The following is a 49,379-nucleotide window of genomic DNA, read 5'->3' on the forward strand; positions in this document are numbered from 1 at the left end:
GGGGGGGGCGGGGGGGGCCGCCTGCCCCGCCTCTCTGCTATTCGTATGTGGGGGTGCCCCCCGCTCGCCCCCCCCCCGCCCCCACCCCAGATGCAGCTTCAAACAACAGCCACCCGCGAGGGGGTTTCACCCGTTCGACCAGGCTACTTGCTGGAAACGTACTTCTCGCGCCGGATCTGCGGATTACCCAGACCCGCCCGCTTCAGCGCGTCCACGCAGGCATCCACCATGTCCGGGTTGCCGCACAGGTAAGCGATGTCCGTGGCGGCCTCCGGCGCAAGATCAGCAAGGTGCTGCTGCACGTACCCATGGCGCACGTCCGGGCCGGGGTCGGCCGGCAGCTCGCGGGACAGGCACGGGATGTAGCGGAAGTTCGGCTGCGACGCGGCAAACGCCTCGAAATCCTCGCTGTACAGCAGCTCGGCCGGGGTTCGCGCGCCCTGCAGCAGGACCACCTGCACGCCACGTTCGGCCATGGCGGTGGCCAGCAGGGGCAGCATCGAGCGGTACGGGGTGACCCCGGTGCCGGTGGCGATCAGGAGGTAGCGGCCATTGAGGTCGCCCGGCTGCAGGCAGAACCGGCCATACGGCCCGCTGGCGCTCAGCTGACCGCCGATGTCCAAGCCTTCGAACAGCGCCGTGGCGGCACCGCCGGGGACGAAACTGACCGCGATATCCACCGCCTCGCCTGGCCCCAGCGCATGGTCGTGAAGGGTCGCGAGCGAGTAGCTGCGCTTGGTTTCGGTGCCGTCGGCGTACTGGAAATGGACCTGGATGAACTGGCCGGGCTGGAAATCCAGCGGCTGGCCGTCATCGCGGAGGAACTGGTAGTGGCCTACGGTCGGCGCCAGCATGCGGCGGTCGACCAGCTTCATGGGAAATTGGACTGGCACGGCAGTGGGAACAGTGTGTAGCCGGGGCAAGCCCGTGGGGGGATCTATAATAGCCCTCCCTGCACTCCTCCATGCGCCACCCGCAGGCGCAAAGGCTTACCGCTTGGCTTCCCTGAACAACAGCGCGCCCGCCCTGCGCGTGCGCGACCTGCGCAAGACCTACGACAACGGCACCGTTGCCCTGAAGGGCGTCTCGCTGGAAGTCGCCCCGGGCGATTTCTTCGCCCTGCTGGGCCCGAACGGGGCCGGCAAGTCGACCCTGATCGGCATCGTCAGCTCGCTGGTGAACCTCAGTGAGGGCCAGGTGGAGGTGTTCGGCACCGACCTGGTGGGTGAACGCAGCGCCTCCATGCGGCTGATCGGCCTGGTGCCCCAGGAGATCAACTTCAACCTGTTCGAGAAACCCTTCGACATCCTGGTCAACTACGCCGGCTTCTATGGCGTGGACCGTGCCGAAGCAGAGAAGCGCGCCGAGGAAGAGCTCAAGCGCGCCCACCTGTGGGAGAAGGCCCAGGTGATGAGTCGCACGCTGTCCGGCGGCATGAAGCGCCGGCTGATGATCGCCCGGGCGATGATGACCCGACCGCGCCTGCTGATCCTGGATGAACCGACCGCCGGCGTGGACATCGAGATCCGCCGCGATATGTGGCGGGTGCTGAAGGAGATCAACACCGCCGGCACCACCATCATCCTCACCACGCATTACCTGGAAGAGGCCGAACACCTGTGCCGCAACCTGGCCATCATCAACCATGGCCAGATCGTCACCCAGGGGCCGATGCGCGAGCTGCTGGCCAAGCTCGACGTGGAGGGCTTCCTGTTCGACATCGACGGCAGCCTGCCGGCCGAGCTGCCACAGATCGAAGGCGCCACGCTGATCGCCATCGACGGCCACACGCTGGACGTGGACATGCCGCGCGCGATGGACCTCAACCGTGTATTTGCCGCACTCAACGCCGCGGGTATCCGGGTGCGTTCGATGCGGACCAAGAGCAACCGCCTGGAGGAGCTGTTCGTGCGCCTCACCGGCAACCCGGAGAACGTGGCATGAGCAGCACCCCGACCCCCGTCCTGACCGATGGCCAGCGCAACCGCATCGCACTGGCCACCGTGGTGCGCCGCGAAGTGGCGCGCATCCTGCGCATCTGGGGCCAGACCCTGGTGCCGCCGGCGATCACCATGACCCTGTACTTCCTGATCTTCGGCGGGCTGATCGGTTCGCGCGTCGGCGAAATGGGCGGCTACAGCTACATGCAGTTCATCGTGCCGGGGCTGGTGATGATGAGCGTGATCCAGAACAGCTACGGCAACATCAGTTCCTCGTTCTTCGGCGCGAAGTTCGGTCGCCACGTGGAAGAACTGCTGGTCAGCCCGATGCCGAACTGGGTGATCCTGTGGGGCTACGTGGCCGGCGCGGTGCTGCGCGGCCTGATGGTGGGCGTGATCGTGCTGATCATCGCCATGTTCTTCACCCCGGTGCGCATCCCGCACCCGCTGGTGACGCTGACCACGGTGCTGCTGGGCGCGACGATCTTCTCGCTGGCCGGCTTCATCAACGCGGTCTACGCGAAGAAGTTCGATGACGTGGCGATCGTGCCGACCTTCATCCTGACCCCGCTGACCTACCTGGGCGGCGTGTTCTATTCGGTGAAGCTGCTGCCGGGCTGGGCTGAGGCCGCGACCCACGCCAACCCGATCTTCTACATGGTCAACGCCTTCCGCTACGGCCTGCTCGGCACCAGCGACGTACCGCTGTGGGTGGCCTATGCGCTGATGCTGGGCTTCGTGGTGGCACTGACCTTCGTGGCACTGTGGCTGCTGCGCCGCGGCGTCGGCCTGCGCAGCTGACGGAAGACGCCAGGCCGCGGCCCGGCACCCCGCCTTGCAGGCAACTGCAACAGCAACAGCAACTTCAAAGGCAACAGCGGTTGGGATGGATGCCGGGCGGGGGACAGGGAATTGCGGGGACGCCGTAAACCCCTCCCTGGGGGCTTGGTCGCCGCATCCATGCGGCTCACACCCCCCCAATTCCCTGCCCCCCACCCCCGATACACCCCGGTGGCCTCGAGATAGCAGAGCAAGAGCGTTGCCTGGACTTGGCTTGGTCAAGGCTTGGCTTGAGCTTTGGCGGGAGCATGCGGGGAGTGTCCGGGGGTCGTGCGGGTGGGGGGTGCGGGGCCTTGAGCGGCAGGAGCCGCGAAGAGCTACATGGACGTACTTGCGCGTGCCCCGCACCCCCCCGACACGCGCGAAACAGGCACAATCCCCACAGCGATTCCTGACAACGTGGTGAGACGGCAATGCGCATCCTGATCCTCGGCGCCGGCGGTACCGGCGGCTACTTCGGCGGACGCCTGGCCCAGGCCGGGGTGGACGTGACCTTCCTGGTGCGCCCGGCACGCGCGGCCCAGCTGCAGCGCGATGGCCTGGTCATCCGCAGTCCGCTCGGCGATGCCAGCTTCCCCGTGCAGCATGTCACCGCGGATGCGCTGCCGGCGCTGGTCGCCGGGCACCCGTTCGACCTGGTGGTACTGAGCTGCAAGGCTTATGACCTGGACAGTTCCATCGAGGCCATCGCGCCGGCGGTTGGACCGCGCACCAGCGTGCTGCCGATCCTCAATGGGCTGCGCCACTACGCTGCGCTGGATGCACGCTTCGGCCGCGACGCCGTGATGGGCGGACTGTGCTTCATCAGCGCGGCCAAGGATGCCGATGGCGCGGTGCTGCACCTGGCCAAGCCGGCCAGGCTGACCTTCGGCGAGCGCGATGACGTCGGCCTCAGCGCCCGTGTGCTGGCCTTCGCTGCTGCCTGCGTGCAGGGCGGCGTGGACCACGTCGCCAGCGAAGCCATCCGCCAGGAACAGTGGGTCAAGTACACGTTCCTGGCCGCACTGGCGGCCGCTACCTGCCTGCGCCGTGCCGACATCGGCACGATCATGGGCAGCGAAGGCGGCGAGGACTTCCTGCGGGCGCTGTACGCCGAATGCGTGGCGGTCGCCGAGGCATCCGGCGAGCCGATACCAGCCAGCGCACAGGAAACCGCGCTGGCTGCGCTGACCCAGCCGGGCTCCGCGCTGAAGGCCTCGATGCTGCGCGACCTGGAAGCGGGGCAGCAGGTCGAAGCGGACCACATCGTCGGTGACATGCTGGCGCGTGCGCGCGGCTTCGGCCAGGACGCTCCGCTGCTGGCACAGGGCTTCGATTCCCTGCAGGCCTACCAGGCGCAGCGCGCGGGCTGAACGAGGTGGCAGACCTTCCGAAGACCGTGTTGGTACTCGGGCTTGGCTACAGTGGCCAGGCCGTGGCACACCATCTGCTCACGCAGGGAGTGGAGGTGGCTGGCACGGTGCGCGACCCCTCCGCGCACGCTGGCGACGCACTGCGGCGTCTTCGCCTTGTCGCCGACGCGCCCCTCGACCCGCCGCTGCTGGACATGCTGGCGCGTGCCGAAGCCGTGCTGTGCACGATCCCGCCCGATGCCGACGGCGACCCGGCGCTGCGCCTGCTGCGCGACGCACTTGCCAGCAGCACGTCACTGCGCTGGGTCGGGTATCTGTCCTCCACGGCGGTTTACGCGAGCCGTGACGGCGGCTGGGTCGACGAGGGCTCGCTGGCCGACGCCACTACGCCGGTGGCGCTGCAGCGGCTTCACGCCGAACGGCAGTGGCAGGCGCTCGCCAGCGGACGCGGCATCGACTCGGCGGTGTTCCGGCTGCCGGGTCTTTACGGGCGCGGTCGCAATGCGCTGGTGCAGTTGGCCGCCGGGCGTGCCCGCCACGTGGTGCGTGCCGGGCTGGTCTTCAACCGGCTGCATGTGGAGGACCTGGCCGGCGTGGTGATGGCGGCCCTGCAGCATCCGCGGCCTGCCGGGCTGTACCTGCCGGCCGATGACGAACCGGCCCCGCCGCAGGAGGTGCTGGCGCATGCCGCGCAGCTGGGTGGGTATGCGCTGCCCGCGCAGCAGCAGTGGGACGATCCGGCGGTCAGCCCGTCGCTGCGGCGGTTCTACGAGGGCAACAAGCGCATCGACAGCCGCGGCACGCGCGCGATGCTGCAGTGGCAGCCGTGCTTTCCGAGCTACCGCGAGGGACTGCAGGATGCGTGGGAGCAGGGGGATGGCAGGCGGTAGCGCCTGACAGGAAGTGACGACCAACGGTCGTCACCCACCATCACCAATGGTCGTCACCCACAGGCCTGCCGAGGTCAGCCCGGCAGGCGGAAGAACGCGCGCGCGGCCGCAGTGGTAGTGGCCGCTACGATGTCGGTCGCTTCGCCGCGGTCGCGGGCCAGCTCTTCCACGATATGCGCCAGGTACATCGGCTCGTTGCGGCGGTCTTTGGGCATCGGCTTGAGCGAGCGCGGCAGCAGGTACGGCGCATCGGTTTCAATCATCAGCCGGTTGGCCGGGATGTGCTTGACCAGCTCGCGCAGGTGCGCGCCGCGGCGCTCGTCGCACAGCCAGCCGGTGACGCCGATGTACCAGTCCTGGTCCAGGTAATCGAACATTTCCTGGCGCTCACCGGTGAAGCAATGCACCACCGCCGCGCCGATGCGGCCCTCGAAATTCTTCATCTGCGCCATGAAATCGGCATGCGCATCGCGCTGGTGCAGGAACAGCGGCTTGCGCGCACCGTCGGCCGCGGTGACTTCAGAAGCGAGCTGCAGCTGGCGCTCGAACGCACGGTGCTGCGCTGGACGCGGGGAGAAGTCGCGGAAGTAATCCAGCCCGCACTCGCCCACCGCCACCACTTCCGGGTGCGCATGCAGCGCGCGCATTTCCGCATCGCATTCGTCGGTGTATTCCACTGCATGGTGCGGATGCACGCCGGCGGTGGCATACAGGAAGCCCGGGTGCTGGCGCGCCAGCTGCAGTGCCAACGGTGAATGTTCGCGGCTGGCGCCGGTGATCACCATCTGCGCCACGCCGGCCTCGCGCGCACGCGCCAGCACGGCATCGCGGTCGCGGTCGAAGGAGTCGTGGGTGAGGTTGGCGCCGATATCGATCAGTTGCATGGTCATCGCAGTGGGGAACGCCGGCTCATTGTACCTGCCGGCCCCATGGCCCCTTATCCTTGTGCGATGAGCTCCCCGCATTTCCCGATTTCCGCGCTGCTGCCGCAGGTCAAGGACAGCCTCGACCAGCACCCGCGGCTGGTGCTTGAAGCCCCGCCCGGCGCCGGCAAGACCACCCAGGTGCCACTGGCGCTGCTGGGCGCGCCATGGCTCGGCGGGCAGAAGATCATCCTGCTGGAACCGCGCCGGGTCGCCGCGCGCAGTGCTGCCCAGTTCATGGCACGGCAGCTGGGCGAGGAAGTCGGCGAAACCGTCGGCTACCGCATCCGCTTCGAAAACAAGGTGTCCGCGCGCACCCGTGTGGAGGTGGTCACCGAGGGCATCCTGACCCGCATGCTGCAGGACGATCCGATGCTGGAGGGCGTCGGGGCGATCCTGTTCGATGAGTTCCACGAGCGGCACCTCAGCGGCGATCTCGGCCTGGCGTTGGCGCTGGACGTGCAGGCGCAGCTGCGCGACGACCTGCGCCTGGTAGTGATGTCGGCCACGCTCGACGGCGAGCGGCTGGCGCGCTTCCTGGATGCGCCGCGCCTGTCCAGCGAGGGCCGCAGTTTCCCGGTGGAAGTCTCGCACTTCCCCGCCCGCCGCGACGAAGCCCTCGAGCTGCAGGTGCGCCGCGCGGTGCAGCAGGCGCTGGCCACCCATCCCGGTGACGTGCTGGTGTTCCTGCCCGGACAACGCGAAATCCAGCGCGTGCTGGCGGGCCTGCAGGACACCGTGGACGCAGCCACCGAGGTGCTGCCGCTGCATGGCGAACTCGCCGTGGAACAGCAGGGCCGGGTGCTGCAGCCGGCGGCCGATGGCCGCCGCCGCGTGGTGCTGGCCACCAACGTGGCGGAGTCGTCCGTCACCCTGCCCGGGGTGCGCGTGGTGATCGACAGCGGGCTGGCGCGTGAGCCGCAGTACGACCCCAACAGTGGCTTCACCCGGTTGGACGTGGTGGCCGTAGCCCAGGCATCGGCCGACCAGCGCGCCGGCCGCGCCGGCCGCGTGGCAGCAGGCTGGGCATGGCGCCTGTGGCCGCAGTCGCAGCGGCTCGAACCGCAGCGCCGGGCGGAAATCGAACAGGTCGAACTGACCGGGCTGGCCCTGGAACTTGCGGCGTGGGGCAGCACTGACCTGCGCTTCGTGGACGCGCCACCGGCCGGGCCGCTGGCCGCCGCGCGCGAGCTGCTGCAGCGGTTGGGTGCGTTGTCGCCCTCCCATGCGATCACCGCACAGGGCCGCCGGATGCTGGCGATCGGCACCCATCCCCGGCTGGCGGCGATGCTGCTTGCCGCAGGCACCGGGATCGAGCAGGCGCTGGCGGCCGATCTCGCCGCCCTGCTGGAGGCGCGGGACCCGCTGCGCCAGGGCGGCGATGCGCTGGCACCGCGCTGGCGCGCACTGGCCGCATTCCGCGATGGCCGCGCACCGCATGAGGCGAGCCGCAGCGGGCTGGCCGCCATCGATGCAGCGGCAAGGCAGTGGCGGCGACGCCTGCGCTGCGACGCCGCGCCGCCGTCGAGCATCGAAGCGCACCAGGTGGGTGACCTGTTGGCGCATGCGTTCCCGGATCGCATCGCCTTCCGCCATCCGAACGATCCGCTGCGCTACCTGCTGGCCAACGGCCGCAGCGCGCGCCTGCACGAGCTGAGCGACCTGCGCGGTGAACCCTGGCTGGTGGCCAGCGAACTGCGCTTCGAGGCGCGCGATGGGCTGTTGCTGCGCGCCGCGCCGGTGGATGAGCAGTACCTGCGCGGCGTGTTCGCCTCGCGCTTCGTCAGCGAAGACATCGTGCGCTGGGACGCCGAGCGCCGGGCGCTGGTGGCGCTGCGCGAAAGCCGCTTCGAGCGCATCGTCCTCGACAGCCGCTCGGCCGGACGCGTCGACCCGGCGCATGCCGCCGCCGCGCTGACCGACGCGGTGGCCGAACTCGGCCTGCAGGCCCTGCCATGGACCGAGGGCCTGCGGCAATGGCAGGCGCGGGTGGAAGCGCTGCGCCGCTGGATGCCGGAGCTCGGCTTGCCCGATGTCAGCGACGCGGCCCTGCTCGCCACGCGCGCGACATGGCTGCAGCCTGCCTTCACCGGCAGGACCCGGCTGGATGCGCTGGACGAAGCCAGCTTCGGCGAGGCACTGAAGACCCCGCTGGAATGGTCGCAGCGGCAGCTGCTGGACCGCCATGCACCCACCCGCATCAGCGTGCCATCCGGGCTGGAGCGCACGATCAGCTACGCACTGGACAGCGAAACCGGCGAGCCGCTGCCGCCGGTGCTGGCGGTGAAGCTGCAGGAACTGTTCGGGCTGGCGGACACGCCGCGGATTGCCGACAACCGTGTCGCACTTACCCTGCACCTGCTCTCTCCGGGCGGTCGTCCGCTGCAGGTCACCCAGGACCTGCGCAATTTCTGGGCCAGTACCTATGCCGAAGTAAAGAAAGAAATGAAGGGCCGTTACCCGCGCCATCCCTGGCCGGATGATCCGTGGACCGCCACCGCCACCCATCGCGCCAAGCCGCGCGGCACCTAGACGGCGGCCGTTGGGCTGCTCCATCCTGAATGGCTGCAGTAGAGTCACGCCGCGCGCCTGCTTGCCTGACATGCCGTTTACAGCGACCGCGCGACACTGGACTTCGACCCGAGGCAAAGGACCCCACATGAGCAGACTGACCGTAATCACCGATCGTGCACTGGAACGCGCGCTGGACCTGGCCCATAGCGCAGGCGATGGCATCAAGCACGCTGGCGGTAACCTGGGCGGTAGCCTGCGCCACTTCGGCCCCACTGCCGCCGACTGGCTGAAGACCGGCGCAGCACTGGGCGCGGTCAAGACCGGCGGCCGCATCGCGACCAAGGCCGCACGTCGCAACCCGGCGGTGACCATCGCCGCTGCTGCCGTGGGCGTGGGCCTGCTGGGCTATGCGCTGTATCGCAAGCAGCAGAAGAAGAAGCTGGCTGGTGGTCAGGTCGTCAACGGACAGGCACAGCGCGTCGCGGCGCGCGATCGTCGTGCCAGCACGATCCAGGACGAACACAGCGATATCGGCAGCGACGCCTGAGTGGCGTAACGCGGGTTCATGTCCCGCAGCTGTCCTGGCCGGTTCGGCGGGCATCGAAGGGCGTGGCGGATGCCACGCCCTTCGTCGTTGTCACGCTGGAGATGTCGCGGTTGCCAATTGAGTTGGGCGCTGCGCGGCCTGCATGTTCGGCTGGCCATTCGCCGTCACGCAGGAGCCGCCCATGTTTTCCGCCAGCAGTATCACTGCCACCCCATCCCATGGGCCGGGAAGGCACGCCCCGCCGCCCAGTCCCCCAGGCCACGCCCCGCTTTCGCTCCGCCCGCATTCGGTGGGCAATCCACCGGTGGCCGAATTCGATCTGCGCCTGCTTGCTTCGCCCAGCCCGCCAGCGCTTTCACGGCCATTGGGCCCTGCGCTGACCGCGGCCGATCTCGCCCTGGCGGCAGCAAAGGACCGCCGTTACGTCGGCATCGTGGCTGACATCTTCGCATCGCAGGTGGCGCGGATAGATGCCACCTACGCCTTCGATGCACTGCGGCTGGAAATATTCGGCCGCTGGGTACTTTCCAACCAGACGGCGCTGGCAGTCTGCATCGGACCGGATGACAACGCACTGCTCGCCGGGTGCCGGGTGCTTGCCTGGCTGCCGGGCGTGGGTGAAAGCGCACGCCAGTGTGCCCAGTCTTACGTTTTCATCCTGTACCACATGGCCGCCCAGCTGGGCGACGACCTTGCCGGCCTGCACCTGGGACCCATTGCGCAGGCGCTCGCCGGCCGCACACCCGCAGCCGCCCTTATTCCGATTGCCGCCACTGCCCCGGCTGGAGCCCGCCCAGCTGATAGGGGCCGATCGATGCGCGTACCAGTCGCAGCGTCGGCAGGCCTACCGCTGCCGTCATTCTCCTCACCTGGCGGTTTCGCCCTTCGCGCAACGTCACGGCCAGCCACGCATCGGGAACCGTCTTGCGGAAACGCACCGGCGGATCGCGCACCCACAGGACAGGCGGATCGATCTGCTCGATCCCGGCAGGCAGGGTGGGCCCGTCGTTGAGCAGCACGCCACGGCGCAGCTGCGCCAGCCGCTCTGGCGTGGGTTCTCCCTCAACCTGCACCCAGTAGGTTTTGTCCGCCTTGTGCCGTGGATCGGTCAGCCGGTGGGCCAGGCCACCGTCATCGGTGAGCAGCAGCAGCCCTTCACTGTCGTGGTCCAGCCGCCCCGCCGCATAGACCTGCGGCGGGAGGCCGAAGCCGGCCAGTGTCGGCCGCGGCGGCACGCTGCGGTCGGTGAACTGGCACAGCACGTTGAAGGGCTTGTTGAACAGGATCAAGGACATGGTGGAAAGCGGGTCCGGCCTCAGCGCGCCGCCTTGATGAAGCGCAGCGTCATCCGGTCACTTTCACCGATCGCCTTGTACTTCGCCGCATCGGCAGCGTCGTGGTTGTTGGACGGCGGCAGCGTCCACACGCCGTTGGGATGATCCTTGGTATCGCGTGGGTTGGCGTTGATCTCGCTGCTGCCATCCAAAATGAAACCTGCCGCTTCGGCCATCGCGATCACCTGCTGCTGGCCGACATAGCCGGACCCATCGTCGTCGCCGACATCGGCCTTGGCGCGATGTTCGACCACGCCCAGCACGCCGCCCGGCTTCAGCACGTCGTAAAAGCCCTTGAACATGCCCGGCGCCTGGCCGGACTTCCGCCAGTTGTGCACGTTGCGGAAGGTCAGCACCACATCGGCCGAAGCGGGCTTGCCGAACACCGGCGCGGCCGGGTCGTAGGCCACTTCGGCGGCCTTGTCGAACTGTGCGGGCGCGGCGGCGAACTTCTTCTGCAGGCCGTCGCGGCTGCGCTGCTGGTAATCGCGCCCGCGTCCTTCCGGCACCGATGCCGGATCCACCACCGCGGCAATGTAGTGGCCCTGCTGGCGCACCAGCGGTGCCAGGATTTCCGAGTACCAGCCGTTGCCGGGGGTGATCTCGATGACCGTGCTGGCCGGGGTCACCTTGAAGAACGACAACGTCTGCGCGGGATGGCGTGAACCGTCGCGGGTGGCATTGGCGGGATCGCGCGTGGCGGAATTGACCGCCGCCTCGATCGCCGGGCTGACCTCCACCTGCGACGCCGCGCTGGCAGCCACCGGCGAGCGGGCATACAGCGGTGATGCTGACAGCGCCGCTGCTACGGCGAGGCAACAGGCAGACACGGTGATCAGGTTCTTCATGGCAGGGCTCCCTTGGATGGTGGGCGCAGACTAGCAGTCCGCACCGCTTCGGTGTTCACAAAACGTTAGCGCCGCGCGGCGCGCCAGAACACAGTTTTGCGGCCGGTGCCGCTGCAGCGTCATCTCCCTCCCCTTATGCTGCTGGCATGGCTATCCAAGGAGATTCCGCATGACGGCAACCCGCGAACTGGGCCGTTCGGGCCTGCAGGTGCATCCCATCGCCTTCGGTGGCAACGTGTTCGGCTGGAGTGCGGACGAGAAAACGACCTTCGCCCTGCTCGACGCCTTTGTCGATGCCGGCTTCAACCTGGTCGATACCGCCGACGCGTATTCGGCGTGGGTGCCGGGCAACCAGGGCGGTGAATCGGAAACCCTGATCGGCAGGTGGTTCGCCCGTAAAGGCAAGCGCGACAAGGTGGTTCTGGCCACCAAGGTGGCGAAGTGGTCGGAACAGCCCGGTCTTTCCGCGGACAACATCACCGCGGCGGTGGAAGGCTCGCTGCGTCGCCTGCAGACCGATGTCATCGATCTCTACCAGGCGCACGAGGAAGACGAATCCACGCCGCTGGAAACGACGCTGGGGGCCTTCGCCCGGCTGATCGAACAGGGCAAGGTCCGCGCCATCGGGGCCTCCAATTACAGTGCCGAGCGGCTGGCCGACGCGCTGAAAATATCGGCCGACTACCGGCTGCCCCGGTATGAAACGCTGCAGCCGGAATACAACCTCTACGACCGTTCCGGTTATGAGGCCGGCCTGGAGGCCTTGGTGCAGCGCGAGCAGCTCGGCGTGATCAGTTATTACTCGCTGGCGAGTGGTTTCCTGAGCGGTAAGTACCGCCGCAGTGAAGACGCGGCCAAGAGCCCCGCACGCGGCCAGGCCGTGGTGGCGAAGTACCTCAACCCGCGCGGCAACCGCATCCTGGGGGCGCTGGATGACATCGCCGTCAAGCATGCAGCAACGGCCTCGCAGGTCGCGCTGGCCTGGCTGGTCGCGCGGCCTTCGATCACCGCACCGATTGTCAGCGCCACCAGCGTCGAGCAGCTGCACGAGGTCCTGGCAGCCGCCACGCTGTCCCTATCGGCGCAGGACATCGCCGAACTCGACGTGGCCGGAACCTGACCGTAAGGCCGGCGCCCGCAAGGGGACGGACCGGCTTCAGCGGGCGCGTTGCACGAATCCGTTGCCGTACAGCAGTCACGCCAGTTCTTGCAGCGTATAGGGCATTCCCGGGTGCATGCCGTTGTCGCGTGCGAACCGCAACGCGGCCGGTGGGTTTCCAGTGGCAAGTACCCAACGGAGCGGTACCGTGCGGAGTCAGCAGCAAGGTGCCAGCGGCGGCATTGTGGTCCACGTAGCGGATGCGGTCGTCGTGCAGGCTGAACGTGGACGGCACCGGCTGCTCGTCCACGTCGCGGTCCTGTTTCAACTGCCGCCCTGGCCGCGGTTCATCGGGCAGCGCCACGGGTTGCCGGGCCCAGGCACTGCTGCGGTGCAGCTGGAAGCCGGTCGTCCCGGGGGGGGCAGCGACGGCCCCATCCAGCACTTCGCTGAAACCATGCCGATGCAGGACAGCGCCCACCTCCTTCAGCGCGTAGCGCCGGCCTGCATGCAACCCAGCGATTGCAGGAATTCGCGGCCCGGACCGCGCTGGGCGTTGAGCGTGCCGACCGGCCGCAGGTTTCCAGGCGACAACGGCGCCACCAGACCAGCCAGCATGCGGCCCACGTTCAAGGGCACCGCGCGTGTTGCACGCGGTGCCCGTCGGCTGGGTGGCTGCGCGCATGGAGGAAGGCAGCATGTGCTGCCCGGCTATCCCGCCACCTGCACGAACCCGTTGTCGAACAGCGCTGCCGTGATGGCATGAAGCGTGTATACCCGGCCGGCCCGGATGTCATTGCTGCGCGCGAACTCGAAGGCCTCGGGTGAGTTTTCGGCGGCCACCATCAGGCTGCGCCCCTCGCGCATGTTGCCTGACAGGATCAGCGCCCTGCGGCTGCCGTCATGATTGACATAGCAGATACGGCTGCCCGTCACGCTGAAGCTTGAAAGCGCGGCCGGTGGCGTTCCGGCGTGGTCGGCGCTGCGGTCGGAGTCGGTGGCAGGGTCGGGATGGGCAGCCGTTGCGTCGATGTAGAAGGCGTCCAGGCGCGACGGCGTCGGGACCGTGGTCATGTCCAACGGCAGGTAGGTCATTCCATAATTTTCCAGGATGTCGATGATTTCCTGCCGGGGGTAGCGTTCACCCTGCTGCAGGCCGTGCTCACGGATGAACTGTGCGTCCCATCCCTGGTGCCGCGACAGCACGTGCAGTTCCGGCACCTGCGGATCCGCGCTGAACCTCAACGTCCGCAACGCGCCTTGATGGTCCACGGCGATCAGGTCCTGCCCGACGAGGGTGAAGCAGGTACGCAGCAGCCTGCCGCCGGTGCCGCTGAGGTGACCGAAGGCGACCGGCTCGAACAAGCGCAGGCCCGCGTTGAATCGGGTCGTCCCCACCCCATGGGGGTCGACCGTCCGCGCAGCCGCTGCGCCGATGAAGCGGTTGAGCGAAGGGGTCGGCGGCAGGTCGTCGACCCGATGCCGATGCAGCAACGGCAACGCGTATGCATCGGGACGGAAGCGGCAGCCGGACACCCTTTCCATGCCCGCCAGCAGGTCGTCCAGGTTGTCACTGGAAAAACCAAACTCCGTCTCGGGGTCGACCACGGTGAAGGTGTGACCGTCCTGCTCGATTTCCATGAAGCCGGCGCGGACACCTTGGTTGGGGCCCTCCGCACGGTGGACGAAATAGGCGATGAACCGCCGTACATCGCCGTCCAGTTCGCTGTGCTCCACCAGACTGAAGCTGTTGCGCGGCAGGATCTGGTTGCCGGGCACGCCGAGGTGATGCAGGCGGTGGTCGGCGGTCACCGATACGGTCAGCACCACGAACAGTTCATCCGGGCCGACGTCGGTCGCATTGCGCGGAGCCGAAGCCTGCAGTTGTCCAAGGCCGTTGTACTTCCTGATCCGTGCGTGGCGCAGCGCGGTCGGGTAGCGCTCGTGGACCGGCAGCGCCACCATCCAGTGGTCCGCATCGTCACCACCGAACCTCGGCGATTCCAGCATCCATTCGAAGGCGGGGCGTGCTCGGTCGTGGACGCAGAAACGCACGGGGTTCCGCTCCATGCGCAGCTTCCTCACCTGCACCTCCGCTTCCCGCATCCGGTGGAAATGCAGGCAGGAGGGCAGCAACGCAGCAGCGTCCGGCGACGGGCCCGGTCCGGTGCTGGGCGGACTGTCCGTGGCGGCTACGACGGTTCCCGGCGAGGGTCGCAGCGGGCGGGCGGCATCCGCGCCGCCGACGTTCTGCGTGCCGGCGCGGGCAGCAGGCGTGGTGGTGCCGTGGCTGCGCACGGAGGGCGTGGCAGGCAGGGCGGTCTTCTTCGGAAGGGTCCAGACCAGGCTGTCCTTGTTGGCGCTGTCGCCTATGTTTCCCGGCGGCATGCCGTGGCTGCCGCGTCCCTGCGAATGCGGCAGCCGACCGATCCGCCGGTTGCGCGCCGCAACACGCCGCACGTTGAACCTGGGACGCGCTGGATGCAGCGCAGAAAGCTGCGGCCGCCTCCTGCCAGGCAGAACGGGCTTGCCTTTGCGTCGGGCGGCATCGGCACCGGGCAGCAGCGTCGGGCAGCAACCGGGCGGGTGGCGGCTGGCGGCAAGAGCGCGCCGGTCCCCGGCCTGCGCATTGCAGATGCCCTGCAGGCCGCCCACCACGTTCAACGCGGCACGCAGCCGGCGCAGGTTCTGCAGCAGGGCGGGCACCCAGCGGCTGCGCGGCGTCTGCACCGGGAGTTGCCGGGTCAGTTCGTGGAGCAACGCGAAACAGGCCAGCCCCATGACCACGCCCTGGTGACCGGTCGCCGTGCTGAAACCCGCGGGCAGGAACGGGCGAAGACCATCGGCCAGCGTGCGCTGCGCCGTCGCCGGCATCAACGCCGCCACCGGCATCGCCTGCACGGCCCGCAACAGATTGCCGCGCGCGGCATCGGACAGGGCACAGAACGCCTGATAGGCCACCCACGGGCAGGAAATACCCGGCGCCAGGCGTTCGGCGAGCTGTACCAGACGCGAGAAGCCGATCGCCGTTCCCCAGCCGATCATCTGGCTGGACACGCCATCGCACAGGGCACGCAGCTCGCGCGCCAGGCCCTCCTCCCCGCGTGGCGGGACGACGGGGGCGTTCTGCAGCTGCGGCGCGAACCGCCCTGGCAGCAGCGGGCCGGCGACGTCCTGCAGCCAGCGTCCGGGGTTGAACGGCGCATCGAGCGAGCCGGCCGCGGCCGAACAGCGGGAGGTAACCATCATCATGGCAAGGGGCCCGACAGACGCGGGGATTGCCGCGCGCCGGGCGGCGGCTTCATCGCGTGGGAAGTTGACCGGAATTGTGGAAAACCCACGCTGCGCTGGCTTTCGAATATCGCGCAGGACCGTCTGGCGCCTGCCCGCACTGTTCCACTGACGCCTCCTGATGACTGTCACACGGCTTTCACGTCATTGAATGGAACGATAACCGTGACACACTTCCCACTTAAGCATTGAAGGGTGCACCCGATAAGGAAGTCTCCCCTTCCCGGACCCGTGCGCTCATGCGGAACGCCGCCTCTCCCGCTTCTCCTCCCCCCGCCCGTGGCATCCAGTTCAAGCTCATCGGCGCGACGTCGCTCGGGGTGCTGTTGGTCGTGGCCAGCGCCTTGGCCGGCCTGGCGTCGGCGTGGTTCGACCTGGGGGCGGCGATGCCGGCGTCCTACGCGGTAAGCCGCGATGCGGAAGGGCTGCGGCGGGAGTTCCGCCTGCAGGTGCAGGAATGGAAGAACGTGCTGTTGCGGGGTGCGGATGATGCGCTGCGCGACGCGCATGCCGCCGCACTGGCCGAAGAGGGCCGCAAGGTGCGCGCGCTGGCGGCCACGGTGGGCCGCGCCGAGGATGCCCGGACGCGTGAGCTGGTCGCGGCGTTCCTCGTCGGCCACCAATCGCTGGAAGGCGATTACCAGGCCGCGCTGCAGACTTACATTGCATCCGGTCACGACCCGGCCGCCGGCGATGCGCCCGTGCGCGGCCGCGACCGCCCGGTGGCACAGGCGCTGGATGAGCTGGCGGCGCATACCGCGCAGGTCGCCGACGCGGCCATTGCGCGCCGCTCCAGCCACGCGCGCGAACTGTTGGTCACCAGTGCCGGGGTGACCGTCGTCATCGCCGTGCTGCTGTTGCTTGCGCTGTCGTGGTGGCTGCGACGTGCCGTCGTGCGGCCGGTGGTGGCGGTCGAGGCCGCCGCGCGCGCCGTGGCTGCCGGCGATCTGGACTACCGGGTGCAGGTGCAGGGGCGGGACGAGATCGGCCGGCTGGCCATGGCGATGCAGGACGTGCAGGGCACGCTGCGCGGCGTGCTGGCGGCGCAGGCGGAAATGGCCCGCACCCACGAAGCGGGGCAGATCGGCCATCGCATGGACGCCGCTGCGTTCCCCGGCGCCTACGGACGCATGGTGGCCGACTGCAATGGACTGGTCGCTGCACATATCCAGGTGAAGATGCGTGCCATCGCCGTCATGAGTCGTTACGCCGTGGGTGATCTTTCCGAAGACATGGACCGCCTGCCGGGCGAGAAGCGCGTCATCACCGATGCACTGGATGCCGCCAAGGCGAACCTCGGCGCGATCAATGCCGAGATCAAGCAGCTGGCAGGCGCCGCCGCCGCAGGCGATTTCAGCCAACGTGGCAACGTGGCGCGCTTCGAGCACGACTTCGCCGACATGGTGGCCGGCCTCAACCAGCTGATGCAGGCCTCCGACGGCAACCTGGCGCAGGTGTCGAGCATGCTGCGTGCGATTGCCGATGGCGACCTGCGTGCGCGCATGGAGGGGGAATTCCACGGCGTGTTCGCGCGTATCGCCGGCGACGCCAATACCACGGCGGCGCAACTGGCGACGATCGTCGCGGACATCCAGCAGGTGGCGGGTGGCGTCCGCGAGGCCGCGATGGAGATCGCCAGCGGCAACAGCGACCTGTCCCAGCGCACCGAACAGCAGGCCGCCAACCTGGAAGAAACCGCCGCGTCGATGGAGGAACTGACGTCCACCGTACGCCAGAACGCAGAGCACGCACGCACCGCCAACGAGTTGGCCCGCAGCGCGGCGGGCGTGGCGTCGCAGGGCGGCGACGTGGTCGGCCAGGTCGTGGCGACCATGGACGGTATCGAAATGTCTTCGCGGCGCATCGCCGAGATCATTTCGGTGATCGACGGCATCGCCTTCCAGACCAACATCCTGGCCTTGAACGCGGCCGTGGAAGCCGCGCGCGCGGGCGACCAGGGCCGCGGCTTCGCCGTGGTGGCCAGTGAAGTGCGCACGCTCGCACAGCGTTCGGCGGCCGCTGCAAAGGAGATCAAGGGGTTGATCGATGAATCGGTGGAGAAAGTGGCCGATGGCTCCGCGCTGGTACGCCAGGCCGGCAGCACGATGGGCGACATCGTGGCCTCGGTGCAGCGGGTGACCGACATCATGGCCGAGATTTCCGCCGCTTCGCAGGAACAGAGCGCGGGCATCGAGCAGGTCAACCAGACCGTGGTGCAGATGGATGGCGCGACCCAGCAGAATGCCGCGCTGGTGGAGGAAGCCTCTGCTGCCGCGCGCAGCATGGAACAGCAGGCCGCGCGCCTGGTCGAATCGGTGGGCGTGTTCACCCTGGCCTGAAGGGTGGCCTGATGGTGGGTTACGACCGTTGCTGTCGGTGGGTGGCGACCGTTGGTCGCCACGCGTTGCTTTTTGCCGCTGCGCTCGCCGAGCATGGCTCGGCGCTACCCGTTCCGGTAGTAGCGTCTGGTGGGTGACGACCGTTGGTCGTCACGCTTCGGCCTACACCACGAACGGCTCGCGCTGCATGCCTTCTGCCAGCACATCCACGAACGAGCGCACGCGCGCCGACACGGCCGTGTTGCGGTAGTACACCGCATGGATCGGCTGGTAGACATCCAGCGTCTGCGCGACCAGCACCGGCACCAGCGCACCGCTGGCGCGGTCGGCGTGGGTCAGGAAATCAGACAGGCAGGTGATTCCCGCCCCTTCCACCGCCAGCCGGCGCAGGGTTTCGCCGCTTGAGGCGGCGATGTCCGGGCGTATCCGCAGCTGGCCTTCGTCATCGCCGGGAAGCGGCCAGCGGTTCAGTGATTCGGGTTCGTTGAAGCTCAGCAGCGTATGCGCTGACAAGGCGGCCACGCTGTCCGGCGTGCCCTGCCGGCCCAGGTAGTCCGGGCTGGCCACCAGCTGCAGGCGGCAGCGGCCGAGCAGGCGTGCATGCAGGGTTGAATCGGCCAGCGGGCCGATACGGATGGCCAGGTCGGTGCGCCGCTCCAGCAGGTCGATGTAGCGCTCGGAGCTGTTCACTTCCAGCGCCACCTCCGGGAACTGCTGCCGATAGCGCGCCACCAGTGGCGCGATCACGTGCAGCACGAACGGCATCGCGGCATCCACGCGCAGGCGACCGGCCGGGCGCTGGCGACGCAGCGCCATCTGTTCCTCCGCCGCCTCCACCGCTTCAACGATCTGCCGCGCCTGGCGCACGAAGGCCTCGCCTTCGGCGGTCAGGTGCAGGCGGCGCGTGGTGCGGGTCAGCAGCGTGGTGCCCAGTTTTTCTTCCAGCCGGCCCAGCGCGCGGCTGACCCCGGACGGGGTCTGGCCGAGCTGCTCGGCCGCCGCGCTGATGGTGCCGCTGTCGATGACCGCCAACAGGGCCTGCATTTCATCCAGGGTGGTCTTCATGGACCGCATTATTGACCATCAGGCAAGAGTCATTGGCGTAAAGACGTGTTTTTCAGCAAAGGTCGGCGGCGCAGACTGCGCCCCTTCCCTTCCTGCCGGACGCTGTCATGACCCGTGGCATTCCCCTCGCCCTGCTGGCATTGACCCTCGGTGCCTTCGCCATCGGCACCACCGAGTTCGTCATCGTCGGCCTGCTTCCCACCATCGCCGCCGACCTGCAGGTCAGCCTGCCTTCGGCCGGCCTGCTGGTATCGCTGTATGCCCTGGGCGTGGCGACCGGCGCGCCGGTGCTGACCGCGCTGACCGGCCGCGTGCCGCGCAAGACCCTGCTGGTGGCCCTGATGCTGGTATTCACCGTTGGCAACCTGGTCGCCTTCCTGGCGCCTGGATACGGCTCGTTGATCCTCGCGCGCATCCTGACCGGCCTGGCCCATGGGGTGTTCTTCTCCATCGGGTCGATCATCGCCACGTCGGTGGTGCCGAAGGAAAAGGCTGCCAGTGCGATCGCCATCATGTTCACCGGCCTGACCGTGGCGCTGGTCACCGGCGTCCCGCTGGGCACGTTCATCGGCCAACACCTGGGCTGGCGCGCGACCTTCCTGGCGGTGTCCGGGCTGGGCGTGGTGGCGCTGCTGGGCAGCCTGGCGTTCGTGCCGCGGAATCTGGCGCAGAGCGCGCCGGCGACCGTCCGCCAGCAGCTGGGCGTGCTCGCGCAGCCGCGCCTGCTGATGGTGTATGCAATGACCGCGCTCGGCTACGGCGGCACCTTCCTGTCCTTCACCTACCTGGCGACGATCCTGCAGGAAGTCACTGGTTTTTCCGCCAACGCGGTCAGTGGCGTGTTGCTGGTGTATGGCATTTCGGTGGCGTTCGGCAACGTGTGGGGCGGCCGCCTGGCCGACCGGCTCGGCCCGATTCCCGCGCTGAAGCGGATCTTCGCGCTGCTGGCGCTGGTGCTGCTGGTGTTGACCTTCACCGCGTACAACAGCTGGCTGGTGCTGCTGACCGTGCTGGCACTGGGCGCGGTGGCCTTCGGCAACGTGCCCGGCCTGCAGGTGTACGTGGTCAAGCAGGCGCAGCGCCATGCGCCGCAGGCGACGGACGTGGCATCGGGGCTGAACATCGCTGCGTTCAACATCGGCATCGCCCTCGGCGCCTCGCTGGGTGGGCTGGTGGTGGAACACATCGGCCTGATGCACACCCCGTGGCTGGGCGCGCTGGTGGTGGTGGGTGCCTACGCACTGACCGCGCTGAGCGGCCGGCTGGACCGCCGCGACGGCATCGACGACCGCGCCGAAGGCATCCACGTGGCCGCGCATTGAGGCGTCCACCGGCGCACGGGGTCGCCACGCCGCGTTGCCCGCATGCATACGTTCCCTGCCCTACCCTCTGTCCTTCCCCCACTGGAGTATTCCCCATGACCGTTCCTGCTTTCGGCCTCGGCACGTTCCGCCTGAAAGGCCAGACGGTGATCGATTCGGTTCGCAACGCGCTCGATGTCGGCTACCGCGCCATCGATACCGCGCAGATCTACGGCAACGAAGCGGAGGTCGGCGAGGCGATCACCGGATCCGGCGTGCCGCGCGAAGACATCTACCTGACCACCAAGGTGTGGATCAGCGACTTCAAGCGTGACGCGCTGCTGGCCAGCCTGGAAGGCAGCTTGAAGAAACTGCGCACCGACCACGTTGACCTGGCCCTGATCCACTGGCCGTCGCCGGGTGACGCGGTGCCGATGGAGGAGTACCTGCCTGCACTGGCCGAGGCCAAGGCGCAGGGCCTGACCCGTGAAATCGGCATCTCCAACTTCACCATCGCACAGACCCGCCGCGCGATCGGCATCCTCGGCGCAGGCGAGATCGCCACCAACCAGGTGGAGATCCACCCGTACCTGCAGAACCGCCTGCTGGTGCCGTTCCTGCAGCAACAGGGTATCCACATCACCGCGTACATGAGCCTGGCCTACGGCGAGGTGATCAAGGATCCGGTGATCCAGGCGATCGCCGGCCGCCACCAGGCCAGCCCGGCGCAGGTCGCGCTGGCGTGGGCACTGCAGCAGGGCTTCGCGGTCATTCCCTCGTCCACCCGGCGCGAGAACCTGGCCAGCAACCTGGAAGCAGCCAGCCTGCGTCTGACCGATGAGGACCTGGCGCAGATCGCCACGCTCGATCGCGGCCACCGGCTGGCCAACCCGGAAGGCATCGCCCCGGCCTGGGATTGAGGATTCCGGTAGCGCCGAGCCATGCTCGGCGAGCGCAGCGTGAAGCAGGAGCGTGACGACCAACGGTCGTCACCCACCAGAGCACGGGCGGCCGTCACTACCCTGCTCCGGCGGGATCACTCCAACAACTGCGCGGCCACCTGCTGCACCGGCAGGCTGACCATCATCACCGTTGAATCATCCGGATCCAGGCGCGTGCTGAAGCCCAGGCTCTGGCACATCGCGATCATCGTGCTGTTCTCACGCAGCACCTGGCCCTCCACCACGTCCAGTCCCAGCCATTTCGCGTACTCGATCATGATCGTCATCAGCCGCCAGCCGATGCCATGGCCCTTCAGGTCCGAACGGATCAGGATGCCGTACTCGCCGCGATGGTAATCGGCGTCTGCATGCAGGCGCACGGCACCGAGCATGTCGCCGCTGCGCGGATCGATCGCCACCAGCGCGATGGAACGCGCGTAGTCCAGCTGGGTCAGCCGGGCGATGAATTCGTGGCTGAAATGCTTGACCGACTGGAAGAAGCGCAGGCGCAGGTCCTCATCGCTGACGCGCGCGAAGAACGCGCGGAACAGCGCGTCGTCTTCCGGTCGCACCGGCCGCACGAAAGCATGGCTGCCATCGGACAGCTGCAGCGTGCGCTCCCACTCCTTCGGATACGGAAACACCGCGAAACGGGGGTGGCCGCGCCCTTTATGCAGGATGCGCGACGGCGCGATCGCGACCCGCGCGTCCAGCGCCAGGATGCCATCGCGATCGGCCAGCAGCGGATTGATGTCCAGCGTGCGCACTTCGGGTATGTCGGCTGCCAACTGCGCCAGCTTGACCAGCACCAGGGCGACGGCACGCTCATCGGCAGCCGGGAAATCGCTGTACGGTTTGAGGATGCGCGAGACCCGGGTACGGCCGATCAGTTCATGTGCCAGCCGCAGGTCGAGCGGCGGCAACGCCAGTGCCTTGTCATTGATCACTTCCACCGCCGTGCCACCGCGACCAAACACGATCACCGGGCCGAACGTCGCATCGTCGGCGATGCCGGCGATCAGCTCGCGCGACTTCGGGCGGACGATGGTCGGCTGCACCAGCAGGCCATCGATGCGTGCGTCGGGGCGCAGTTCGCGCGCACGCCCAAGGATGCTGGTCGCCGCTGCCTGCACCGCGGCCAGCGTGGACAGGTTGAGGCGCACGCCGTCCACTTCGGATTTGTGCGGGATGTCCGGCGAGAGGATCTTCAGCGCCACGCTGGCGCCCTGTTCCAGCAGCGGTTGGGCCAGGTCCATGGCCTCATGCGCGTCGCGGGCATGCAGCACCGGCGCCGATGGAATGCCGTACGCCTCCAGCAACGCATGCGTTGCCAGCGGGTCCAGCCAACGCTGGCCCGCCGCCAGTGCGGTTTCCACGATGGCGCGGGCAGCGCCGCTGTCCACCACGAAATCCTGCGGCAGGCTGGGCGGCGTTTCCATCAGCGCGTTCTGCGCATCGCGGTAGCGGACCAGGTGCTGGAAGCCGCGCACGGCCTCGGCTTCGGTGGGATAGGTCGGCACGCGCGCGGCGTTCAGCGTTGCCGTTGCGCGCTCGTCGTTGCCCAGCCACACCGCGAACACCGGCTTGTCGCGCTGGTGACGCGGCCGCAGGCCCAGGGTGCGGGTGAGCGCCTGCGCGGCGTCGGCGGACGAGGTGAACGCGGTCGGCACGTTGACCACCAGCAGGGCATCGTTTTCGTTGTCAGCCAGCAGCGCTTCGATGGCGGCGGCATAGCGCTCGCCATCGGCGTCGACCACGATGTCCACTGGATTGGAACGTGACCAGCCCTGCGGCAACACCGCGTCGAGCTGCTGCACGGTGCTTTCCGACAGCGTGGCAAGCGTGCCGCGCAGCGCCGCCAGCTGGTCCACCGCCAGCCGCCCGACGCCACCACCGTTGCTGAGGATGGCCAGCCGACGGCCGGGGAATGAGCCCAGCCGTCCCAGCGTCTCGGCGGCGGTGAACAGCTCGTCCAGCGCGCTGACGCGCAGCAGGCCGGCACGGTTGAACGCCGCGCCGTACACATCATCGGCGCGCGCCAGTGCCTGCACGTGGGTATCGTTGCCCGGCATGATGCGCTCGGCGCGGCCGGACTTGACCACCATCACCGGCTTGGAGCGCGCGGCGGCACGCGCGGCCGACATGAACTTGCGCGCGTCCTTGATCTGTTCCACGTACAACAGGATGGCGCGCGTGCGGTAGTCGGTGGCGAAGTAGTCCAGCAGGTCGCCGAAATCCACGTCCATGGTATCGCCCAGCGACACCACCGCGGAAAACCCCACCGAGCGCGCCACGCCCCACTCCACCAATGCCGCGGCGATCGCGCTGGACTCGGAAATCAGCGCCAGGTCGCCGGCCTGCGGCACGTGCGCGGCGATGCTGGCATTCAAGCGTGCATGCGGCGCGATGACCCCCAGGCAATGCGGCCCGAGGATGCGCAGGCCCTTGGCGCGGGCGCTCGCCTCGACCTGCGCGGCGAGCGAACCGGGCCCTTCGCCCAGGTGCGCGGTGAGGATGATGGCCGCGGCCACGCCCAGCGCGGCGGCATCGGCGATCACCTGCGGCACGATGCTGGCCGGCGCGGTCACCACCACCAGCTCCGGTACCCAGTCCAGGTCCTTGAGCCGCTTGATGGTGCGGATGCCGTCGATCTCCGCGTGGCGCGGATTGACCCAGGCGACCTTGCCGGCGAATCCCGCCCCGCGCAGGTTGCGCATCACCGCCCGACCGGCCGAGCGGTCACGCGGACTGCCGCCGATCACGGCGACCGACTGCGGGCGGAACACGGACTGCAGGTTGTAAGTGCTCATGGCCGTAGTAGAGCAAAAAAAGGGGACGGAGGGGATTAAGTCGCAATCGACCGGCTACGCAGTGGTCGATTGCGACTTAATCCCCTCCGTCCCCTTTTTTTTATCGCCAGGGTGCCCAGTATCGTGCCGAGCACGATGCCGGTCGGCAGTTCGCGCAGGGCCACCTTCCACCAGTCGCTCAGCCGCAGTTCGCGCAGCGCCAGGCTGCGGATCAGCAGCGAGGTGGCCTGCGATCCGGAGTTGCCGCCAGAGCTCATGATCAGCGGAATGAAAAGGGTCAGCACCACCGCGCGGGCCAGCTCGTCTTCGTAATGCTGCATCGCGCTGGCGGTGAGCATCTCACCGAGGAACAGCACGCTGAGCCAGCCGCCGCGCTTGCGCAGCATTTCCAGGAAGCCGATCTGCATGTACGGCTTTTCCAGCGCTTCCATGCCGCCGAACTTGTGCGCGTCTTCGGTGGATTCTTCGATCAACGCATCCAGGATGTCATCCACGGTGACGATGCCGAGCATCTGCATCCCGGCGTCCACGACGGGAATCGCCAGCAGGTCGTGGCGGCGGATCAGCTGCGCCACTTCTTCCTGGTCCATCGCCACGTCCACCGTCACCGGCGCATTGACCTGCGCCACGTCCAGGATCGATTCGTCCGGCAGGCCGGTGATCAGCCGGCGCATCGTCACCACCTGCCGCAGCTGCCTGCTGACGGGGTCGAGCACGTAGATGGCGTAGACCGTCTCGCGGGTCCGCTCCACTTCGCGGATGTGCTGCAGGGTCTGGCCCACCGTCCAGTTGGCCGGCACGCTGACGAACTCGGTGGTCATCAGTGCGCCGGCCGTATCCGGCGGGTAGCTGAGCAGGGTCTGGATGACCTGGCGCGCCTCGGCGCCGATCAGCGGCACCAGCCGCGCGCGCTCGTCCTGGTCCAGTTCGTGGACGATATCGGTCGCGCGGTCGTCGGCCATCAGCCCCAGCAGCGCGGCAGCGCGAGCCGGCGGCAAGGCCACCACCAGCTCGCCGGCGCGTTGCAGTTCGGGCGCTTCAAGCAGCTTCACCGCACGCGGCAGCGGCAGTGCGGCCAGCAGGTCGACCGCCGCGGAGATGGGCAGCGTGTTGAGGTATTCCACCGCGTCGGCGGTGTTGAAGTCGGCCAGCGGTGCGGCCGTGGTGGCGGCGTCGCTGGCGGGACGCAGCATCTGCTTCTGGTTCATCGTGGTTCGCCTTTGGTCGTTGCAGGTGCAACGCCAACGCAGGCGAACCGTCCCTGTCAGGCGGTCGCCGTCGCTGGCGTCGAACGAGGTCGACTTCTACTGTCGCTGGACATGGGGTTGGACTCCGGAAGGTGTTGCCAGCGGGCCGGCCGTTGGCGGGGGGCAGGATGGACCCGTGGACCGGATGGGTCAACCCCGGCGTGGCATCCGGGTTCGGCGCGGCTCAGCTGCACCCCGTGCGAGCGGCGGCGGGCGGCGCATAATGTCGCGCAAGGGCCGGCTGCCACCCCGCGTGCCCTTCCTCCTGCGGCCATGACCTCCCATCCCCATGCATAGCGGCGTGCTCGAACTTGCCCTGGTCCTGCTGCTTGCGGCCGTCATCGCGGTGCCGGTGTTCCGCCGGCTGGGCTTCGGCGCCGTGCTTGGCTATCTGGCCGCCGGCGTGGTGCTGGGGCCGGACGGGCTGGGCTTCGTGCAGGACGCCGACCGCATCCTGGGCGCGGCCGAAATCGGCGTGGTGATGCTGCTGTTCGTGATCGGGCTGGAGCTGTCGCCATCGCGGTTGAAGGTGATGCGGCGTTCGGTGTTCGGCGCCGGGGCGCTGCAGGTGGCGACCTGCGCGCTGGTGCTGGGCGGCCTGCTGATGCTGGACCATTTCCACTGGAAGAGCGCGCTGGTGGTCGGCGTGGCGCTGGCGCTGTCCTCCACCGCGGTGGGCCTGCAGCTGCTGTCCGAACACAAGGCGCTCAACAGCGATCATGGCCGGCTGGCGTTTGCCATCCTGCTGTTCCAGGACCTGATCGCCATCCCGCTGCTGGCCGCCATTCCGCTGCTGGGGGGTGCGCGCAACCAGACCCTGCACTGGCAGGACGTGGCGGTGGCCATCGGTGCGCTGGCGCTGGTGATCCTGTGTGGCCGGCCGCTGCTGCGCCGCGTGTTCGCCATGGTCGCACGCACGCGCAGCCCGGAAATGTTCACCGCCACTGCCCTGCTGGTGGTGTTGGGCACTGCCTGGTTCCTGCAGGAGGCCGGCCTGAGCCCCAGCTTGGGCGCGTTCCTGGCCGGTGTGCTGTTGTCCGATTCCGAGTTCCGGCATGAACTGGAAGCGCAGATCGAACCCTTCAAGGGCTTGTTCCTCGGCCTGTTCTTCATCGCCGTGGGCATGGGCATCGACCTGGACCGCATCGCCGCCGAACCGGGCATGATCGCCGCCGGCGTCGGCATCCTGCTGCTGGTGAAGTTCGGCCTGCTGTATGCGATTGGACGGGTTGCCGGCCTGGCGTCACGCCAGGCGATGATGCTGGGCAGCGTACTGTGGCTGGGTGGCGAGTTCGCCTTCGTGGTGTTCAACGAAGCGCAGCGCGCGCTGCTGCTGGGCAGTGCCAACCATGACCGGCTGGTGGCGATCGTCGGCCTGTCGATGGGACTGACCCCGCTGCTGCTGATCGCACTGCTGCGTCTGATGGGTGGGGAACACGCGGCCCGGGCCGAACCGGGGCCGGCAGACGAAGTGAACCCGGACCTGCGACCGAAAGTGCTGATTGCCGGGATGGGACGCTTCGGCCAGGTGGTGGCCCGCCTGTTGACCGCGCAGAAGGTACCGTTCGTCGCGCTGGAGGTGAACCCGGATACCGTGGCCGACCTGCGCCGCTTCGGCAACCAGCTTTACTACGGTGACCCGACGAGGCCGGAGATGCTGCGTGCGGCCGGCGGGGCGGAGATCGCGGTGTTCGTGGTCACCATGGATGATCCGGAAATCAACCTGCGCGCGACGCGGATGATCCGGCGGCTGTATCCGGAGGCGCGGGTGCTCGCGCGGGCACGCAACCGCCAACATGCGTGGCGGCTGATGGACATGGGCGCCGAGCCCTTCCGCGAAGTATTCGGCACCAGCCTGGAACTCAGCGAGCAGGTGCTGAGGCTGCTCGGGGTGTCCGACGAGACCGCCCGCCGACGCGTGCAGCGGTTCCGCGAGCATGATGAAAAGCTGCTGCGCGACCAGTACCTGGTGTATGACGATGAGGCGGCGGTGATCCAGACCTCGCGCGATGCGCGCAACGACCTGATGCACCTGTTCGAAGCCGATGCGGGAAGCGAAAAGGACGCGCCGCCGGAGCGCTAGCCGGGTAGCGCCGAAGGCAGCGGCAGGAGCCGCTGCCAACGTCGCTTGCGACGGCCCGCAGGGTGACGGTCAGGACGACCGGCATAGCCATGCTCGGCGAGCGCAGCGGCCGGAGCGTGACGGCCAGCGGCCGTCACTACCGGAGATTCATTCGCGCAGGAACCGCGCCATCGAGGACACGCCGGGTACGCGCGGCTGGAACTCGGCGGCCACGTCGATGAAGCCGCGCATCACCGCGATTTCGCGGGGGCTGCGGTTGAGCGTGTCGCGTGCCTCCGGATCCGCCCCTGCGCGCAGCAGGCGCTGCACCAGCAGCGGCAATCCATGCAGCGCCGCCAGGTGCAGCGGACCGAAACCGCGCGGGTCACGCACCTCCAGCGAGACGTCCTCATCCAGCAGGCGTTCCACGCCGGCCAGCACCACCTGCTCGTCGCAGGCGGTCCCCGGCTCCGCACGCGCGCCGAGCAGCAGCAGCAGCGGGGTCACCTCGCCCGCAGCCGCTTTGTCCGGCTCCGCGCCGGCCAGCAGCAGGGTGTCCAGCAGGGCCAGCAGCCGCGAGCGGTCGCGTGCGGAGAACCCGTACAGGGCAGCGCAATGAAGCGCCGCCAGCTGCTGCGCGTCGCTGGCATGCACGTCGGCGCCCGCGCTCAGCAGGCGCGCCACGATGTCCGGCAGGCCCAGTGCAGAGGCCAGCATCAGTACCGTGACCCCGCCCGGCAGACGGTGTTCAAGGTGGGCCCCCGCATCGAGCAGGGCCGATACGATGTCCATCTGGCGCATGCTGACCGCCGCCGACAGCGGCGTGGCGCCGCTGGCCGAAGCATGCTGCGGATCGGCACGGCGTGCCAGCAGCAGGTCCACCACCGGCAGATGGCCACCGCCGGCGGCGCGCAGCAGGGCGGTGCAGCCCTGCGCGTCGATGCTGTCCACGGCGAAGCCGAGGTCGATCAGCCGGCGTACGGCATCCACGTCACCGGCGGTGGCTGCAGCGGCCACGTCGGATTCGCGCAACGTGCGCCGCGGCAGCGACCAGACACGCCAGTCCAGCCAGTCCGCCAGGTCGCGACGGCCACTGGACAGCGCGACACCCAGCGGCGTCTGTCCATCGGCGGCGCGTGCTTCGGGCGAGGCACCATGGCGCACCAGCAGCTTGAGCGCCGCTTCGCGTCCGAGCGCAGTGGCCAGGTGCAGGGCGGTCATGCCGTGGCTGTCGCGTGCTTCGCGGTCCACGCCCAGGCCCAGCAGCGACTGTTGCAGGCGCAGCCACCCCAGGCGTACGGCCAGGGCCAGCGGTGGGTCGCCAGCGGGCGATGCAGCGAACGGGTCGGCGCCACGCTCCAGCAGCTCCAGCGCCAGCTGTTCCAGCCCGCGGCCGGCCTGGTCGTGCTGCGCGCAGGCCGCCAGGAAGCGCGCCAGGCCGCCACTGCCGGCCGGCGATACGCCGTGCTCCAGCATCACCTGCAGCGCCGGCACCGCGTCCACGCCACGCGCCAGCAGCGCGAACATCGGCGTATCCGTGCAGGCATCCAGCACCTCGTGCGACGCGCCCTGCTTCAGCAGCCAGGCCACGGCGCGCGGATCCAGCGCCAGTTCGGGTTCGTGCAGCAGGCTGCCCAGTTCTTCGGCACGGCACAGCCGCGCCATCGATTCCATGCCGTCCAGGTTGCCGAAGCGCAGTGATTCGCGCAGCAGCTCGAGCGGCGGCCGGTCCGGCAGCAACGAAGTGGCCGCTTCGCCGCCTTCGCTGGACGCCAGCAAGCCATCGCTGACCGCGGCCGGAAGTTGGTAGGACGCATCGAGCATCGCCACGATCGCCCAACGTCCCGCTTCGGCCGCACTGTCCACCGCGCGCCGCGCCAGCGGATCGTCAAGATCGGCGACCAGCCCCAGTTCCAGCAGCCGCTTCACCACCAGCGGCGGCACGTCGGTCGCCATGGCGGCCAGCAGCAGGGCATTGCGGCCCTCGGCATCGACGGCGGCAAGGTCGGGTTTGTGGCGCAGCAGGTGTTCGATCACCGCCGCGCGCCCGCTGGCGGCAGCTTCCAGCAACGGCGTCCGGCCCAGTGCATCGCGCGCTTCCAGGTTGGCACCGGCAGCGAGCAGGGCATCCAGGATCGCGGTATGCCCGGCCAGCGCCGCTTCGTGCAGCGCGCTGCGTCGCTGGCGATCACGCGCATCCGCACGCGCCTTGTGCTTGAGCAGCAGCTGCACGCCGGCCGGATCATCATCTTCGGTCGCCGCCGCGGCGAGCAGCACCGGAATGCCTTCATCCGGTTCGGTGCGGGCGCCACGTTCCAGCAGGAAGCGCGCCAGGCGCCAGTTGCCGACCTGGCAGGCAACCGCCAGCGGCGACCAGCCGTCGGTGTTGAGCGCGTCGATTTCGGCAGCGGCGTCGCGCAGCAGCGCGGCGACACCCGGATCGGAACTGCGCGCGGCGTGGTGCAGCGGCGTATTGCCGTCGGCGTCGGTGGCGCGGGAATCGGCGCCATTGGCCAGCAGGGTCATCACCGCTTCCGGCCTGCCGTGCCAGCTGTCACGGGTGGCCGCCAGCAACGGCGTCATGCCTTTGTGCGGGGCATTCACATCGACGCCGCGGGCGATCAGTTCGCGCAGCAGGCGCAGGTCCGGCAGCACTGCGGCGAGCACCGGCAGGTTGCGCTGGTCGCGCCACTGCGGGTCCGGCGCGGCATGAGGGTCGGCACCCGCCTCGAGCAGCTGCAGCGCGCGGTCGATACGGCCATGGCGTGCCGCTTCGTACAGCGCCGGCGCCAGCGCGTCGGCCGGCATGGCTTCCAGTGCGACCGGCGCGGATCCGGCTTCGGGTTGCTCGTGCGCCTGCCAGGCACTGCGCAGCTCCTGCAGGCCGCGGGCGGGTAGGGAGGCCGCGGTGCCGGCCGGCACCACCCGCTGCAACAGCAGGTGCAGCAGGGGCGACAGCAGCACCGTGGCCGCCACCGTCGGCCAACGCAGTGCCGCAGGCAGCAGTTCCGGCCAGGCCGGCATCACCACCAGCGCACACAGCGCCAGTACCAGCGCGGCGACGACCAGGCCACGCCAGGCGCCCAGCTCGCGGCCGGCCAGGCCCGCAGCATGCCGCTGCAGCCCCCCCGCCAAGCGTTCCACGTCGCTCCACAGCGGCCACGTCCGCCACACCGCCAGCAAGCCGACACCCAGCAATACCGCCAGTCCCAACGCGGCGGCCAGGCTGCCGCTTTCGCGCAGCGCGGCCAACGGCCAGGCCATCAGCACGGCGAGCACCGCCGGACCTGCCAGCCACAGGACGAGCAGTGCGGGAAGCTCTTCGCGCGCCACCTGCGGCAGCGGGCGCAGCACCCGGCTCCGGCGCAGCCAGGACACGCCCAGGGCAAACGCCGGCTGGGCAAGCGCGGCCAGCAGCACGCCGGGCAGCCCCCCCACGGCCGATGCCGCGGCCAGCACCACACCCAGCGCCAGGGCAGCAGGAACCAGGCGGGAATGTGGCTCAGTCATTGTGGCGCGGCATCATGCTGGTGATGCTCGGGGGCACCTGCAGGTAGAACCCGCGGCTGGCCAGTTCGCTGCGTACCAGCGCGGCATCCGCGCGCGCCAGGCGACGGCCTTCGACCAGTTCCACTTCCAGCACCAGGGTCAGCCGGCCCAGCGATGCGGCCAACGGCCCCGGCAGCACGCCGAAGCCATCCCGCTCGGCGAGATAGACGTAGGTGTCGTCCTTGCGTTGGCTCTTGTAGACGTAGGCTTGCATGCTTTCAGGTTTACCCTTCAAGACATGATTGTGTCGGAAACCCGTCACCGGCGGAAGGCGTCAGGCCAAGCACGGGCGTGCTGCGCGCCGTTTTTCCGCTACGGGATTCATCAATGTCGTGATCCGGTTCAGTCCTGGGTGTCCGGGTGGCGGGCAAATACCAGCGAAGTGTTGATCCCGCCGAAGGCGAAGTTGTTGCTCATCACATGGTCGACCTGCAGCGCGCGTCCCTGTCCGCGGACATGGTCCAACGGAGCGCAGCGCGGGTCCACCTGGTCCAGGTTCAAGGTGGGGGCGAACCAGCCCGCGCGCATCATCTCGATGCTCAGCCAGGCTTCGAACGCGCCACAGGCACCCAGCATGTGGCCGACGTAGCCCTTCAGCGAACTGATCGGCACGCCGGCCCCGAACACCGCGGCGGTGGCCTCGCTTTCAGCGATGTCGCCATGGTCGGTGGCGGTGCCATGGGCGTTGATGTAACCGATCTGCGACGGCGCCAGACCGGCGTCGTCCAGCGCCAGCTGCATGGCGCGCGCCATGGTCGGGCTGCTCGGCTGGGTCACGTGCTGGCCGTCGCTGTTGCTGCCATAGCCGCGTACTTCGGCCAGGATCGGCACTCCGCGCTCCAGCGCATGCTGGCGCTCTTCCAGCACCAGGGTGCAGGCCCCTTCGCCCAGCACCAGCCCATCGCGGGCGGCGTCGAACGGGCGCGGCGTGGTCTGTGGTGCGTCATTGCGCACGCTGGTGGCGTACAGGGTGTCGAACACCGCGGCGGCCGTGGCGTCCAGCTGCTCGGCGCCACCGGCCAGCATCACCGTCTGCCGGCCGGCGCGGATCGTTTCGTAGGCTTCGCCGATGCCCTGGCTGCCCGACGTGCACGCGCTGGACGTCGTGTGGATGCGCCCGCTCAGGCCGAAGAACACCCCGATGTTCACCGGTGCGGTGTGGCTCATCATCTTCAGGTAGGTGGTGGCGGTGATGCCGGCGGTGGTGAAGCTGTTGAGCATGCGGCCGAACTCGCTGATCGCCTCGTGGCTGCCGGCCGACGACCCGTACGAGACGCCGGTGCGGCCGCCGTGCAGCACCGGATGGTCAATCAGGCCGGCCTGCTGCAGCGCCAGCTCGCTGGCGCGCACGGCCATTACTGCCACGCGCCCCATCGAACGGGTGGTCTTGCGGTTGTAGTGCACAGGCAGCTCGAAGGCTTCGGCCGGCGCGGCCAGCCGGGTGTTCAGCCCTTCGTAGACATCCCACTCCGGCATCGCGCGCACGGCGTTGCGCAACGAACGCAGGCGCGCGTGGATGCTCGGCCAGTCCTGCCCCAGCGGGCTGATCGCCGCTGCACCGGTAACCACCACGCGGCGTCCTTCGCGCTGCATCAGGCCAGGCCTCCGTTGACCGAGATCACCTGGCGGGTGATGTAACCGGCATCGGCCGACAGCAGGAACGATACCGCCGCGGCTACTTCGTCCGGCGTGCCGACACGGCCGGCGGGAACCAGCTTGAGCGCGTGCTCGACCACCTCGGCGTCCAGCATCGCGGTATCGACCAGCCCGGGTGCCACGCAGTTGACGGTGATCCGGCGACTGGCCAGTTCCAGCGCCAGCGCCTTGGTGGCACCGATGATGCCGGCCTTGGCGGCGCTGTAGTTGACCTGGCCGCGGTTGCCGATCAGCCCGGACACGGAGGCCAGGGTGACGATGCGCCCCGGCTGGCGGCGCCGCACCATCGGCATCACCAGCGGATGCAGCACGTTGTAGAACCCATCCAGGTTGGTGTGCAGCACCTGGTCCCAGTCCGCTTCGCTGAGCGCCGGGAAGGCGCCGTCGCGGGCGATGCCGGCATTGCACACCACGCCGTAGTACGCGCCATGGGCGGCCACGTCGGCTTCCAGCGCGGTGCGCGCGGCGGCGCGGTCACTGATGTCGAAGGCGAGTACGCGCGCCTGCCGGCCCATCGCGATGATCTCCGCGACCACGGCCTGCGCTTCGTCGATGCGGCTCCGGCAGTGCACCGCCACATCGAAGCCATCGCGGGCAGCGCGCAGGGCGATCGCGCGGCCGATGCCGCGGCTTGCACCGGTCACCAGCACGGCAAGATTGGCTGTCATGCGTTTCCACTCTCCAGGTAAGCTTGCGCATCGGCCGGTTCGAACACCGATACGTTGGCGTCGACCCATGTCTCGGTGCCCGCACTGATACGGCACGCGAACATTCCCAGGCCATTGTCCCCCATCAGTTCGCGCCGCGCGTGGACCACCAGCGCGGTACCCGCCGGGAACACGGAAACCTGGCTGCTGTAGCGGCGACTGCCAAGCAGGAAACCGATCCGCGGCGGGCGACCGTCACGTCGCGCGCGGCAGCCCGCCCACGCCGCGATTGCCTGTGCCATGTACTCGATGCCGATCCACGCAGGCACCCCGCCTGCTTCGTTGAACAGGCCCGCGGCCGGCACCACCAGCGCCACCTCGATGCTGTCCTCGTCCCAGCGCAGCACCTGGTCCAGCAGCAGCGCGCTGCCACGGTGCGGCACCACCGCTTCGATCGGATGGATCGTCATGCGCCGGGCGTCCGCTGCAGGGCCAGCACGGCATTGCTGCCACCAAAGGCGAACGAACTGCTGAGGACGCGCTGCAGGGGGCCCACCGCCACGGTGCCCGGCGCCACCAGCGCCAGCGCGGGCAGCTCCGGATCAGGCTGGCCATCCCACCAGTGCGGCGGCAGGCGGTGGGCGGGGTTGTCCGCCAGTGCGATCCAGCACAGTGCCGCTTCGATCGCGCCGGATGCGCCCAGCGCGTGGCCGGTCAGCGGCTTGGTGGAACTGGCCGCGACCTGCCCGCCCAGCACGGCATGCACCGCACGCGATTCCATCGCATCGTTGTGGCGGGTGGCCGTGCCGTGCAGGTTGATGTAGTCCACGTCGGTCGGTGCCCAGCCGGCGCGCTGCAGCGCCTCGCGCATCGCCGCGATGGCGCCGGCACCACCCGGTTCAGGCGCGGACATGTGGTGCGCGTCCGAGCTCTCGCCCCAACCGGCAAGCTGTACCGGGCGCGGCTCGCGGGTCAGCAGGAACAGTGCTGCCCCTTCGCCGATGTTGATGCCCGCACGCTGCGACGAGAACGGCAGGCAGCGCGTGGCGGAGATCGATTCCAGCGCATTGAAACCGGCCACGGTGAAGCGGCACAACGAATCGGCGCCGCCGGCGATCACCGCGTCGACGATGCCGGCGCGCAGCAGGCGCGCCGCCGAAGCCATCGCCTTGGCCCCGGAAGAGCAGGCCGTGGACAGGGTCCACGCCGGTCCCGTCGCGCCGCTGCGGTGGCGCACGAACGCTGCCGCACTGCCCATTTCCTGCTGTCCATAGGCGAAGCTGTCCGGCCAGCGACCGCTCTCCTCGCGCGCACGCAGGGCCGGCTCGGTTTCGCCGATGCCGGAGGTGCTGGTGCCGATGACCACCGCGACCCGCCCGGCACCGTAACGCTCGATGGCCGCCTGTACGGCGGGGGCGATCTGTTCCAGCGCGCGGTCCAGCAAGGCATTGTTGCGACCCTGCAGCGCGGTGGGCAGCGCGGACAGGTCCGGCAGCATGGCCTGCACGCGACCCAGTGCCAGCGTGCGACCGGGCAGCACGTCATCGCAGTCGCTCAGGCCACCGGGGTGGTCGGCGAACAGGCCGGCGGCAACCTGCGCGCGTCCGCTGCCAAGCGCGCAGACGATGCCCATGTCGTTGAGGAAAACCGGCACGGTCACGGCGCTTCGTCCGCGGCCGACACCGAGCGGATGGTCAGCGAATAGCCTTCGATGCGGTTGTCCAGCTGCAGGCTGCCATCGTCGTTGCGCTGCAGCCGCAGGGCCTCCACCCCGCCACGCTGCAGCCGGCGCACACGGCCATCGTCGACCACCTGCCAGCCATCGGCCAGCACCGCGGCAATCGCCGTGGTCGGCCACAGCGCGAACTGCAGGTCGTCCAGCACGCGGTCGGCACGTACCTGCCTGGGCAACCAGGCAGCGCGCTGTTCCTGCAGGTTCTGTCCATCCCACTGCACGCGGAAGCCGGTCTGGCCCATGGCCTGCACCAGCAGCTGGACCTGCCCGGCATCGACTTCCAGCAGGGCGTCCAGGTCGCGCTCGGCGCGACCGAAGCGGAAGTGCAGCTGTTGCTGCAAGGCGAGGGTTCCCTGCAGGCTGGCCGGCGACAGGCGCAGCGGAGGCAGCGCAGCCTCGCTACGCGCCGGCCGGCCGGCACAGGCGGCGAGCAGCAGGGTGAGCAGGATCGCAGGCAGCAGGCGGCTCATGTCACGGGGTTCCTGTCGTTGTAGGCGGTGCGGGGCGGAACAGCGGCGACAGCAGCCACACCAGCCCGATGCCGAGCAGCAGGGTCATGCCGAAGGACCGCAGTGCCGGCGTAGCGGACAGTCCGAGCAGGCCGAACGAGAGCCAGGTGCTGGCCGCGCCCACGCATACCGCCACCCAGGCGCTGGGATCGCCGCGGTGTTCCAGCAGGAAGATGCCGTAGTCGATGCCCATGCCCAGCAGCAGCATCAATGCCAGCACGTTGAACAACTGCAGCGGATGACCAAGCAGGGCCAGCACGGCAAGCGTCAGGCTGCCGGCGAGCAGGGTGGGCACGATCACCCGCCAGGCATGACGGCGGTAGCGCCACCACAACGCGGCGAACACCAGCGCGATACCCGCCAGCAGCATGCCGCTCATCAGCTTGCGGTAATGCCCCAGCAGGCGCGAGAAATCGGCGGTGCGGTCGACCCAGCGCACGCCGGGCAGTCCGGCGCCGGCCTGGTCGAGGTCGGCCAATGCACGTGGCTGCGACAGGTCATCGACCAGCACCACGCTGGCCACGCCCTCGCCCAGTGCGCCGATCCACAACGAACGGAACGGTGCCGAGGCCGGCGAAGCGAGGAAGGCCTGCAGGTCGATCGGGGTGCGGGCGAATGCCGGTCGCTGCAGCGCCTCGCCACTGACCGCACCGACCGCCTGCAGCACGGCCGACTCGGCCTGCGCGGCCAGCCGGGCATCGGCATCCTGCTGCGACGGAGACGGCAACCAGTCACTCAGCGCGCGGTGGCTGCCGATGCGGCCTTGCCCTTCCAGCGCGCGCAGGCGCACGGTCAAGGCTTCTTCGCGCTGCAGCAGCTGACCGGCATCGGCGCCCTGCACCAGGAAGAACTGCGCCGGGCTGGGCATGCCGAGCAGGCGCGAAATCCGGATCTGCTGTTCCATCAGCGCCGGTGGCGAAGACTGCAGGCTGCGCAGGTCATCGTCCGCGTGCAGGAACAGCATGCCGCCGGCGGAGAACAGCAACAGCACCGCGATCACACCGCCCAGCGACCGGCCGCGCAGCCGCGGCCAGCGCTGCAGCGTGTTGCCCAGCCAGTGCGAGAAGCGCGTCTGGCGTACCGTTCCACCATCCAGCCACGGGAACCACAGGATCACGGTAACGAACGCGGCCGCCAGCCCGACCACCGAGAACAGCGCCATCTGGCGCAGGCCGGGGAACGGGGTGATGGCCAGCGCCAGATAGGCCAAGGCGCTGGTCAGCAGGGCCAGCCACAGCCCGGGCAGCAGATGGCGCAGCAAGGCCCAGCGACCCTGCCGTGGCGCGGCCTGCCGCGAGGCGAACCAGTGGATGCCGTAGTCTTCGGCCACGCCGACCAGGGAGGCGCCGAACACCAGCGTCAACAGATGCACCTTGCCGAACACCAGCACGGTCACGGCCAACGCCACGCCACAGCCGACCAGCAGCGACATCGCCACCAGCAGGATCGGGCGCAGCGAACGGAATGCCAGCCACACCAGCAGCAGCACTGCCGCCAGCGAGCCCCAGCCGATGGTGTTGATCTCGCGGTTGGCCTGCACCGCCGCGGCTTCGGCATGCAGCGGCACCCCGGCATGCAGGATCTCCAGGCCGGGCGTGGCGGCGGTCGCGGCCTGCCCCGCGCGTTCCAGCAGCGCGCCGATATGCGGTTCGCCATCCAGCTGGAACGCCGAATCGCGGGTGTCGAAGCGTAGGACCGCCCATTGCTTTCCATCTGCCTGCAGCAGCCCGTCCTCACCCAGTCGCAGGCCGGCCGCCTTCGCCTGCTGTTGCCACCACGCCGGCCACAGGCCCAGCGGATCCTGCAGCCAGGCGGTTAGTCGTGGCCCGCCCATGGGGCTGTACAACTGGGCCAACGCCTGTTGCGCCAACGTATCCGGCGCGGAGTGCTGCAGGGTGTCGCGCTGCGCGGGGGTCAACAGGCGGTCACGGTACGGCGCATAGAACGTGCGTGCCTCATCGAACCAGCCGTCGAGCGCACCGGCCGGCTGCAGCAGCGCGGCATCGGCATCGCCGGCCAGCGCAGCGGCGAAGGCCGCCTGCGCGCGCAGCGTGGCGGCCGCGTCCGCACTGCCCAGCAGTACCACCACATCGCGCGAGTTCGCATCGGCGATGCGCCGGGTCACGTCCGACAGCAGCCGGTCCTGCGCATCCTGCGGCAGCAAGGCGAGGATATCGGTGTCGATCGGCGCATGCTGCCGCCACTGCAGGACCTGCTGCACGCCCAGCCCCAGCAGCACCAGCAGCCAGGCCAGGGCCAGCCAGCGCCAGCGGCGATGGGGGGTATCGGCGCGCGGCATGCGATCAGTCAAGGCGTGCTGCCTCGTCCGCCGCCAGCGTGGCCGGTGCCTCGGTGAGGGCACTGAAGGTGAGGCGGGTGCGATCCTTGCTGGCCTCCACGATGTCGACCTGGCGGACGTAGCGGTCACCCCGCAGCTGCAACGAACTGAAGGCCTTGGCCAGCATCGGCGACTTCGGTGTCAGCGCCAGGGTCCAGCCCTTAGCATCGCGCTGCGCCGCCACCGTGAACTGGCTGGACAGCGCCTGCACGTCGCCGCTCATCAGCGCGAACAGGATTGCGTTGACCGAGCGCATCGCCGGCTGTTCGCGTGCATCCAGCTCTACCCGGGCGCTGCCATCGGGCTGTCGGCTGAGGATGCGCTCGGCGGTGATCACCATCTCCGACGGGAACGGTGTGAGCGTGGTCCAGATCACCCCGCGATCGCGCGCCACCACGAAGCGGCCCTGTGAACGCAGCGGGTTGCGGAAACCGGCGACCTGTTTTTCCTGGCTGAACTCACCGCGCAGCACCGCCGGCCGTGCGACATCGCGGGCGATCGCCTGCACCGCGTCCTCGGCGGCGCCGGCCACGAACGAAACGACAAGCAGGCCGGACAGCGCGAGCAGGCGCAGGAAATGACGGGATTTCATGGCGCGGGAACTCCGAGTTTCTGCCACAGGATCGGCGGGCACAGGTACTGCATTTCACCGCTGGCGGCATCGACGGCCACCTGCACGGTGTGTGCGCGGGTCAGACGTTCGCCGCTGCCGGCGTCGAAGATTTCGTAGGTGATCTTCAAACGGTTTTCCCATTCGACGATGCGTGCCCGCACCCGCACCTGCTGCTGGAAACGCAGTGGGCGCACGTACTTGACCCGTGCATCCACCACCGGCCACAGATAGCCCGATTCCTGCATCTGCGGATAGTCGTAGCCATAGCGCTGCAGCAGTGCGCAGCGCGCGATCTCGAAATACTTGAAGTAGTTTCCATGCCAGACCACCTGCATCGGGTCGCAGTCGTGGAAGGCAGGCGCCAGGGTGATCTCTCCGACCATCTCATGCATCGGGATACAGCTCCCACTGACGGCCGCGGATGTCCTGCAGCAGTTGGCGCAGCTCGCCATCCAGCGCGCGGTCTTCGTCGACCAGCGCGATGCGCTGGCCGAGGTCGTCGTGCATCGCGGCCAGCTCGCCCTGCAGCTGCGCCTGCAGGCCCACCCGCTGGCGCAGGGCCACCGCCTGGCGTGCGGCAACCAGCATGCCGGCGACCACCTGTTCGGTAAGTTCGATCACCCGCAGGCAGTCGCGCGCGGCGATGGTGCCCATGCTGACCTTGTCCTGGTTGTGGCATTCGGTGGAACGCGAGAATACCGACGCCGGCAGGGTGTTCTTCAGCGCTTCGGCGGTCCACGCCGAGACGCTGATCTGCAGCGCCTTCAGGCCATGGTTGATGGCCGCGCGCGGGCCGGTCGCTGCGGACAGGTTGGCCGGCAGGCCGTGGCTGTAACGCGCGTCCACCAGCAGCGCCAGCTGGCGATCCAACAGGTCGGCCAGGTTGGCCACGGTGTTCTTCAGCGTGTCCATCGCCAGCGCGATATGCCCGCCGTAGAAGTGGCCGCCGTGCAGGACGCGTTCTTCGTCCGGATCGATCAGCGGGTTGTCGTTGGCGCTGTTGAGCTCGGTTTCGATCAGCTGGCGCAGGAACGGCAGGGTGTCTTCCAGCACGCCGATGACATGCGGGGCGCAGCGCAGCGAGTAACGGTCCTGCAGGCGCTGTTCGTTGCGCGGCGGCCGGTCACTGTGCAGGTCCGTACGCAGGCGCGCGGCGATGCGCGCCTGGCCCGGGTGCGGCTTGGCCGCGAACAGCGTTTCGTCGAAATGGTGCGCGTTGCCATCGCTGGCCAGCACGTTGAAGGCGGTCACCCGCGTGGCCAGTCGGCACAGGTAGTCCGCGCGCTGCCAGGCCAGGCAGGCCAGTCCGGTCATCACCGCCGTGCCATTCATCAGCGCCAGGCCTTCCTTCGGCCGCAGCCGCAGCGGATGCATGCCGATCCGCGGCAGTACCTCGGCGGCGGACTGCACACTGCCTTCGAACAGCACCTCGCGCTCACCGCACAGCACCGCCGCCACATAGGACAACGGGGTCAGGTCGCCGCTGGCGCCGACCGAACCCTCCGCGGGAATTCGCGGCAGCACGTCATGCTGCAGCAGGGTGGCGAGGCCTTCGAGCAGCGCCACGCTGGTGCCGGACATGCCCTGCGACAACGAGGCCAGCCGCGCCGCCAGCACCGCGCGCGTTTCCTGTGCATCGAGGAAGCGACCCAAGCCACAGCCATGGTAGGCGTACAGATGGTGCGGCAGCTCGGCGACCAGCGACGGCGGGATCACCGTGGTGCAGGAATCCCCGTAACCGGTGGTCACCCCGTAGACCACGCCGTCCTCGCGCAGCAGGCGGTCGAGGAAATCCGCGCCGCGCTGGATGCGGGCGCGGAACGCCGGCGCATCGTCCAGCACGGCCTGCGCACGGCGGTCGGCCAGCGCGACGACGTCTTCGATGGTCAACGGGCCGGCACCGAAGCGGCAGGAGGGGAGCGGTTCAATCGGCATCAGCGGCCTGGTCCCAGAACGGAAAGAAGTTGAACCAGTCCAGCGGCGATTCGATCACCTGCTGTTCCAGCCATGCGGCATACCGCTGCGCGCAGTCCTGCAGCGCGGCTTCGCGGGCCCCGCGTGGCAGCACGATGCGTTCGTCGAACAGATCGAAGCGGATCCGGTAGCCATCGCCCCGGTGCAGGCAGGACAGCGTGTACACCGGGCAGCCGAGCGCGGCGGCAAGCACGTAGCCGCCCACCGGGAACGGTGCGCGATGGCCGAGGAAGCGGGCATGCGCGACGCGTTCACTGCGCACCGGTACGCGGTCACCGACGATCGCCACGAAGCCGCCTGCGGCGACCCGCTGGCCCAGGGTCATCGCCATCGCCGGGCCGACGTCGGTCACCTGCACCAGCTCCACCGACGCGAGCGGATCCAGCCGTGCCAGCAGGCTGTTGAAGCGTTGCGCGTGCTTGGTGTGGACCAGTACGGTGAGATGCAGGCCCGGGACTTTTTCCGCCAGCACCTGGCACAGCTCCAGGCAACCGACATGGGCGGTCAGGAACACCCCGCCCTGCGCGCGACCAATGCGCTGCAAGGCGTCGTTGTCGTGCAGCTGCAGGCGCTGCGACGGATAGCGCCGTCCCAGGGCCAGCAGCTTGTCCAGCATGGTGTCGCCGAACAGCGCGAAGTGGCGCAGGCTGTCCAGCCAGCCCGGCGCGCGGCCGAGCGCACCGCTGTGCGCGTGCAGCCGTTGCAGGTACTGCAGCGAGGCGCGACGTGCCAGGCCATTGGCCAGCCAGTGGCAGGCCACCGCCGGCCAGGCGCACAACCGGTAGGGCCAGCGCCCGAACCAGCGGTGGATCCAGCACAGGGCGAGCACGCCGCGTACGGAGGTGCGTTCACCGATGTCGGCCCAGTGCGGAGCGGCAGGACCAGGACGGGCAGCCATCAGGGCTGTCCCCGCAGGCGCCGCAGCAGCAATCGCGGAGCGCGCCGCAGCATTCCGCCGAACAGCCGCGCGTGCATGCCGCTGATGCGCAGGTTGTCGCGCCACACATCGAAGTGCGACACGCCGTCCTTCGGATAGGTAACCGGCGTGGCGAGGTGATGCACCGGCACCTCGCGCCAGTACAGCCGTACCAATATTTCAGTGTCGAAATCCATGCGCCGGCCGATGGTCTCCTCGGCCATTACCCGCAGCACCGGTGGCAGCGGGTACACCCGGAAACCGCACATCGAGTCGCGCAGGTGCAACGACAGGGTGTTGATCCAGACCCACACATGGGTGCCATAGCGGCCGTACAGGCGGATCTTCGGCACGGTTTCATCGTAGGCCGGGATACCGCAGATGACCGCATCCGCACGCTCGCGCGACAGCGCGGCGAATCGGCCCAGTTCGGCAGTATCGTGCTGGCCATCGGCATCGATCTGCAGCACGTGGGTGTAGCCCAGGCGCGCCGCTTCGCCGAAGCCGGCCAGCATCGCCCCACCCTTGCCCTGGTTGTGTTGCAGCCGCAGCAGGGCGACGCCCGGTTGCCGTGCCAGCCCGGCCAGCACGGCCGCGCAGTCCGCGTGCGATCCGTCATCCACCAGCAGGCACGGCAGTCCCGCAGCGCGGATTCCGGCCACCACCCCGGCGATGGCGTGCTCATGGTCGTAGACCGGCACCACGACCAGCAGGGCGTACTCGGCGGGGGCAACCAGCGAATCAATCGGCATTGGCGAACAGTACTTTGCCACTGGCGTGGATGCCGTGATCGGAGCTGAACCGGAATCCCAGCACGCCGCGCGCCGCGTCCCAGTCCAGTTGCAGCTGCAGCACATCGTGCGGGCGCGCGACATGGTGGAACTTCAGCGCATCCATGCGCAGGAAACGAGGCGGCAGCTCGAAGACCTCGCGCGCCAGCTGGATCGCCCAGTCCACCTGGGCCACGCCCGGCAGCACGGCGACACCGGGGAAGTGCCCTTCGAAGGCCACCAGCCCCGGCGCCAGCACCAGCTCCGCCCGTGCCGTGGTGGCATCGCGCGCCAGCCACTGCGGTGACGGAAGCGTTTTCTGGAACAGCGCCTGCAGCAGTGCCTGGGTTGGTTTGCCCTGTGCATTGACGGGCAGTGCGGCAACCAGCCGCCAGCGCCGCGGCCGGGTCACCGCGTCATGGCCCTGCGCCAGCAGTGCGGTGAGACGGCCGATGAAAGCACGCCGCTCGGCATCACCGGCCTGCGCCAACGCAGGGTCGTTCGGCACGATCACCGCAGCCAGCTGCTCGCGCGCGCCCGGCAGCACCAGCACATGCGCTTCGGCCACCCCCGCATCGCCGCGCAGGGCCTGTTCCAGCGCATCCAGCGATACCCGGCGCTCTTCGATCTTGACGATGCGGTCGGCCCGCCCAAGCAGGCGGAAACCGCCGTCAGGACCGGCTTCGGCCCGGTCTTCGCTGCGCCACCAGCCGGCATCGGGAAGGTGTGCCGAAGCAACCGCGAGCTGGCCATCATCGATGCGCCACCGCACGCCGGGCAACGGCTGCCAGGGGGGTGCTGCATCGTCGCAGCGGCGCCAGGCGATTCCGCCGGTTTCGCTGCTGCCGAGCACTTCGATCGGCGCGGTGCCCAGCGCCTCGCGCACCTCCGCGGCAGCCTGTGCCGGCAGCGGCCCACCGGAGGAAAACACCGCGCGCAGCTGGCCTCTCGCGCTGGCCCAGTCCAGCTGCGGCGGCAGTCGTTTCAGGTGCGCCGGGGTGGCCACCAGCACGCTGGGCGCGGCGGCCAGCGCGGCCACCAGGTCTTCATGGAAGAAACGCCGTGGTTCGATCACCCGGCCCGCAGCCAACGGCCACAGCACGCGGAACAGCAGCCCGTAGATGTGCTGGTGGGACACCGTGCCGTGCACGCGGGCACCGGCCAGCAGCTCGCCGAACGCCCGCTGCAGCGCCTCCACTTCGCTGCCCAGCTGGTCCAAGCGCTTTTCGATCGCTGCCGGTTGGCCGGTGCTGCCGGAGGTGAACACCACCAGCCGACAGGCGTGTGGATCCAGCACGACGCCCGCGGGCGGCACGTCGGTGGCGGGAACGTCGGTGGGCGGCGCCGCGACCAGCGGCTGCCAGCGCGGATCGACGTCGCCGGCGAAGCCATCCACATGCGGGCGCAGCGCCTGCAACGTGCCGGGCAGGTCGTCACCCGGCAGGTGGACGCGCTTGCCGGCCGACCATGCGCCCAGCAACGCGGCGGCGAAGGCCAGGCTGTCGTCGAAATAGAGTGCCCAGTCACGCCCTTCGGCGGCCGCGAACGCAGCCTGCCAGCGGCTTGCCCGTGCCAGCAGCCCGGAGTGGTCCAGCGCTGCGCCATCGAGCTCGCCCACCCCGCGCCCGGCGTGCGCCGCCTGCAGCAGAAGATGCAGCGGAATCCACTCAGACATGCCCATGTGCCGCCTTCACCCGTCGCCGCACGGTCCATTCCGCGGCATGCAGCAGGCCCATCAGCAGATACGCCAGCAGGCCGTTGTACAGCGCCCAGGTGGCGTCGGACGCCCACAGCGCCGTGGCCAACGCCAGGCCGCCATTGATGATGAAGAAGCCACACCAGACCTGGGTCACGCGGCGCGTATAGGCGATGGCGAACGGCGGCAACTGGGGATCCTGCAGGCGTGCGAAGCGCTCGGCCACGCTCGGGGGATGGCGCAGGCTGGCCAGGAAGAACACCAGCAGCATCGCATTGACCAGCGCGGGATACAGTTTCAGCGGCAGCGCCTCATTGCCCAGCAGCGCCACCACGGCCAACAGCCCGGTGCCGGCGGCCGACCAGATCCACAGCGGCTCGCGGGTGCCCAGTGCGCGCAGCAGGGCCACCGCGAACAACAGCAGCGACAGCCAGCGCGGCTCGAACCGGCCCATCGCCAGGTACATCAGCGGCGGATAGGCCAGCGACAGCAGCACGAAGGCGACCCGGCGCGGAGGGGACACGGTGGAGGTCCGGCGCGCGCGGTCAGGCAGCAGCCGGGTCGGGCAACAGGCCATGCACCACATCGACCACGTCCTGCACGGTGCGCACGGTCTTGAAGGCATCCGGCTGCAGGTTGCGGCCCAGTAGCGGCTTCAACTGCACGATCAGGTCGACCGCATCGATGCTGTCGATATCCAGGTCGGCATGCAGGCGCGCGCCGGGCACGATCAGCGCCGGATCGATCTCGAAACTGCTGGTCAGCAGGCGCGCGATATGCTCGAACAGGTCGGTCTTGGTCATGGCGGTGCCCGCACTCACGCGCGATGGCTGGCGACGAAGGCCGCCAGGGCCTGCACGCTGGCGAAATGGCGGCGGGTTTCTTCCGAATCGGCGGACAGGCTCACGCCGTACTGCTTCTGCAGGGCCAGGCCCAGCTCCAGCGCGTCGATGGAATCCAGGCCGAGGCCTTCGCCGAACAGCGGCGCGGCCGCATCGATATCGGCGGCGGAGACGTCCTCCAGCGACAACGCCGAAATGATCAGCTCCTTGATCTCGTGCTCAAGTTCCTGCACGGGGCAGCCCTCCACGGGGTTGGAAGTAATGGGTGAGGTGGTCGGTGACGCGCCGCGCGGCCAGGGCTTCCCCTCCTGCCACTGCGTCTTCGTCGAGAAACGTATCGATCGGAATGTCCTCACCGACCTCCAGCGAAACGTGGAAGCGTCGCGGGGGCACACGATACCATTTCCGGCCCTTTTCCAGCGTTGGCGGGCTGCAACGTATCCGCACCGGGGTGATGTCCAGCCGACCGCGCACGGCGATGTTGGCCGCGCCGCGGCGCAGTTTCAGCGGCTGGCCGGGCTCGCTGCGGGTGCCCTCGGGGAAGATCACCAGGCAGCCCCCGCCGCGCACCGCGGCGATGCCCGCCTCCACCAGCGCCGGCCCGTCATCGTTGACGATGTAACCGGCCGCGCCGACCGTGCCGCGCATGAACGGATTGCGGGCCACCGCACGCTTGACCACGCAGTCCGCATTCGGCAGCAGCGCGACCAGCAGCACCACGTCGATCAGGGTGGGATGATTGGCCAGCACCAGCAGGCCTTCACGTTGCAACCGTGCCGCGCCGCTGACCGCAACCGTGAGCACGCCGAGGCGGCGCATGATCGCCACCTGCAGGGCGAAAGCCTGTTGGACGCCCCGGCGCGCGAGCCGGCGGCGGCGCGCGGGGTCGCGCACCAGGACCAGCATCAACGGCGCCACGACCAGACCGGCGATCAACCCGCCCAGCCCGAATGCCGCAAAGCTGGCGCCGGTAGCCAGCACCCGCCAGCTGCGGTCCAGGCCACGGGCAAGGGCCTCAACCGCCACGCTTCCAGGTCCAGCGCTGGCCGTCGATCACCCGTTCGCAGGACGCCTGCGCGGACAACAGGAAACGCTGCAGGTCCAACGCATGCGGCAGCAGTCCGGGCGGATCATCCGCCTGCCCGGTGGCCTGCCAGCCCAGCTGCAGGCGCACGCCCGGGGCCTCGGGGCGCCTGACGCGCCAGCACCACGCGTGGAACGGAGCCGGCTCATCGATGAACTCCGCATACAGTGCCGGCAACGGCGGGTCATAGACCACGATACGCACCTCATCGGCGCCATCGGCCAGCAGCCCGGCCGCTTCCAGGCAGGCCGCTTCGGCCGTGGCCTTGCCCGCCGCCAGTGCCAGGTTGTTGCCGCGGTGGCCGCGGGTGATGGAGTACAGCGCGCCGATCGCGTTGTGCACCGACAGGCCGAAGGTGGTGGGTGAAAGCGCTTCTTCGGCCACCAGCGCGGCCAGCAGTTCCATCGAACGCGCGACATCGCCATGGCGGCTGGCGAACACCAGGGGCACGCGGCTGTCCGCGCCCTCGGCGCCTTCGCACCAGCACGCCGCCTGGATCGCCATGCGGCCCAGCCGTTCGATCCGGCGACGCTGCATCGCCGGTACCTCCGGCAGCCCCGGGGTGTCCTCGCCTTCAGGCAGCCAGGGCGCCCGCGCCCAGTCCTTCCAGGCGCTGCGGGTGGCCAGCCCGGGCGCCCAGGCGGCCCAGTCGACAACGGAAAAATCGATCATTGCGGAACAACTGCTGCGGTTGCGCGGAGCGCCGCACGCTAGCACGGCCGGGGCGAAGAGCGTGACGACCAACGGTCGTCACCCACCACGGCCAACGGTCGTGACCCACCGCGAACGACCGCCCGCCGTCAGTGATAGCCGGTGCCGGCTTCCACCTTGCCGCGGAACACCCGGTACGACCATGCCGTGTAGCCCAGGATCACCGGCAGCAGCACCACCAGCCCCACCAGGCTGAAGCCCAGCGACGACGCCGGCGCCGCCGCGTCCCACAGGGTCATGCTCGGTGGCAGCAGGTAAGGCCACATGCCCAGCACCAGTCCGGCGAAGCCGAGCACGAACAGACCCAGGCTGAGCAGGAACGGCGGCAGATCGCGCTTGGGGTGCAGCGCGCTGCGCCACAGCGCGGCGGCCACCGCCAGGGTCAGGATCGGCACCGGCGAGAGCCACCAGAAGTTGCCGTCGGAGAACCAGCGCTGCATCAGGTGCGACTGCAGGAACGGCAGCCAGCTGCTGACCAGCCCCATCGCCACGATCACCGCCACCACCAGCGGCCGGGTCAACTGCCGTGCCAGCACCTGCACCGGGCCGGTGGTCTTGAGGATCAACCAGGTGCTGCCGAGCAAGGCGTAGCCGGCCACCAGCGAGGCACCGGTCAACATCGCGAACGGGCTGAACCAGCCGAACGCACCGCCGGTGTAGAGCCCGTCCACGATCGGCAGGCCCTGTACCAACGCACCCAGGATGATTCCCTGGGCGAAGGTGGCCAGCAGCGAACCCAGCCCGAACGCCACGCTCCACAGCCGCCTGGAGCGGTGCGCCTTGAAGCGGAATTCGAAGGCCACGCCGCGGAACACCAGCGCCATCACCAGCAGCAGCACCGGCAGGTACAGCGCCGACAGCAGCGCGGCGTATGCCTTCGGGAAGGCCGCCAGCAGGCCCGCACCGCCCAGCACCAGCCAGGTCTCGTTGCCGTCCCAGATCGGCGCGGCGGTGTTCATCATCTGGTCCAGCTCTTCTTCGCTGTGGGCGAACGGGGCCAGGATGCCGATCCCCAGCACGAAGCCATCCAGCACCACGTACATCAGCACGCCAAAGCCGATCACCGCGAACCACGCCACCGGCAGCCAGGTCATCAGGTCCATGTCAGCGCTCCTCCAGGGGTTCGTCCGCGCCGGACAATGGCCGCGCCGGGGTGTGGTGGCCGCCGTCCAGCGAGGGGCCGTCTTCGTGCGGCCTGGGGCCCTGCCGCAGGATCTTCACCAGGTACCAGATGCCCCAGCCAAACACGAAGGCATAGCCGACCACGTAGACACCCAGCGACAGCGCGGTCATCCATGCGCTCTGCGGCCCGACCGCATCGGCGGTGCGCAGCAGGCCGTATACCACCCATGGCTGGCGCCCCATTTCGGTCACGAACCAGCCCGACACCAGCGCGATGAAGCCACTCGGCAACATCCAGTTCCAGCCACGCAGCAGCCAGCGTGACTGCAGCAGCCTGCCACGCCACAGGGCGATGACCGACACCAGCGCCAGCAGCAGCATCAGCGTGCCCAGCCCGACCATGATCCGGAAGGCGAAGAAGACGGGGGTGACCGGCGGCCGCTCGCTGGCCGGCACGGAGGTCAGCGGCGCGATGGTTCCTTCGCGCGAATGCGTCAGGATGAGGCTGCCGAGCGTAGGGATGGCGACCTCGAAATCATTGCGTTCCTGTTCTTCATTGGGCAGCGCGAACACCACCAGCGGCACCCCCTCCCCTGGCGCGGTTCCATGCCAGTGCGCCTCCACCGCCGCGATCTTCATCGGCTGGTGCTTGAGGGTGTTCAGGCCGTGCATGTCGCCGACGAAGATCTGCGCCGGCACGGTGATCGCGGCGAAGATCACGGCGGCGGTCAGCATGCGGCGACCGGCTTCCAGATGCACGCCGCGGCGCAGGTAGAACGCGCCGATGCCACCGATCACGAAGCAGGTGGTGATGAACGAACCCAGTGCCATGTGGGTCAGGCGGTACGGGAAGGACGGGTTGAACACCACCTTCCACCAGTCGACCGGGTGCACGATGCCGTTGATCATCTCGAAGCCGGCGGGGGTATGCAGCCAGCTGTTGGAAGCGAGGATCCAGAAGGTGGAAAACAGGGTACCCAGGGCCACCATGCAGGTGGACAGGAAGTGCAGCCGCGGCGACACCCGGCCCCAGCCGAACATCATCACGCCGAGGAAACTGGCCTCCAGGAAGAAGGCGGTCAGTACTTCATAGGTGAGCAGCGGGCCGATCACCGACCCGGCCACCTGGATCAGGCGCGGCCAGTTGGTACCGAACTGGAAGGCCATGACGATGCCGCTGACCACGCCCATGCCGAAGGACACGGCGAAGATCTTCTGCCAGAAGAAGAACAGTTCGCGCCAGATCGGGTTGCGGGTACGCAGCCAGCGCCATTCCACGAAGGCCAGCCAGCTGGCGGTGCCGATGGTGAAGGCGGGGAACAGCACGTGGAAGCTGACCACGAAGCCGAACTGGAAACGGGACAACAGCAATGCGTCCAAGGGGACGTCCTCCTGCCGGGCGCGGGTGGGGATACCGGACCAGTCTGGGTGGATTTGCGTGAAGAAGGGATGCGACCGGGTGACGCGCTGCTTCACTTTGTCGCGGGGGTGCCAGCAACATCAAAAGCGTGCAGGGCTGGGGCAGGTGGGGCGGGGTAGCTGTGCAGGACACGCCGTAAACCCATCCATGGGGGCTCGCTGTTGCCATCCATGGCAACAGACGGTCCTGCGCAGCCACCCCGCCCCACCTTCGACAGGTCCATGGCGGCCTGGGAACATGCGGCGCTACCGCTCTTTTTCTTTTTCCATGGCTGGCGGCCATCGCCAAATGTCGGGGCGGCGGGGGGGGGGGGGGGGGGGGGGGGGTGTGCGCCTTGTTGGGCGCTAACGGCGGCCGGCCGTTTGGGGCTTCGGCCGCCCCCCGGCCTGCCCCACCGCCCGGCGCCAGCCTCCAGCAGGCAATCCAAGCCGCCAGCAAGCGCACACCCTTGCAT

The 49,379-nt window shown here is 69.0% G+C and carries 41 protein-coding genes and 1 pseudogene; 11 read left to right on the forward strand and 31 right to left on the reverse strand.

The window, feature by feature from the left end; genetic code table 11:
- Nucleotides 1-143: 143 nt before the first annotated feature.
- A complete protein-coding gene (locus ABE522_RS11805; protein WP_346591836.1) occupies nucleotides 144-893 on the reverse strand; it encodes a ferredoxin--NADP reductase in 750 nt (249 codons plus the stop codon).
- Between the two features lie 139 nt (nucleotides 894-1,032).
- Between ABE522_RS11805 and ABE522_RS11810 the strand changes: the two genes are divergently transcribed.
- The 4 genes from ABE522_RS11810 to ABE522_RS11825 all read left to right on the forward strand — a co-directional run bounded on the left by ABE522_RS11810 (nucleotide 1,033) and on the right by ABE522_RS11825 (nucleotide 5,022).
- Nucleotides 1,033-1,944 carry an ATP-binding cassette domain-containing protein gene (locus tag ABE522_RS11810; protein ID WP_474200916.1) on the forward strand — a complete coding sequence of 304 codons (912 nt, stop codon included), beginning with the start codon at nucleotides 1,033-1,035 and terminating at the stop codon, nucleotides 1,942-1,944.
- Entirely contained in the window at nucleotides 1,941-2,741 is an 801-nt protein-coding gene (locus tag ABE522_RS11815; protein ID WP_042612435.1) for an ABC transporter permease, read from the forward strand. Before ABE522_RS11810 ends, ABE522_RS11815 begins: the two co-directional genes overlap by 4 nt.
- Before the next feature lie 452 nt (nucleotides 2,742-3,193).
- On the forward strand, nucleotides 3,194-4,132 hold the full coding sequence (gene panE, locus ABE522_RS11820; protein WP_346591838.1) for a 2-dehydropantoate 2-reductase: 939 nt from the start codon (nucleotides 3,194-3,196) through the stop codon (nucleotides 4,130-4,132).
- A 5-nt stretch (nucleotides 4,133-4,137) separates the two neighbouring features.
- Nucleotides 4,138-5,022: a Rossmann-fold NAD(P)-binding domain-containing protein gene (locus tag ABE522_RS11825; protein ID WP_346591839.1), complete on the forward strand. Its 885-nt coding sequence runs from the start codon at nucleotides 4,138-4,140 to the stop codon at nucleotides 5,020-5,022.
- A 74-nt stretch (nucleotides 5,023-5,096) separates the two neighbouring features.
- Here the strand turns inward: ABE522_RS11825 and ABE522_RS11830 are convergent, their stop codons facing one another.
- Nucleotides 5,097-5,906: a TatD family hydrolase gene (locus tag ABE522_RS11830; protein WP_346591840.1), complete on the reverse strand. Its 810-nt coding sequence runs from the start codon at nucleotides 5,904-5,906 to the stop codon at nucleotides 5,097-5,099.
- A gap of 66 nt (nucleotides 5,907-5,972) precedes the next feature.
- On the opposite strand from ABE522_RS11830, the gene hrpB reads away from it, so the two are divergent.
- Both hrpB and ABE522_RS11840 read left to right on the forward strand, forming a co-directional pair.
- On the forward strand, nucleotides 5,973-8,477 hold the full coding sequence (gene hrpB, locus ABE522_RS11835; protein WP_346591841.1) for an ATP-dependent helicase HrpB: 2,505 nt from the start codon (nucleotides 5,973-5,975) through the stop codon (nucleotides 8,475-8,477).
- A 127-nt stretch (nucleotides 8,478-8,604) separates the two neighbouring features.
- Nucleotides 8,605-9,006 (forward strand): hypothetical protein, encoded by a 402-nt coding sequence (locus ABE522_RS11840; protein ID WP_346591842.1) that lies wholly within the window; start codon nucleotides 8,605-8,607, stop codon nucleotides 9,004-9,006.
- Between the two features lie 355 nt (nucleotides 9,007-9,361).
- Here the strand turns inward: ABE522_RS11840 and ABE522_RS11845 are convergent, their stop codons facing one another.
- The 3 genes from ABE522_RS11845 to ABE522_RS11855 are packed head-to-tail and all read right to left on the reverse strand — an operon-like array spanning nucleotide 9,362 to nucleotide 11,188.
- Complete coding sequence (locus ABE522_RS11845) at nucleotides 9,362-9,712, reverse strand: hypothetical protein (RefSeq protein WP_346591843.1); 351 nt, start codon at nucleotides 9,710-9,712, stop codon at nucleotides 9,362-9,364.
- 49 nt (nucleotides 9,713-9,761) lie between these two features.
- The gene (locus ABE522_RS11850) at nucleotides 9,762-10,301 is read right to left on the reverse strand and encodes a pseudouridine synthase (RefSeq protein WP_346591844.1); all 540 of its coding nucleotides are present in this window, start codon (nucleotides 10,299-10,301) and stop codon (nucleotides 9,762-9,764) included.
- 20 nt (nucleotides 10,302-10,321) lie between these two features.
- Nucleotides 10,322-11,188, reverse strand: a complete 867-nt coding sequence (locus tag ABE522_RS11855; protein ID WP_346591845.1) for a class I SAM-dependent methyltransferase — start codon at nucleotides 11,186-11,188, stop codon at nucleotides 10,322-10,324.
- Nucleotides 11,189-11,357: 169 nt separating this feature from the next.
- On the opposite strand from ABE522_RS11855, the gene ABE522_RS11860 reads away from it, so the two are divergent.
- The gene (locus ABE522_RS11860) at nucleotides 11,358-12,308 is read left to right on the forward strand and encodes an aldo/keto reductase (RefSeq protein ID WP_346591846.1); all 951 of its coding nucleotides are present in this window, start codon (nucleotides 11,358-11,360) and stop codon (nucleotides 12,306-12,308) included.
- Between the two features lie 465 nt (nucleotides 12,309-12,773).
- Here ABE522_RS11860 and ABE522_RS11865 read toward each other — a convergent pair whose 3' ends face one another.
- Both ABE522_RS11865 and ABE522_RS11870 read right to left on the reverse strand, forming a co-directional pair.
- Nucleotides 12,774-12,905, reverse strand: a complete 132-nt coding sequence (locus tag ABE522_RS11865) for a hypothetical protein (RefSeq protein WP_346591847.1) — start codon at nucleotides 12,903-12,905, stop codon at nucleotides 12,774-12,776.
- A gap of 93 nt (nucleotides 12,906-12,998) precedes the next feature.
- Nucleotides 12,999-15,539, reverse strand: coding sequence for a hypothetical protein (locus ABE522_RS11870; RefSeq protein WP_346591848.1), 2,541 nt, complete (start codon nucleotides 15,537-15,539; stop codon nucleotides 12,999-13,001).
- A 278-nt stretch (nucleotides 15,540-15,817) separates the two neighbouring features.
- On the opposite strand from ABE522_RS11870, the gene ABE522_RS11875 reads away from it, so the two are divergent.
- Entirely contained in the window at nucleotides 15,818-17,917 is a 2,100-nt protein-coding gene (locus tag ABE522_RS11875) for a methyl-accepting chemotaxis protein (protein WP_346591849.1), read from the forward strand.
- A gap of 162 nt (nucleotides 17,918-18,079) precedes the next feature.
- On the opposite strand, the gene ABE522_RS11880 is transcribed toward ABE522_RS11875, so the two are convergent.
- The gene (locus ABE522_RS11880) at nucleotides 18,080-18,982 is read right to left on the reverse strand and encodes a LysR substrate-binding domain-containing protein (RefSeq protein WP_346591850.1); all 903 of its coding nucleotides are present in this window, start codon (nucleotides 18,980-18,982) and stop codon (nucleotides 18,080-18,082) included.
- 107 nt (nucleotides 18,983-19,089) lie between these two features.
- Here ABE522_RS11880 and ABE522_RS11885 point away from each other — a divergent pair, with 107 nt between their 5' ends.
- Both ABE522_RS11885 and dkgB read left to right on the forward strand, forming a co-directional pair.
- Nucleotides 19,090-20,304 carry an MFS transporter gene (locus ABE522_RS11885; RefSeq protein WP_346591851.1) on the forward strand — a complete coding sequence of 405 codons (1,215 nt, stop codon included), beginning with the start codon at nucleotides 19,090-19,092 and terminating at the stop codon, nucleotides 20,302-20,304.
- Between the two features lie 95 nt (nucleotides 20,305-20,399).
- Nucleotides 20,400-21,203 (forward strand): 2,5-didehydrogluconate reductase DkgB, encoded by an 804-nt coding sequence (gene dkgB, locus ABE522_RS11890; protein WP_346591852.1) that lies wholly within the window; start codon nucleotides 20,400-20,402, stop codon nucleotides 21,201-21,203.
- 116 nt (nucleotides 21,204-21,319) lie between these two features.
- Here the strand turns inward: dkgB and ABE522_RS11895 are convergent, their stop codons facing one another.
- Both ABE522_RS11895 and mgtE read right to left on the reverse strand, forming a co-directional pair.
- Nucleotides 21,320-24,034, reverse strand: a complete 2,715-nt coding sequence (locus ABE522_RS11895) for a bifunctional acetate--CoA ligase family protein/GNAT family N-acetyltransferase (protein WP_346591853.1) — start codon at nucleotides 24,032-24,034, stop codon at nucleotides 21,320-21,322.
- A 101-nt stretch (nucleotides 24,035-24,135) separates the two neighbouring features.
- Nucleotides 24,136-25,242, reverse strand: a pseudogene (gene mgtE / locus ABE522_RS11900) (magnesium transporter); the annotation flags it as partial.
- Between the two features lie 328 nt (nucleotides 25,243-25,570).
- On the opposite strand from mgtE, the gene ABE522_RS11905 reads away from it, so the two are divergent.
- Nucleotides 25,571-27,364 (forward strand): monovalent cation:proton antiporter-2 (CPA2) family protein, encoded by a 1,794-nt coding sequence (locus ABE522_RS11905; protein ID WP_346591854.1) that lies wholly within the window; start codon nucleotides 25,571-25,573, stop codon nucleotides 27,362-27,364.
- A gap of 147 nt (nucleotides 27,365-27,511) precedes the next feature.
- Here ABE522_RS11905 and ABE522_RS11910 read toward each other — a convergent pair whose 3' ends face one another.
- The 21 genes from ABE522_RS11910 to ABE522_RS12010 form a co-directional block, all read right to left on the reverse strand.
- Nucleotides 27,512-30,853: an ankyrin repeat domain-containing protein gene (locus ABE522_RS11910; RefSeq protein WP_346591855.1), complete on the reverse strand. Its 3,342-nt coding sequence runs from the start codon at nucleotides 30,851-30,853 to the stop codon at nucleotides 27,512-27,514.
- On the reverse strand, nucleotides 30,846-31,106 hold the full coding sequence (locus ABE522_RS11915) for a YcgL domain-containing protein (protein ID WP_346591856.1): 261 nt from the start codon (nucleotides 31,104-31,106) through the stop codon (nucleotides 30,846-30,848). The genes ABE522_RS11910 and ABE522_RS11915 overlap by 8 nt, the downstream gene beginning before the upstream one ends.
- Nucleotides 31,107-31,234: 128 nt before the next feature.
- On the reverse strand, nucleotides 31,235-32,485 hold the full coding sequence (locus tag ABE522_RS11920) for a beta-ketoacyl-ACP synthase (RefSeq protein ID WP_346591857.1): 1,251 nt from the start codon (nucleotides 32,483-32,485) through the stop codon (nucleotides 31,235-31,237).
- Nucleotides 32,485-33,216: a 3-ketoacyl-ACP reductase FabG2 gene (locus ABE522_RS11925; RefSeq protein ID WP_346591858.1), complete on the reverse strand. Its 732-nt coding sequence runs from the start codon at nucleotides 33,214-33,216 to the stop codon at nucleotides 32,485-32,487. The genes ABE522_RS11920 and ABE522_RS11925 overlap by 1 nt, the downstream gene beginning before the upstream one ends.
- The gene (locus ABE522_RS11930; RefSeq protein ID WP_346591859.1) at nucleotides 33,213-33,665 is read right to left on the reverse strand and encodes a hotdog family protein; all 453 of its coding nucleotides are present in this window, start codon (nucleotides 33,663-33,665) and stop codon (nucleotides 33,213-33,215) included. Before ABE522_RS11930 ends, ABE522_RS11925 begins: the two co-directional genes overlap by 4 nt.
- The gene (locus ABE522_RS11935; protein WP_346591860.1) at nucleotides 33,662-34,855 is read right to left on the reverse strand and encodes a beta-ketoacyl-[acyl-carrier-protein] synthase family protein; all 1,194 of its coding nucleotides are present in this window, start codon (nucleotides 34,853-34,855) and stop codon (nucleotides 33,662-33,664) included. Before ABE522_RS11935 ends, ABE522_RS11930 begins: the two co-directional genes overlap by 4 nt.
- On the reverse strand, nucleotides 34,852-35,400 hold the full coding sequence (locus tag ABE522_RS11940) for a DUF3261 domain-containing protein (protein ID WP_346591861.1): 549 nt from the start codon (nucleotides 35,398-35,400) through the stop codon (nucleotides 34,852-34,854). Before ABE522_RS11940 ends, ABE522_RS11935 begins: the two co-directional genes overlap by 4 nt.
- A gap of 1 nt (nucleotide 35,401) precedes the next feature.
- Entirely contained in the window at nucleotides 35,402-37,738 is a 2,337-nt protein-coding gene (locus ABE522_RS11945) for an MMPL family transporter (RefSeq protein ID WP_346591874.1), read from the reverse strand.
- Between the two features lie 4 nt (nucleotides 37,739-37,742).
- On the reverse strand, nucleotides 37,743-38,369 hold the full coding sequence (locus tag ABE522_RS11950) for an outer membrane lipoprotein carrier protein LolA (protein ID WP_346591862.1): 627 nt from the start codon (nucleotides 38,367-38,369) through the stop codon (nucleotides 37,743-37,745).
- Nucleotides 38,366-38,782, reverse strand: a complete 417-nt coding sequence (locus ABE522_RS11955; RefSeq protein ID WP_406846346.1) for an acyl-CoA thioesterase — start codon at nucleotides 38,780-38,782, stop codon at nucleotides 38,366-38,368. The genes ABE522_RS11950 and ABE522_RS11955 overlap by 4 nt, the downstream gene beginning before the upstream one ends.
- Nucleotides 38,775-40,325, reverse strand: coding sequence for an HAL/PAL/TAL family ammonia-lyase (locus ABE522_RS11960; protein ID WP_346591863.1), 1,551 nt, complete (start codon nucleotides 40,323-40,325; stop codon nucleotides 38,775-38,777). The genes ABE522_RS11955 and ABE522_RS11960 overlap by 8 nt, the downstream gene beginning before the upstream one ends.
- Nucleotides 40,315-41,262, reverse strand: coding sequence for an LpxL/LpxP family acyltransferase (locus tag ABE522_RS11965; RefSeq protein ID WP_346591864.1), 948 nt, complete (start codon nucleotides 41,260-41,262; stop codon nucleotides 40,315-40,317). Before ABE522_RS11965 ends, ABE522_RS11960 begins: the two co-directional genes overlap by 11 nt.
- Nucleotides 41,262-42,032, reverse strand: coding sequence for a glycosyltransferase family 2 protein (locus ABE522_RS11970; RefSeq protein WP_346591865.1), 771 nt, complete (start codon nucleotides 42,030-42,032; stop codon nucleotides 41,262-41,264). Before ABE522_RS11970 ends, ABE522_RS11965 begins: the two co-directional genes overlap by 1 nt.
- Nucleotides 42,022-43,725, reverse strand: a complete 1,704-nt coding sequence (locus ABE522_RS11975; RefSeq protein ID WP_346591866.1) for an ApeI family dehydratase — start codon at nucleotides 43,723-43,725, stop codon at nucleotides 42,022-42,024. Before ABE522_RS11975 ends, ABE522_RS11970 begins: the two co-directional genes overlap by 11 nt.
- Complete coding sequence (locus tag ABE522_RS11980) at nucleotides 43,718-44,269, reverse strand: COG4648 family protein (RefSeq protein ID WP_346591867.1); 552 nt, start codon at nucleotides 44,267-44,269, stop codon at nucleotides 43,718-43,720. Before ABE522_RS11980 ends, ABE522_RS11975 begins: the two co-directional genes overlap by 8 nt.
- Nucleotides 44,270-44,291: 22 nt before the next feature.
- On the reverse strand, nucleotides 44,292-44,549 hold the full coding sequence (locus tag ABE522_RS11985) for an acyl carrier protein (protein ID WP_346591868.1): 258 nt from the start codon (nucleotides 44,547-44,549) through the stop codon (nucleotides 44,292-44,294).
- 14 nt (nucleotides 44,550-44,563) lie between these two features.
- Nucleotides 44,564-44,821 (reverse strand): phosphopantetheine-binding protein, encoded by a 258-nt coding sequence (locus ABE522_RS11990; protein WP_346591869.1) that lies wholly within the window; start codon nucleotides 44,819-44,821, stop codon nucleotides 44,564-44,566.
- Nucleotides 44,808-45,614 (reverse strand): lysophospholipid acyltransferase family protein, encoded by an 807-nt coding sequence (locus tag ABE522_RS11995; protein WP_346591870.1) that lies wholly within the window; start codon nucleotides 45,612-45,614, stop codon nucleotides 44,808-44,810. The genes ABE522_RS11990 and ABE522_RS11995 overlap by 14 nt, the downstream gene beginning before the upstream one ends.
- The gene (locus tag ABE522_RS12000) at nucleotides 45,604-46,344 is read right to left on the reverse strand and encodes a beta-ketoacyl synthase chain length factor (protein WP_346591871.1); all 741 of its coding nucleotides are present in this window, start codon (nucleotides 46,342-46,344) and stop codon (nucleotides 45,604-45,606) included. Before ABE522_RS12000 ends, ABE522_RS11995 begins: the two co-directional genes overlap by 11 nt.
- Nucleotides 46,345-46,472: 128 nt before the next feature.
- Nucleotides 46,473-47,486: a cytochrome d ubiquinol oxidase subunit II gene (gene cydB / locus ABE522_RS12005; RefSeq protein WP_346591872.1), complete on the reverse strand. Its 1,014-nt coding sequence runs from the start codon at nucleotides 47,484-47,486 to the stop codon at nucleotides 46,473-46,475.
- A 1-nt stretch (nucleotide 47,487) separates the two neighbouring features.
- Entirely contained in the window at nucleotides 47,488-48,885 is a 1,398-nt protein-coding gene (locus ABE522_RS12010; RefSeq protein WP_346591873.1) for a cytochrome ubiquinol oxidase subunit I, read from the reverse strand.
- Between the last annotated feature and the right edge of the window lie 494 nt (nucleotides 48,886-49,379).

The organism is Stenotrophomonas lacuserhaii (genome assembly GCF_039674585.1).
Lineage (GTDB): Bacteria > Pseudomonadota > Gammaproteobacteria > Xanthomonadales > Xanthomonadaceae > Stenotrophomonas > Stenotrophomonas pennii_A.

Coding starts and splice junctions, on each gene's coding strand:
- ABE522_RS11915 (WP_346591856.1), bottom strand. CDS start 31,106: ATGCAAGCCTACGTCTACAAGAGCCAACGCAAGGACGACACCTACGTC.
- ABE522_RS11870 (WP_346591848.1), bottom strand. CDS start 15,539: ATGATGATGGTTACCTCCCGCTGTTCGGCCGCGGCCGGCTCGCTCGAT.
- ABE522_RS11965 (WP_346591864.1), bottom strand. CDS start 41,262: ATGGCTGCCCGTCCTGGTCCTGCCGCTCCGCACTGGGCCGACATCGGT.
- ABE522_RS11920 (WP_346591857.1), bottom strand. CDS start 32,485: ATGCAGCGCGAAGGACGCCGCGTGGTGGTTACCGGTGCAGCGGCGATC.
- ABE522_RS11970 (WP_346591865.1), bottom strand. CDS start 42,032: ATGCCGATTGATTCGCTGGTTGCCCCCGCCGAGTACGCCCTGCTGGTC.
- dkgB (WP_346591852.1), top strand. CDS start 20,400: ATGACCGTTCCTGCTTTCGGCCTCGGCACGTTCCGCCTGAAAGGCCAG.
- ABE522_RS11950 (WP_346591862.1), bottom strand. CDS start 38,369: ATGAAATCCCGTCATTTCCTGCGCCTGCTCGCGCTGTCCGGCCTGCTT.
- panE (WP_346591838.1), top strand. CDS start 3,194: ATGCGCATCCTGATCCTCGGCGCCGGCGGTACCGGCGGCTACTTCGGC.
- ABE522_RS11855 (WP_346591845.1), bottom strand. CDS start 11,188: ATGAAGAACCTGATCACCGTGTCTGCCTGTTGCCTCGCCGTAGCAGCG.
- cydB (WP_346591872.1), bottom strand. CDS start 47,486: ATGGACCTGATGACCTGGCTGCCGGTGGCGTGGTTCGCGGTGATCGGC.
- ABE522_RS11860 (WP_346591846.1), top strand. CDS start 11,358: ATGACGGCAACCCGCGAACTGGGCCGTTCGGGCCTGCAGGTGCATCCC.
- ABE522_RS11830 (WP_346591840.1), bottom strand. CDS start 5,906: ATGCAACTGATCGATATCGGCGCCAACCTCACCCACGACTCCTTCGAC.
- ABE522_RS11865 (WP_346591847.1), bottom strand. CDS start 12,905: ATGCTGGCTGGTCTGGTGGCGCCGTTGTCGCCTGGAAACCTGCGGCCG.
- ABE522_RS11925 (WP_346591858.1), bottom strand. CDS start 33,216: ATGACAGCCAATCTTGCCGTGCTGGTGACCGGTGCAAGCCGCGGCATC.
- ABE522_RS11815 (WP_042612435.1), top strand. CDS start 1,941: ATGAGCAGCACCCCGACCCCCGTCCTGACCGATGGCCAGCGCAACCGC.
- ABE522_RS11955 (WP_406846346.1), bottom strand. CDS start 38,782: ATGCATGAGATGGTCGGAGAGATCACCCTGGCGCCTGCCTTCCACGAC.
- ABE522_RS11875 (WP_346591849.1), top strand. CDS start 15,818: ATGCGGAACGCCGCCTCTCCCGCTTCTCCTCCCCCCGCCCGTGGCATC.
- ABE522_RS11975 (WP_346591866.1), bottom strand. CDS start 43,725: ATGTCTGAGTGGATTCCGCTGCATCTTCTGCTGCAGGCGGCGCACGCC.
- ABE522_RS11985 (WP_346591868.1), bottom strand. CDS start 44,549: ATGACCAAGACCGACCTGTTCGAGCATATCGCGCGCCTGCTGACCAGC.
- ABE522_RS11840 (WP_346591842.1), top strand. CDS start 8,605: ATGAGCAGACTGACCGTAATCACCGATCGTGCACTGGAACGCGCGCTG.
- ABE522_RS11850 (WP_346591844.1), bottom strand. CDS start 10,301: ATGTCCTTGATCCTGTTCAACAAGCCCTTCAACGTGCTGTGCCAGTTC.
- ABE522_RS11885 (WP_346591851.1), top strand. CDS start 19,090: ATGACCCGTGGCATTCCCCTCGCCCTGCTGGCATTGACCCTCGGTGCC.
- hrpB (WP_346591841.1), top strand. CDS start 5,973: ATGAGCTCCCCGCATTTCCCGATTTCCGCGCTGCTGCCGCAGGTCAAG.
- ABE522_RS11895 (WP_346591853.1), bottom strand. CDS start 24,034: ATGAGCACTTACAACCTGCAGTCCGTGTTCCGCCCGCAGTCGGTCGCC.
- ABE522_RS11880 (WP_346591850.1), bottom strand. CDS start 18,982: ATGAAGACCACCCTGGATGAAATGCAGGCCCTGTTGGCGGTCATCGAC.
- ABE522_RS11905 (WP_346591854.1), top strand. CDS start 25,571: ATGCATAGCGGCGTGCTCGAACTTGCCCTGGTCCTGCTGCTTGCGGCC.
- ABE522_RS11910 (WP_346591855.1), bottom strand. CDS start 30,853: ATGACTGAGCCACATTCCCGCCTGGTTCCTGCTGCCCTGGCGCTGGGT.
- ABE522_RS12000 (WP_346591871.1), bottom strand. CDS start 46,344: ATGATCGATTTTTCCGTTGTCGACTGGGCCGCCTGGGCGCCCGGGCTG.
- ABE522_RS11930 (WP_346591859.1), bottom strand. CDS start 33,665: ATGACGATCCATCCGATCGAAGCGGTGGTGCCGCACCGTGGCAGCGCG.
- ABE522_RS11940 (WP_346591861.1), bottom strand. CDS start 35,400: ATGAGCCGCCTGCTGCCTGCGATCCTGCTCACCCTGCTGCTCGCCGCC.
- ABE522_RS11945 (WP_346591874.1), bottom strand. CDS start 37,738: ATGCCGCGCGCCGATACCCCCCATCGCCGCTGGCGCTGGCTGGCCCTG.
- ABE522_RS11960 (WP_346591863.1), bottom strand. CDS start 40,325: ATGCCGATTGAACCGCTCCCCTCCTGCCGCTTCGGTGCCGGCCCGTTG.